Source organism: Streptomyces sp. NPDC001822 (genome assembly GCF_042892135.1).
Taxonomy (GTDB): domain Bacteria; phylum Actinomycetota; class Actinomycetes; order Streptomycetales; family Streptomycetaceae; genus Streptomyces.
Window position 1 is genome coordinate 580840 of record NZ_JBIATW010000002.1, and the last position, 56911, is coordinate 637750.

A 56911-nucleotide genomic window follows, 5' to 3' on the forward strand; every position below is an offset into this window, starting at 1 on the left:
AGTTCCTGCTGCGCCACCACGCCCGGACCGGCGCCGAGGGCGCGCTGCAGATGGCCGCCGACAGCTGCGCCGCCATGGCGCACGGCGGGATCTACGACCAGCTCGGCGGCGGCTTCGCCCGCTACTCGGTGGACCGCGAGTGGGTCGTGCCGCACTTCGAGAAGATGCTCTACGACAACGCCCTGCTGTGCCGCGTGTACGCCCACCTGTGGCGGGCCACCGGCTCGGACCTGGCCCGCCGGGTGGCCCTGGAGACCGCGGACTTCATGGTCCGCGAGCTGCGGACGGCCGAGGGCGGCTTCGCCTCGGCGCTCGACGCCGACAGCGAGGACGCGCAGGGCCGGCACGTCGAGGGCGCGTTCTACGTGTGGACCCCCGCGCAGCTGCGCGAGGTGCTGGGGGAGGAGGACGCCGCCTTCGCCGCCGAGTACTTCGGGGTGACGGACGAGGGCACCTTCGAGGAGGGGTCCTCGGTCCTGCGGCTCGCACGCACCGGGGAGGCGGAGCCCGCCGACGCCGAGCGGGTCGACGGCGTACGGGCCCGCCTGCTGGCGGCACGCGAGCTGCGGCCGCGTCCGGAGCGCGACGACAAGATCGTCGCCGCCTGGAACGGGCTGGCGGTCGCCGCACTCGCCGAGACGGGGGCCTACTTCGGCCGTCCCGACCTGGTCGAGCGGGCCACCGAGGCAGCCGACCTGCTGGTGCGGGTGCACATGGGTGACGTCGCCCGGCTCTGCCGTACGTCGAAGGACGGCCGGGCGGGCGACAACGCCGGGGTCCTGGAGGACTACGGCGACGTGGCCGAGGGCTTCCTCGCCCTCGCCTCGGTCACCGGCGAGGGCGCCTGGCTGGAGTTCGCGGGCTTCCTGCTGGACATCGTCCTGGAGCGCTTCACCGGCGAGGGCGGCCAGCTGTTCGACACCGCGGACGACGCCGAACAGCTGATCCGGCGCCCCCAGGACCCGACCGACAGCGCGACCCCGGCGGGCTGGACGGCCGCGGCCGGCGCGATGCTCTCGTACGCCGCGCACACCGGCTCCGAGGCGCACCGCACGGCGGCGGAGGGGGCGCTGGGTGTCGTCGGGGCGCTCGGTCCCAAGGCGCCCCGGTTCATCGGGTGGGGACTCGCCGTCGCCGAGGCGCTGCTGGACGGTCCGCGCGAGGTGGCGGTGGCCGGCCCCGTCGGCGGTGAGCTGCACCGGACGGCGCTGCTCGGGCGGGCACCCGGTGCCGTCGTCGCGGCGGGCGAGGTGCCCGGCGGGGCCGCCGAGTTCCCGCTGCTGGTGGACCGGCCGTCGGCGGGCGGTGCGCCGACGGCGTACGTCTGCCGCCACTTCGTCTGCGACGCGCCGACGACGGACGCGACGGAGCTGGCCGTGAAGCTGGGCGGCTGACACGGGTGCGGCGAGGGGCCCGGCCGTGGCGGCCGGGCCCCTCGCCGTGCGGGTGGGACCGCTCAGCTGTGCTGGTAGGCCACCAGCGAGATGCCGACGTAGTGCACGACGAACGCGGCCAGGGTCAGCGAGTGGAACACCTCGTGGAAGCCGAACCAACGGGGTGACGGGTTCGGCCGCTTGATGCCGTAGATGACCCCGCCCGCGCTGTAGAGCAGCCCGCCGACGACGACCAGGACCAGCACCGCGATGCCGCCGGTGCGCATGAAGTCGGGCAGGAAGAACACCGCGGCCCAGCCCATGGCGATGTAGCACGGGGTGTAGAGCCAGCGCGGGGCGCCGACCCAGAACACACGGAAGGCTATGCCGGCCGCAGCCGCCCCCCAGACCGCCCACATGAGCGGCCGGCCGGTGGCGTCGGGCAGCAGCAGGAGCGTCAGCGGGGTGTAGGTGCCCGCGATGATCAGGAAGATGTTGGCGTGGTCGAGCCGGCGCAGCACCGCCTCGCCGCGCGGGCCCCAGGTGCCCCGGTGGTAGACCGCGCTCACACCGAAGAGCAGGCACGCGCTGACTATGTAGACCGCGCAGGCCACGCGCGCGCGGGTGCTGTCGGTCAGGGCGATCAGGGTGATGCCCGCTATCAGCACGGCCGGGAACATGCCGGCGTGCAGCCAGCCCCGCATCCGTGGTTTCACGGGGACGGGGTCGGTGAGCTCGACAGGTCCGGACGCGGCCGCTGCAGAAGTCATGTCCCGCATGCTACCTACGCATCCGTAGGTTTCCGATTCGAGTGGCGATGCTCACGTGTGCGGCCCTCTGGACATATGGGCGGGATGGTCGGATGATCAAATGAGTGCGGTCGGCACCGGATGAGCGCCAGGGGGATCGGGCGGGGTCAGCATCCGGGTCGCAGCCCCCACGGGGCCTGACAACACACCCTCTGACTAGGAGCGATCGTGGCGCGCGACATCGCGGCTCCCCTCACTGTTCCCACCCAGCACCAGGAGCTCGCCTCCTGGGTAGACGAGATCGCTGCCCTGACCGAGCCCGACCGTGTGGTCTGGTGCGACGGTTCCGAGGCCGAGTACGAGCGCCTGTGCGGAGAGCTCGTCGACAGGGGGACCTTCACCGCCCTCGACCCGGTGAAGCGCCCCAACTCGTACTACGCGGCCTCCGATCCGACCGATGTGGCGCGCGTCGAGGACCGCACCTTCATCTGCTCCGAGAAGGAGGAGGACGCGGGCCCCACCAACCACTGGAAGGCGCCCGCCGAGATGCGGGAGATCTTCGCCGGCGAGAAGGGCGTCTTCCGCGGCTCCATGCGCGGACGCACGATGTACGTCGTCCCCTTCTGTATGGGCCCGGTCGGCTCCCCGCTGTCCGCGATCGGCGTCGAGATCACCGACTCCGCCTACGTCGCCGTCTCCATGCGCACCATGACGCGCATGGGCCGGGAGGTCCTCGACGAGCTCGGTGCCGACGGCTTCTTCGTCAAGGCCGTCCACACCCTCGGCGCCCCCCTGGACGAGGGCCAGGAGGACGTGCCGTGGCCCTGCAACTCCACCAAGTACATCTCGCACTTCCCCGAGGACCGTGAGATCTGGTCCTACGGCTCCGGCTACGGCGGCAACGCCCTGCTGGGCAAGAAGTGCTACGCCCTGCGCATCGCCTCGGTCATGGCCCGGGACGAGGGCTGGCTCGCCGAGCACATGCTGATCCTCAAGCTGACGCCGCCGCGCGGGGAGAGCAGGTATGTCGCCGCCGCGTTCCCCAGCGCCTGCGGCAAGACCAACCTCGCCATGCTGGAGCCGACGATCCCCGGCTGGACCGTCGAGACCATCGGCGACGACATCGCCTGGATGCGCTTCGGCGAGGACGGCCAGCTGTACGCGATCAACCCCGAGGCGGGCTTCTTCGGTGTCGCACCCGGTACCGGCGAGCACACCAACGCCAACGCCATGAAGACCATGTGGGGCAACTCCGTCTTCACCAACGTCGCGCTCACCGACGACGGCGACGTGTGGTGGGAGGGCATGACCGAGGAGCTCCCCGCGCACCTCACGGACTGGAAGGGCAACGACTGGACCCCGGAGTCCGGCACGCCGGCCGCCCACCCGAACGCCCGCTTCACCGTCCCGGCCGGGCAGTGCCCGATCATCGCGCCGGAGTGGGAGGACCCGAAGGGCGTGCCGATCTCGGCGATCCTCTTCGGTGGCCGCCGCGCGTCCGCCGTCCCGCTGGTCACGGAGTCCTTCACCTGGCAGCACGGCGTGTTCCTCGGGGCCAACGTCGCCTCCGAGAAGACGGCCGCGGCCGAGGGCAAGGTCGGCGAGCTGCGCCGCGACCCGTTCGCCATGCTGCCGTTCTGCGGCTACAACATGGGCGACTACATGAAGCACTGGATCGAGGTCGGCGCCGGCAAGGCGGACCAGTCCAGGCTGCCGAAGATCTACTACGTGAACTGGTTCCGCAAGAACGAGGCGGGGAAGTTCGTGTGGCCCGGCTTCGGCGAGAACAGCCGTGTCCTCAAGTGGATCGTCGAGCGCCTGGAAGGCAGCGCGGAGGGCGTCGAGACGCCGATCGGCATCCTGCCGGCCAAGGGTTCCCTGGACACCGAGGGCCTGGACCTCTCCGAGGCGGACCTCGACTTCCTGCTCGACGTGGACAAGGAGGTCTGGCGCGAGGAGGCCGCGCTGATCCCCGAGCACCTGAACACCTTCGGGGACCACACACCGAAGGAGCTGTGGGACGAGTACCGCGCGCTGGTGCGGCGCCTGGGCTGACCGCCCCTTCGACCCCGCGGCCGGGTCTCCCGGCCTCTGCCCTGACCTGCGGAGGCCCGGGGCCCGCCGCGGCACGGCACCCGGAGTCCTTCCGTGACTCCGGGTGCCGCCCTTTTCCAGGAGGTGGGTGCACGGCGCCCGTGCCGTGCGGCACCCGGTCCACGCGTCTTCCCGACCCGTGGACCGGGGCCGTCAGGGGGTGCCGACCAGGGCGGTCGTCGCGGCGGGACCGGCCAGGGCGGCGGTGTGCGCGTCCATGGCCTCGGCGGCGAGGATCGCGACGGCCGTGTCGGCGCGGGACGCCGCCACGACCAGGGCCCGGCCCGCGAGCGCGTGCGCCCGGCGGTGCAGGGCGGCCGGGGGCGCGTCACTGCGTCCCGCGTGCCGGGCGGGCGGGGCACCACGGAGCCGCGCCACCTGTTCGGCGATGCGGTCACCCATGAGGGCGGGCCCCAGCTCGTCGGTGACGGCGAGGAGCGCGGCCAGATGGCCGGCGAGCTGGATGTCCAGCTCCTCCTCGCGCGTGCGGTGCGGGAATCCGGCGTCGTCGGCCGGTGAGTGGACCGATTTGGTCCGGATCGGCTCGTACATGGATGGCCTCCTGGTGGTGCAGTAGGTCCATCCTAACTTGGATTCAGTCTAAAGTTGTGAGAGATCCGGGGAGAAGCGGGCCTACGGCTGGCTGTACCCGTCGAGGAAGTTGCCGATACGCGTCACGGCGTCGGTCAGATCCTGGACGGGCGGCAGGGTGACCACCCGGAAGTGATCCGGGTCGGGCCAGTTGAAGCCGGTGCCCTGCACCACCATGATCTTCTCCGCCCGCAGCAGGTCCAGCACCATCTGCCGGTCGTCCTTGATCTTGAACACCTTGGGGTCGAGCCTCGGGAAGAGATACAGCGCCCCCTTCGGCTTCACGCAGGTCACACCCGGGATCCGGGTCAGCAGGTCGTACGCCGCGTCCCGCTGCTCCAGGATCCGGCCGCCGGGCAGCACCAGCTCGTTGATCGACTGGCGGCCGCCCAGCGCCGTGGCCACGGCGTGCTGCGCCGGCATGTTGGCGCACAGGCGCATGTTGGCCAGGACCGTCAGTCCCTCGATGTACGAAGTGGCGTGCGCCTTCGGGCCGCAGACGGCCATCCAGCCGGAGCGGTAGCCCGCGATCCGGTAGTTCTTGGACAGCCCGTTGAAGGTGAGCACCATGAGGTCGGGGGCGATCGCCGCCGTCGGCGTGTGGGTCGCGCCGTCGTACAGGATCCGGTCGTAGATCTCGTCGGAGCAGACGACCAGGTTGTGGCGCCGGGCGATCTCCGTCAGCCCGCGCAGCATCTCGTCGTCGTACACCGCGCCGGTGGGGTTGTTCGGGTTGATGATCACGATCGCCTTGGTGCGGTCGGTGATCTTCCGCTCGATGTCCGCGAGGTCGGGCATCCAGTCGGCCTGCTCGTCGCACCGGTAGTGCACGGCCGTGCCGCCCGCCAGCGAGACCGAGGCCGTCCACAGCGGGTAGTCCGGGGCCGGGACGAGCACCTCGTCGCCGTCGTCGAGCAGCGCCTGCATCGACATCTGGATCAGCTCGGACACGCCGTTGCCCAGGTAGACGTCCTCGACGTCGAGGTCGATGCCCTTGGTCTGGTAGTGCTGCATCACCGCCCGGCGCGCGGACAGCAGGCCCTTCGCGTCGCCGTAGCCGTGCGCCCCCGAGAGGTTGCGCAGGATGTCCTCGAGGATTTCCGGCGGGCACTCGAACCCGAACGCCGCCGGGTTGCCCGTGTTGAGCTTGAGGATGCGGTGACCTGCCGCTTCGAGCCGCATGGCTTCCTCGAGCACGGGGCCGCGGATTTCGTAACAGACGCCGGAGAGCTTCGTGGACTGGATGACCTGCATGTCAGCGAGCTTACGACCGTGTTTCGCGCCCTGCTCCCGGTTTGCGCACCGGTTGCTCCCTCCGGGGGTCCGCCGCGGTGCGCCGGGTCTTCCATCGGCATGCCGCCCCGGCCGGCGGCCGTGGATCGGCCGGTCGGGGCGCCGCCGCGGCTTTGATTGCGGGCCCGGTGCGGGAGGCGGGTGAGATGCGCCACGCGGGTGTGTCCGCGGGGCGGTCCCCGGTGCCCCCGCACGGGGCGGGCGGGGCGGGGGTCCCCGCCGTCCGGCCGCTCAGCCGGGCAGGACGGTCCCCTCGGGGAGCCGCACGCCGAAGTCCTCGGCCAGGACGCGCAGCACCTCGGCCTGGCCGCTCAGCTCCCGCTCGGTGACCGTGCCGTCGTCCGCCGTCTCCACGAGCGTCCGCCCGGACAGGGCCAGGTGGCGGCCCGGCAGGGTGCGCTGGGCGTAGACGGCCTGCCGGAACGGTGAGCGCGGGTTCGTCGCGATGTGCCAGTTGATGACGTCGAAGTCCGGCGTCTCGAACGGCTCCAGGGTGAACTCGTACTGCGGTTCCCAGTAACCGCCCTTGTCCGTCTGCAGTTCCCACATCTCCAGCGGACCGTCGTGCGGGGCGTGGACCAGCCGGTGGCGGCGCGGGGTGTCGAGCAGCTCGGCGTCCTCCACCAGCGGGATCGGCTCCAGCAGTGCCCCGTTCGCGCCGAAGCCGACATCGGCGAGGAAGGGGCTGGACCCGTCCTCCGCCTCCACCCGCATCAGCATGTGCGTGCGCGGCCGGATGTCACCGGGGGCCGCGCCCAGGACCACCCGCGCGGTCAGCAGCGTCACCCGGAACCCGAGCTGGGTCAGGGCGGCGGCGAGCAGGGTGTTGTGCTCGTAGCAGTACCCGCCGCGCTCACCGCGGACGAGCTTCTCCTCCAGGTCCGGCAGCGCGAGCGAAGGGGCGCCGCCGAGGACCGGTTCCAGATTCTCGAACGGGATGCCCAGCATGTGGGCGCGGTGCACGGACCGCAGCACCTCCACTGTGGGACGGCGCTCCCCGGACCAGCCGATGCGGGCGAAGTAGGCGTCGAGGTCGAGTGTCATGCCCCGACCCTACGCAGATCACTCGGATGTGCCTCAAATCCCGTGCGTCTGAAGGGGTTCGGGGGCAGGTTCCCCGCATGACCGGTGCCGAGTCCGGGCCGGCCGCCCGGCGGCTTGTTTCCGCCCCTTGTCGGGTTTCCCTCCCATGGGACAACATGCCCATGTCAAAACCGGAGGAACTCCGGTGACGGACGCATCTGGAGGGGACCCCCACATGAACAAGCCTCTCGTCGGCGCACTTCTCTCCGTCCTGCTCCTCGGGGCGGGCGTCGCACCCGCGGCCGCGGCCACGGAACCCGGCACCACGGAAGTCCGCGCCAAGGCGGTCACCTTCGCCGGCACGGTCGCGCTCAGCAACTGCTCCGGCTCGGTCGTCCGGGCGCCCTCGTCGCAGCCGGGCGACCCCGCCCTCGTGCTCTCCAACGGCCACTGCCTGGAGACCGGCTTCCCCGCACCCGGCCAGGTCCTGCTCAACCGGTCCTCGACCCGCAGCTTCACCCTGCTGAACGCCGCGGGCAGCGGCGTCGGCACCCTGCGGGCGTCCAAGATCGCGTACGGGACGATGACGGACACCGACGTCTCGCTCTACCAGCTGACCCGCACCTACGCCCAGATCGAGAACTCCTACGGCATCAAGGCCCTGGAGCTCGACTCCGCGCACCCGGTGGCCGGCACCGCGATCACGGTCGCGTCGGGCTACTGGAAGCGCACCTACAGCTGCGCCGTCGACGGGTTCGCGTACCGCCTCAAGGAGGGCGCCTGGACCTGGAAGGACTCGGTCCGCTACACCTCCGCCTGCCAGACCATCGGCGGCACGTCCGGGTCCCCGGTGATCGACAACGCGACCGGAAAGGTCGTCGCCGTCAACAACACCGGGAACGAGGACGGGCAGCGGTGCACGGACAACAACCCGTGCGAGGTCGACGAGAACGGCACCGTGACCGTCCGTCAGGGCATCAACTACGCCCAGCAGACCTACGGCATCGTCCCGTGCATCGGCACCGGCAGCCAGATCGATCTGAACCGCGCGGGCTGCGCCCTGCCCAGGCCTTGAGGACGGGCCGGCCGGTCAGACGGCCGGCCGGCCGCCGCCCCGCACCGCCCTGCCCGCAAGCACGGAGGTCCGCTTCCCGTCCTCGACGACGAAGCGCCCGTCGATGAGGACGTGCGGGACGCCCACGGGAAGCGTGCGCGGCTCCTCGAACGTCGACCCGGCCGCGACCGTGGCCGGGTCGAAGAGGACCAGGTCCGCGCGGTAGCCCTCGCGGACGTACCCGCGGTCGGGCAGGCGCAGGCGGGCGGCCGGCCTCGACGTCAGGTGCGCGACGCACTCCTCCAGCGAGAGGATGCCCAGCTCCCTGACGTACCGCCCGAGGTAGTGGGGGAACGTGCCGTAGGCGCGGGGGTGGGGCTTGTCGCCCTGGAGGATGCCGTCGCTGCCGCCGGTGTGGACCCGGTGGCGCATGATCTGCCGCACGTTCTCCTCGTGCCCGACGTGCTGGAGGATCGTGGTGCCGAGGCGGTCCTCGACGAGCAGCCGGCGGGCCGTCACCCAGGGCTCCTCGCCCCGCAGGCGCGCCGACTCGGCGACGGTGCGCCCGACGTACGCGGACAGGTCCGGGTTGCCGACACCGGAGATCTCTATGGTGTCCCACTCGATCGGGACCCCGTGGCAGCCGTCGGAGCCCACGGCCTCCATGTGGTGGCGGATCCGTCCGGCCGCCTCCTCGTCCGCGAGCCGGGTCATGACCGACGCGGGCCCGCCCTCGCTCGCCCAGCTGGGCAGCATCGCGACGAGCGTCGTGCAGCCCGGGGTGTACGGATAGGTGTCCAGCGAGATGTCCGCGCCCCCGGCGAGCGCGTCGTCCAGCAGGGCCAGCAGCTCGGGTGCCCTGCCCTCGTTCACGCCGAAGTTCATGGTCGCGTGGGCGAGGTGGAGGGCGCAGCCGGCGTCGCGGGTGAGCCGGACCATCTCCTCGTACGCCTGGAGGGCCCCCGCGCCGTAGGAGCGGTGGTGGGGGCAGTAGTAGCCGCCGTGCGCGGCCACCACCCGGCACAGCTCGGTGAGTTCGGCGTCCTTCGCGTACATCCCCGGGGTGTACGTCAGTCCCGAGGACATCCCGACCGCGCCCTCGGCCATGCCCTGGGCGACGAGCTCCTTCATGCGCGCCGTCTCGGCGTCCGTGGCGGGCCGGTCGTCCCAGCCGACCGCGAGCATCCGGACGGTGCCCTGGGGGATCAGGTAGGCGGCGTTGACGGCGATGCCCTGCCCGCCGAAGTTGCGGTCGAGCCGGTCCAGGTAGCCGCCGACGGTGCGCCAGTCGAAGTCGATGTCGCTGCCGTCGCCGTTCCAGCCGGCGATGGAGCGGCGCACCTCGGCGAGGGTGCGGTCGTCGGCGGGGGCGTAGGACAGGCCGTCCTGGCCGAGGACTTCGAGGGTGACGCCCTGGGCGGCCTTCGCGCTGTGGTCCGGGTCGCGCAGCAGCGCGAGGTCGCTGTGCGCGTGCATGTCGATGAAGCCGGGGGACAGTGCGAGGCCGTCCGCCTCCACGACACGGGGCGCGGCGGGGCGGGGGCCGTCGCCCTCGCGCCGGATCTCGGAGATCCGGCCGTCCGCGATGCCCACGTCGGCGCGGTAGGAGGGGGTACCGGTGCCGTCGACGACGCGGGCGTCGCGGATGACCAGGTCCATGGGATGTCGCCTTTCGGGAGGGGGAGCGGCTCCGCCGGGATCAGAAGAAGGTGCGGATGTAGTCCGTGACGGTGCCGTCCGCCTCGACCAGCGGGATGAGCTGCCACTTGTCGAAGGACGTGCAGGGGTGCGACAGGCCCAGCCCGACCCAGTCGCCGACCTCCAGCCCGGTTTCCGCGTCCGTCCGCACCCAGCCGTGCTGGTCGGAGAGCCCTGTCACGGTCACGCCCGTGGCGGGGCGCACCGAGCCGTCGCGCGCGGAGCGGACGACCTGCGCCTCGGGCAGGTCCAGGTCGTAAGCCGCGTCGCGCTTGCCCGCGTTGACGAAGGCCTGCTCGGGGCTGGGGCGGGAGACGACCTGTGCCCACAGCCGGAAGGCGGGCTGGAGCGCACCCTCCTCGGGGATCCGGTTGAAGGGGGTGACGTGGCGGTAGTGGCCGTCGTCGTGGCTGACGTAGGCGCCCGAGCGCAGCAGCTTCAGCACCGGCCTGGACAGTGCGGGCACAGCGGCGAAGACGTCGGCGACCGCGTCGAACCAGGCGCTGCCGCCCGCGCTGACGATGATCTCCTCGTCGTCCGCGAGGGCCGCGAAGCGCCCGGCCGCGTCGAGGTCCGCCGCGAGCGCGACGAGCCGGCCGAGCCAGGCACGCACGCGTTCGGGGGAGGCGTCCGGCACCTCGCCCTCGTAACCGGCGACGCCCACCAGCCGAAGGGCGGGCGCCGCCGCCACGGCGTCGGCCACCGCCGCGCAGTCCGCCTCCGTGCGGGCGCCGGTCCGGGCCCCCTCGCCCGCGCCCAGTTCCACCACCACGTCGACCCGGCGCACCGCGCCCGCCGCGCGCAGGGCCTCGTCCATCAGCTCGACGCCGCGCACGGAGTCGACGTAGCAGACGAAGGTGAAGCCGGGGTCGGCGTCCAGCTCGCCGGCCAGCCAGCGCAGGGCCGCCGCGTCGACGAGCTCGTTGGCCAGGAAGATCCGCCGGATGCCGTGGGCCCGGTAGACCCGTGCCTGGTGGGGGACCGCGGCGGTGATGCCCCAGGCGCCGTGCTCCAGCTGACGGGCGAACAGCTGCGGGGACATCGACGTCTTGCCGTGCGGCGCGAAGGCCAGCCCGTGCCGCTCCGCGTACGTCTCCAGGAGCGCGAGGTTCGCCTCCAGCGACTCCGCGGACAGCGCCAGCACGGGGGTGGTGAAGCCACCGGTGAAGAGGTTGCGGCGCTCGGCGGCCAGGGCGCCGACGGTCAGCCCCTCCGCGTCGGGCGGCAACGCCTTGAAGCGGTGGTCGACCACTTCACCGGCGAGTGCCGCCACCGACTGGTCAGCGGGCTGCAGTGCGGCCAAGGGATCCTCCTCGGAGACGAGCTCGTTGCATTGTCTGCAACGGCCATTGCGCATATCGCTTAACGCTGTCTAACATCCAGGCCGATGCCGGGTCAATGGTGAGTACCGGCGCCCCACGGCCGACCATGAGGAGACCGGAGTGTCCGGACACGCAGCCAGGACAGCCATCGCGGACGTCGTCTGCCTCGGCGAGTCCATGGTGACGTTCCTGCCCTCGCAGCCGGGCCGCCTCGCCGACGTCCCCGCCTTCGGCCGGGGCATCGGAGGGGCCGAGTCCAACGTCGCCTGCGCGCTCGCCGCGTCCGGCCACCGGGCGAAATGGGTCGGACGCGTCGGGGCGGACGGCTTCGGCGACCACCTCGTCGAGGCGATCGCCGCCTACGGTGTCGACACCACCGCCGTGCGCCGCGACCCGGACCGCCCCACCGGCGTCTACTTCCGCACCGCGACGGACCGGGCCACCGACACCCACGAGGTGGCGTACTACCGCGCCGGCTCGGCGGCCTCCGCGATGTCCCCGCAGAACGTGCCGTACGAGGACGTCCTCTCCGGCCGCGTCCTGCACCTGTCCGGCATCACCGCCGCCCTCTCCTCCGACTGCCTGGACCTCCTGAACGACCTGACCGCCCCGCGCGACGCCAGGCCTCTCGTCTCCTTCGACGTCAACCACCGGCCCGGCCTGTGGCGCGACGGCGGCGCGGGCCCGCGGGTGCTCCTCGGCCTCGCACGCCGCTGCGACCTCGTCTTCGTCGGCGAGGACGAGGCCGAGGAGGCGTGGGGAGTCATGGGCGCCGAGGCGATCCGCGCCGCTCTTCCCGAGCCCGGCGTCCTCGTCGTCAAGCGGGGCGCGGACGGCGTCACGGTGTTCGCGCGGACGGACGGCGGACCCGAGGGCGGCGAGCCGGACGCGGCCACCGGGGACACCGTCACCGACGTCCCCTCCCTGCGGGTCGACGTCGTCGCCGCCGTCGGCGCGGGCGACGCCTTCGCCGCCGGCTTCCTGTCCGCCACCCTGCGCGGCCTGCCCGTGCGGGAACGCGCCCGGCACGGCCACCTCATGGCCGCCGCCGTCCTCACCGTCCCCGGCGACCTCACCGCACCGCCGCCCCGCGCCCACGCCGACCGGCTCGCCGCCCTGGACGACGGCGCCTGGGGGACACTTCGTCTCGGCCCCGGCTGGACAGCAGCCGACGGGGCGAACGAGGAGGTACGAGTCACATGAGCCAGACCGTCGACCGCGCGCTCAGCATCCTGCCGCTGCTCGCCCAGGGCCCCGCCGACCTCGGCCAGGTCGCCGAGCGGCTCGGCGTCCACAAGTCCACGGCCTTGCGCCTGCTCCGCACGCTCCACGAGCACGGACTCGTCTACCGGCAGGACGACCAGCGCTACCGCCTCGGCGCCCGCCTCTTCGCCCTCGCGCAGGAAGCCGTGGAGAACCTCGACGTGCGCGAGATCGCCCACAGCCACCTCGTCGCGCTCAACGAGCAGTGCGGGCACACCGTCCACCTCGCCGTGTACGAGGAGAACGAGGTCCTCTACATCGACAAGGTGGAGAGCCGCTACCCCGTGCGGATGTACTCACGGATCGGCAAACCCGTCGCGATCACCGTCGCCGCGGTCGCCAAGCTGCTCCTCGCCGACCTCGCCGAGCCGGAGCGGCGCGTGATCGCCGAACGCCTCGACTACCCCATGTACACGTCCCGTTCGGTCCCGAACGCCGGCGCCTTCCTCAAGGAACTCGCCGTCGTACGCGACCAGGGATGGGCCACCGACCTCGGCGGCCACGAGGAGTCCATCAACTGCGTCGGCGCCCCCATCCGGGGCGCGGACGGCCGGGTCGTGGCCGCCATGTCGGTGTCCGCGCCGAACGTCGTCGTCACGGCCGAGGAACTCCTCACCCTGCTCCCGCTGGTGCGCCGCACCGCGGAAACCATCAGCCGGGAGTACTCCGGCGCCACCCCCACCAAGAAAGCCTGAACCGCCATGACCGAGAAGACCGCCCTCACCCCCAGCACCCACACCACGCCGCCCGCGAAGTTCTCGCACGGCGTGAAGAAGGGGAACATCCTCCAGGTCGCCGGTCAGGTCGGCTTCCTGCCCGCCGTGGAGGGCCAGGCCCCCACCCCGGCCGGTCCGACGCTGCGCGAGCAGACCCTGCAGACCTTCGCCAACGTCAAGGCGATCCTGGAGGAGGGCGGCGCGAGCTGGGACGACGTGATGATGATGCGTGTCTACCTCACGGACGTCGACCACTTCGCCGAGATGAACGCGATCTACAACGCGTACTTCGAGGAGCAGGGCCTCAAGGCCCCCGCCTCCGCACGCACGACGGTGTACGTCGGCCTGCCCAAGGGTCTGCTCATCGAGATCGACGCCCTCGCCGTCCTGGGCTGATCACCCTGTCCGCCGGCCCCCTTGCCGAACGGCGGACCCCCCGATCCCCAAGGCCCACCGCACCACGCAGCACGGCCCGGCGCCCCGTCACTTCCGTACGGGAACGCCGTGCCGCGCTCCCCCCTGCCCAGAAGGACCCCGTCACCAACGGAGTTGACCGTTCATGCTGCTCGCCGCGTCCCCCGCCCCCGCTCCCGAAGCGCCACCCCACACCGGTGGACTGCTGCTCCTGATCGGAGGCACCCCCGGTCTCCTGACCGTCGCCGCCCTCGGGATCGCCCTCCTGCTCCTCCTGATCATCAAGGTCCGGCTGCAGCCGTTCGTCGCGCTGCTCGCCGTGTCCATAGCCGTCGGCCTCGGTGCCGGTCTCTCCGTCACCGAACTCTTCGGCACGGTCCAGAAGTCCGCCGCCGTGTCCGTCATCGAGTCCGGCATGGGCGGCATCCTCGGGCACGTCGCGATCATCATCGGGCTCGGCACGATGCTCGGCGCCGTCCTGGAGGTCTCCGGTGGGGCGGAGGTGCTGAGCGCCCGCCTGCTGAACCTCTTCGGCGAGAAGCGCGCCCCGCTCGCCATGGGGCTCACCGGTCTCATCTTCGGCATCCCGGTCTTCTTCGACGTCGGTATCTTCGTCCTCGCGCCGATCGTCTACGCCGCCGCCAAGCGCTCCGGCAAGTCGATCGTCCTGTACGCGATGCCGCTGCTCGCGGGCCTCTCCATGACCCACGCGTTCCTGCCGCCGCACCCCGGACCGGTCGCCGCCGCAGGCCTGTTCAACGTCTCCCTCGGCTGGGTCATCCTGATGGGCGCCGTCGTCGGCATCCCGTCCGTCCTCGCCGCCTGGGTCTACGCCGCCTGGATCGGCAAGCGCCTCTACGTCGAGGTGCCGCAGGACATGGTCGAGGCCGCCGAGGAGTCCAAGGCCGCAGTCGTCGCCGAACAGCGGGCCGCCGGGGTCGTCCCGCAGGAACAGCCCGTCGCACTCGGCACCGTACTCGCGATCATCGGCACCCCGCTCGTGCTGATCCTCGCCGCGACCTTCTCCTCCATCGCGCTCGACCCCTCCACCCCGCGCTCCGTCATCGAGTTCTTCGGCAACCCCTTCGTCGCCCTGACGATCGCGCTGCTCCTCGCCTACTACTTGCTGGGCATCCGGCGCGGCTGGTCCCGCAAGTCCCTCGAAAGGGTCTCCACGGCCTCGCTGAAGCCGGTCGGCAACATCCTGCTGGTCGTCGGCGCGGGCGGCATCTTCGGCGCCGTGCTCAAGGCGAGCGGCATCGCCGACGCGCTCGCCGACACCTTCAACGACGTCGGCCTGCCGGTCATCCTGCTGGCCTGGCTGATCTCCGTCGTCCTGCGCGTCGCACAGGGATCGGCCACGGTCGCCATCGTCACCACCGCCGGCATCGTCGTCCCGCTCGTCGAGGGCCAGCACATGTCGCAGCCGCACCTCGCGCTGATCATCATGGCCATCTCGGCCGGCTCCATCTTCGCGTCGCACGTCAACGACGGCGGCTTCTGGATGGTGTCGAAGTACTTCGGGATCTCCGAGCGCGACACCCTGAAGTCCTGGACCGTGCTGGAGACGGTGCTCTCGGTCGCGGGCTTCGTCGTGGCGGCGGCGCTCAGCCTGGTCATCTGAGAGCCGTCCCGCAGTGCCCGGTGGGTGGCTCCGGACCCGAGCGACTCCCACCCGGAGCATGAAGGACGCACGATCGGCCGCCGCCTCGCACGAGGCGGCGGCCGGTCGTGTCCGGTGGCGATACCGCACAAGCCCTTGAACCGATCCGGGGCGGGACGAACCCTTCGCGGATCGGCAGGCCCGGGCGCCCCCGAACCGCCGGGGAGGCCCTGCCCTCACGCACCGACCGCCCCGGGATCAGACGATCTTGCAGGGTACGTAGGCGTGGCCCAGCCGGGCAGCCGCGGCCAAGCGGTGGTTCCCGTCCGAGATGGAGATGCCACGCGCACTCACCTGGATCTGGATCGGTGCGAGCGCGGCGCTGTTCCTCATGCCGGTGGCGGCGTCGTCCAGACGCTTCTCGACGAGCCCGCCCGCCACGGTGTCCGCACGGCCGCTGGCCTTCTGCAGCAGCGCGACACTCACCTCGACCAGCCGGCCCCGGCCCACCCCCGCGGTCTCGAAGTCCTGGAGACTGTCGATCCGTTCCTCGTGGAAGTCCTGGCCGTTGGCCCGGACGTGATAGCTGGTGGTCCGCTGCGGTGAGAAGTGGCCGCTCAGATTCGCCTGGGCCGCCTCCGCCCCGATCTCCCCCTGTACGAGGGCGTAGTAGGTCTTGAGGTCCTTGTCGGCCTTGATGTAGCCGAAGCTGCCGTCCTCGTCGAAGATCACACGCTCCTCGGAACCGGCGAGTCGGTAGATCCTCTCGCCGTGCTCGTCCGTCAGGGCCCTGTCCAGGACGAGCCGCAGCCCGGGGTGGTCCGGGTCCACGTGGGTGTGTTCACCCTCCTCCTCGGCAGGCTTGGCCCGGGGGCGCCGCTGCACGGTGGACTCGGCGGAGTGCGGGCTCCCGGCGTGGACCGGTTGGCCCTCCGCCGGGCCGTGGGCCGGGTGGCCCTCCGCCGGGCCGTGGACCGGGTGGCCCTCCGCCGAGCCGTGGGCCGGCGGGCGGGACAGCACACGCGACGCGTTCGCCTCGGCCTCACGCTCGAAGCGGTCCGAAGGATCACTGACCCGCAGGCCGTCCCCGTTGTCGGTGCCCGCGACGGGGCCGGTGCGCTGCTGGAGGACGTGGGTCAACTCGTGGGCGAGCGTGTGCTTGTCGCCTCCTTCGTCGCCCATCACGATGTGGCTGCCGGAGGTGTAGGCGCGGGCGCCGATCCCGGCGGCGGACTCCCGGGCGGCCGTGCCCGTGTGCAGACGGACGTCGGAGAAGTCAGCGCCGAACCGGGTCTCCATCTCGTCCCTGAGCGCTGCGCCCATCGGCTCGCCCCGGGACCGGAGCACGTCACGGACGGCGGAGCGCTGCACGGCGGGGGCGGCTTCCCCCCGGCCGTGCCGTTCCTCTTCCAGCATCCGGGTCACCGCGGCGTTGCCCATGGTCCGCTGCAGCGCGAGGAGTGCCGCGGGGACAACGGCCCGGGAGCCTGCCGGGAGGCGGGCGGGATCCGCAGCCCGGACAGCCCGGCCCTGCGGAATGCCGGCGGCAGGCTCTCTTCCAGGGGCATGAGCACGCACGGAGAAGGCTCCTTCGTCGTATCGGCGATCAGCCTTTCCAGGATGAGTGATCCCGGACGTCCGGCGAAGGTACGCCAGGGCAGAGTGCGGTGCCGCCGGGGCCACCTCGGCGAGCCGTGCCGGGCGTGGTGTCCCCGTACGTCGCCGCGGTGGCGGCGCCCGCGCCGGCGCCACCGCGGCGCCCGCCGGCCGGTCACACCGGCTTCGTGCAGAGCACCGTCTTCCCGTCGTTCACCTCGAACGTGTAGTAGTAGGCCCGGTCGTCACGGCTCTCCGCGCAGTAACCGGGCGGATAACTCGACTCCGCCCGCCAGCGGCCGGTGATCCGCAGGATCGTGTCGTAGCCCGTGGGCACCGTGTCCTCGGAGCAGCCCCACACCGTCATGAGCCGCCCGTCCCGCATGCCCGTCCCGTCGCGCTTGGCGACGAAGCACTCGCCCACCCGGAACTGCCGTGACACGCACAGCCGCGCGCCGAACCCGGCCCGGGAACCGGAGTGGTACCAGAAGGACCTGCCGGGACCGGTGGGACAGGCGGAGGAGCTGAGCCCGTCCTGCGCGGACGTCACCAGGAGGTAGGCGTCCGCGGCGTCGCAGTCCACGCTCTTCGGGGCGTCCGCCGACCAGTCGCCGTAGCCGTCGTCGTAGGCGCTTAGGCAGTCCCCGGCCGAGACCGCGCGGAAGGCGGCATCCTGCGCGTCGGGCGTCGGAGCGGATGCCGGATCAGATGCGGGATCCGACAGGAGCGCGTCCCGGGAACTGCCCACCCCGGTCACCGTGTCGCTGCCGGCACTGCTCCCGTGACTCCCGCCGCCTCCGCTTCCCGAGGAGTCGTCGGACTTCGTGTTCTGCCAGACGAAGAAGGCGATGACGGCGAGGACCAGCAGGACGACGACGGTCGACGACGAGGACTTCTTCGGCGCGGGGACCGGCGTGCCGGGCGTCCGGCCGGGCGTCCGCGCGGAAGACCCGGCGGGCGTACGGCCGGTGGACGCCCGGGGCGCCCCGGCCGGCGCCGAGGGAGACCCGGCGGCCCGCTGCCGGGCGGCCGCTTCCCGGGCGGCCTGCCTCCCGGCGCGCTCGCGGGCCCTCTGCTCCGCAGCCTCCCTGTCCCGGCGTCGGGCCTTCTCCTGTTCCCGCGCCTCTGCCTCCTGCCGGAGCCGCTGCCCGTCCCGCTCCTCCTCGCGCAGCCGCTCGCGCTCGGCCTCCGCCGCCCGGGCCTTCTCCCGCTCGGCCCGTTCCGCAGCTGCCGCCTGTTCCCGCCGGGCACGCTCGCGCTCCTGCGTGTACATCACCGTCGGCCCCGGGGGAGGGACCATGCCCGTGGGACGGTCGGAGGCGGAGGCGTCCGGGCCCGTGTCACCGGGGCCGGCGCCCCGCGCGAACTCCTGCCCCTGACGCTCGTACGCGGTGATCAGGGCCGTCCAGCGCGGAGGCAGCCAGCGGCTCCCGCCCTGCGCCACCGGCAGGCCCGCCAGCGACTGCCGGAAGCGGGCCAGCATCTCGGCCGGTACGGGCCGCTGCCTCGGATCGGCGGCCAGACAGGGACGGATCAGCGTCGCCAGTTCCTTCGGCAGGCCGTCGAGGTCGAGCTCGCCCCGCTGCACCCTCGCCAGCAGACCGAGGGTGTCGCTGTCCGCACGGTACGGAGGCCTGCCGAGCGCCAGGTGGAACAGCGTCGCCCCGAGCGAGTACACATCCGAGGCCTCGGTCGAGGGCTCCCCGCGCGCCTGCTCGGGCGAGGTGAAGGCGATGGTACCCAGGGTGAGACTCGTACGGGTCAGGTCGTTGGCGTGTGAGATGCCGAAGTCGATGACACGGGGGCCGGGCAACGGCAGAAGGATGTTCTGCGGCTTCACATCCCGGTGGATGATGCCCTCGCGGTGCAGGGTGACCAGGGCCTCGGCCGTGCCGGCCGCGAGCCACCGCACCGCGGAGGCGGGGAGCACCCCGGCGGTGCGGACCAGTTCGGACAGGGACGGCGCGGCGATGTAGTCGATCGCCATCCACGGCCTGTCCGCACCCGGGTCCGCCTCCCGCACGCGCGCCGTGAACGCGCTGTCGATGCGCTGCGCGAGCTCGACCTCGCGGGTGAACCGCCGCCGGTCGACGTCGCTGACGACCCCCTCGGCGAGCAGCGTCTTCACGGCGGCCAGTTGCCCGTCGGCGCTCCGGGCGAGGTAGATGCGCCCCATGCCGCCGGAAGCCAGCCTGCCGATCATCGCGTATCTGCCGAGCGTCGCCGGATCTCCGCTCCCCAGCGGATCAACTCGCGCGCCTGCCATGTCACTTACCCCGTCCAGCGCCCTACGGTCGAGCGCGACAAGCGTCCCACGGGGGCGGGGGGAGTGCACCGATATCTCCTGTCACGGAACATCCACAGCTGTCCCGGACCGGAGGGGGCCCGGCGGGGGTACGACGTGCCCTCTTGTGCGAAGCGGAACTTTGCGCTTCGTTGACCGGCATGGCGGAGACAAGCGGAACCACAGAGACCGGGGAGCTGGACTCCCGTCCGCGTACATCCAGTTGGAAATACATCGGCCCGGGAATCGTCGTCGCGGCGACGGGTGTGGGGGCCGGGGACCTGGTCGCGACGCTCGTCGCGGGGAGCAAGTTCGGCTACACCCTCATGTGGGCCGCCGTCATCGGCTGCCTCGTCAAGATCTCCCTCGCCGAGGCGGTGGGCCGCTGGCACCTCGCGACGGGCCGGACCCTCTTCGACGGCTGGCGCACCCTCGGCGGCTGGACCACCGGTTACTTCGCGGTGTACGTCCTCGTGTGGGGTTTCGTCTACGGCGCGACGGCCATGTCGTCGAGCGCCCTGCCCATCGTGGCGCTCTTCCCCGGCGGGCCCGGCCTGAAGACCTGGGCGATCCTCACCGGACTGGTCGGCCTGGTCTTCGTGTGGTTCAACCGGTACGCCGTCTTCGAGAAGGCCATGACGGTCCTGATCGGCGTGATGTTCGTCGTCGTGGTGTACGTCGCGATCCGGGTGGTCCCGGACGTGGGCGCCTCCCTCGCGGGACTCGTCCCCGTGCTCCCGGACGGCTCGCTGATCTACACGCTCGGGCTGATCGGCGGCGTCGGCGGCACGATCACGATGGCGGCGTACGGCTACTGGGTGAACGCGAAGGGCTGGAACGACTCCTCCTGGATGCGGGTCATGCGGCTCGACAACCGGGCCGCCTACCTCACCACCGGTGTCTTCGTCGTCGCGATGCTGATCGTCGGCGCCGAACTGCTGCACTCCTCGCAGATCGCCCTGACGCAGGGCGACCGGGGGCTGATCGACCTCGGCGTGATCCTGGAGGACCGCTTCGGACCCACGACCGCGAAACTCTTCCTCGTCGGCTTCTTCGCCACCTCGTTCTCCTCCCTCATCGGGGTGTGGCACGGGGTGAGCCTGATGTTCGCCGACTTCGTGGAGCGGCTGCGGGCGGGCCGCGCAGGGGGACCCGCCGGGGACTCCGCCGGGGATTCCGCCGGGCAGGAGAGGGCGGGCAGCGAGACCGTCGGTCGCCAGGAGCGGTCCGCGCCCTTCCGCGCGTACCTGCTCTGGCTGACCTTCCCGCCGATGACCCTGCTGTGGCTGGACGAGCCGTTCGGCCTCGTCATCGGGTACGGCGTACTCGGCGCCTTCTTCATGCCGTTCCTGGCCCTCACCCTGCTGTGGCTGCTCAACTCCGAACGCACACCGCGCGAATGGCGCAACGGATGGCTCAGCAACGGCATGCTGAGCGCGGCCGGACTGCTGTTCGTCGTGCTGTGCGTCCAACAGGTGCGCGATCTGCCCTGGTGACAGCCCTGACCCCGCCCCGGGCCGAGCTGCCGGGGGCCCGGACGGGGAGGGTAGTTCGGCCGGCGTACTGGAACGACCGCCATACGTCGGGAACGGGGGGAGCGCATGGCGCTCAGTGAGAAGTGGGAAGCACTGACGGGACCCGGTACCGGCGACGCCGGTACCGGGATGACGCCGGCCTCCGCCGCACCACCCGGCGGTGGCGGGCCCGAGGAACAAGCGGACCTCAAGGTGATGCACGGGCCGTGGACCACTGCTTCCGGTGTGGCGGGTGAACTGCACGCCACCTCGGCTTCGGCGCTCACCGAACTGGCCACCGCGTCGGAGGGCGCCTGCGCGGGCACGGAGGGACTTACCGCCACCACCGTGCTGAGCGAGGTCCTCACGTCCTGGCAGAAGCGGCTCACCTCCGTACGAACGTGCCCGCCGGCGAGTCGTTCGGTGCCCACCGGATGGACGTCGATACGAGCGGGCACAGCGACTACTGGAACCGCGACTCCCGGAGTCTGAAGAACCAGGCACTTGTCGTGACCGGAAACTACTCCCGCGTGGAGGACGATCAGTGACCCCCGGCACCCCCACGAGGCTCCGCCGTATCGCGGGCACGTTCACCTCCACCCTTCTTCTGGCATTCGTTTCGACAGGATGTGCGCAAGGCATGGATGACCTCGGTTACACGCCCACGACCCTCGGCATCGAGGACGCGCGCAAGAAGACGGTGGGCGTCTCCAGTGAGATCTTCGACATGATCGGTATCAAGGGAGGTGAGACCACCGAGACCGGTGCGGGAGTGTCTCCCTGCGCGGAGGACCCCGATCATCTCTTCTCCTCCCGGCATCCGTGGGGGCTCTACGGGGTGTCCCCGGCGGAGCTGGAGAAGGGCTTCGCGCGACTCAAGGAGAGCCTGCCGAAGAAGGGCTGGAAGATCGTCGAGTACGGTCCGAACAACAGCCCCAACAAAAATCTGGAACTGACCGCCGACTCCACGAAGGACCACTACGCGGTGAACGCGGAGCTGCGTGTCACCGGAGATCCCGGCAAGGACCGGCCGTCGATCCAGGTGCGCGTCGTCTCCGGCTGCTTCCGCGCCCCCGAGGGCACGGACCTCAACGGGATCTACTGACACCGACATGACGCAGCAGCGCCGCCGGGGGAGCGGCGGCGCTGCTGGTTCGGAGGACGGGGAGCGTTACGGCAGTCCGTGGACGTGCGGGCCGACCGCGTTGGACCAGGCGTTGCCCGCGGTGGCGTCCCAGTTCGTGGACCAGGTCATCGCGCCGCGCAGGTCCGGGTAGGTCCGGGACGGCTTGAACGAGCCGCAGGAGGTGCCCTTGGCCAGGCAGTCCAGGGCGGCGTTCACGACGGACGGGGCGACGTAGCCGCCGCCCGCGCCCCGGGTGGAGGCGGGGACTCCGAGACCGACCTGCGACGGGGCGAGGCCGCCCTCCAGCTGGATGCAGGCGAGCGCGGTCAGGAAGTCCACCGAGCCCTGGGAGTAGACCTTGCCGTCGCAGCCGAGCATCGAACCGCTGTTGTAGTACTGCATGTTGACGACGGTCAGGATGTCCTTGATGTTGAGCGCCGTCTTGAAGTACTCACCGGACGTCGACTGCATGTCGATGGTCTGCGGTGCCATCGTGATGACGAGGCCCGAGCCCGCCTTCGACGACAGGGAGCGCAGTGCCTTCGTCATGTAGGTGGAGTTGAGGCCGTTCTCGAGGTCGATGTCGACGCCGTTGAACCCGTACTCCTGGATGAGCGCGTACACCGAGTCGGCGAACGCGGTGGCGGAGGCGTCGCTGTTGACCGAGACGGTCCCCTTCTCACCGCCGATGGAGATGACGACGTTCTTCCCGGCCGCCTGCTTGGCCTTGATGTCGGCCTTGAACTGGGCGACGGTGTAGCCGTTCAGTCCCGCGGAGTCCAGGTTGAAGGTGACCGCACCGGGCGTGGCCGTGGCGTCGGCGAAGGAGACGGCGATGATGTCGTAGTTCGCCGGCACGTCGCTGAGCTTCTGGACGGTGGCGCCGTTGTTGAAGTTCTGCCAGTACCCGGTCACCGCGTGCTTGGGCACCGAGTTCGAGGGACCGCCCGGGTCGTTCTTCGCCGTACGGCCCGTGACCGCCGCGGACTTGGCCGACTCGCCGGCGGCGTTGGTGGCACTGACGGCGAACTGGTATGCGGTGTCCGCGGCCAGCCCGGTCACCGTCGCGGAGGTACCGGTGGACGTGGTCGCCTTCGTGCCGTTCCGGTAGACGGTGTAGCCGGTCGCGCCGGAGACGGCGTTCCAGGTCAGGGCGACGGATGAGGCGGTCGTGGCTCCCACGCCCAGTCCGGCCGGGGTCCCGGGGATCGTGGGCTCGGGGTCCGTGCCACCGCCGCCGTCGGGGCCGTTGACCTGCACGTCATCGGCGAAGTACGGAGCCTGGCCGTACCAGCCGTGGGTGTAGACGGTCACGGAGGTCGTGGAGGGGCCGGTGGTGAAGCTGGTCTTCAGCTGGGTCCAGCTGCCTGTCCCGGGCGTCCAGGTCGATACGTCCGTGGTCCCGGTGCCGCTCGCCCCGAGGTAGGCGTAGCCGCCCTGCACCCATGAGCTGAGCGCATACGTCGAGTTGGGCTTCACGGCCACGGTCTGGGTGCACTTGGCGTTGTCCTGCCCGGCCGGGGTGGCCTTGAGCGCGGAAGCACCGCCGTGTACGGGGGAGGAGACGGTGGCGCCGCTGCCGGCGGAACAGGTCCAGTTGGCGAGCCCGGACTCGAAACCGGCGTTCTTGGCCACGTTGATGTCAGCGGCCTGCGCACTGCTCACGAGGCCGGTGACGGCCAGCGCCCCTGCCGCGACGACGGCGACCGCACCGCCGAGGAAAGGCCGGACCCGGCTCCTTCTGTGTCTGCTGCTGCCTGCGGAGCGTTCCACTTGCTGCCTCCGGTGGGGGAGTTGGGAGTGCTGGCGGGGAACGGTGGCCACCGTTGGCCGATAAACTGGTCCAGACCAATCAAGTTGTCAAGACCTCTGGCGGCCCGACCTGTACGAAGAGCCGCGCGATGGCGCGGGTCCCTGCCGGCCCGCGCCCGCTCCGCAACCGCTCCGCGGCCGGACCGGGGCCGGATCGTGGTCCGGTCCGTGACCAGGTCCGGGGTCTGGTCCGTGACCCGGTCCGGGATCCGTTCGTGACCCGGTCCGGATTCGGTCCACCGTCGGGTGATCGCCGCATCGCGTCCGGGACGTACCCGTGCGGGTGAGGCGGCGGAGAAATCCGGAACGTGACGGCGCGGATATCGGGAAGCGGTGAAAGCCGGGGCCGCGGTCCATGCTGACGTGGGCCGATGAATTCATCCTGAATCCAAACCTGACGAGCGTACGTAACCCTCCGCAGTGGTACAGGAGTTAACGAGTCTGCTTTTCGTCCGATTTCGCACGGAGGCGTTGCGAACGCCTGTGCCGCACGACTTCGTACTGGGTTCCGATATCTGTTCTCTGCCTGGTATGACGTGGCTAAAGTGCTGGGGAAGAAGCACGGAGCAGGAGCGATTGCGGCCGGAGTCACCTTGGACGACGGCCGGAGCCGAACGGGGAAGAGCGTGCCGACCGCAATAGCAGTGACCAGTGCTGATCTGGTGCTACCGCCGACCGATCAGCAGACACCGACAGCGGCGCTGCTGCAGGCACCCGAAGCCCAGTCCCTCGATCTCGCGATCGGCGACATGAACCTGCTTCTGGAGCAGCACGGTCACGTGGTCGTGGTCTACCCGACGGGCCTCAGCCCCGCCCACGAACGCAGACTGCACGCCATCCGCTCCGTGCTGGAGAGCGACCGCATCGCCCTGCTCAGGACGGACCTCCCACCCCTGGGAGTGGCCGTACTGGTACGCCAGCTACGCCAGTTGTCGATCTGCGACTTCAGCCCCGGCGTGGTGGCCTCGGCCGCCCGGCTGCTCGCCCACTACATCCACGCCGGTGCGGTGCTGAACTCGGTGGCCAGGCTCGACCGGGTCCCCGTCAGCCTCAAGACCCACGCGAAGTCATGGGTGCCGGGCTCCCAGTTCGCCGTACTCGCCGGACCCAGCCCCCAGCTGATCAGGATCGGCCCGGCCGTCGAACCGCCCGCCGGACCGGAGTTCGCCACCCACCTGCTGGTCGCCAAGGGGCAGCTCGGATCGGAATGGGTCCAGCAGACCCTCGCACCCGCGTGGAAGGTGCAGGCGATCCAGGAGTGCCCGCTGCCCGCCGGATCACCGCGCTGGTGGGGCACCGGGAAGATGGTGGAATTCGCCTCCTTCCTCCCCGACATCTCGGTGATCTACCAACTGGTCGCCTCCGTACGACGGGAGAACTGCCACTGGTGCGGAATGGAGCTCATCGGCGACCGCTGCGGCTTCTGCTCCTCCCCGCTCGCGCCGCCGGAGAACCGAATGCACTCCACAGGTGTCCTGAACCACGGAGCGCCCGCGCCACCGAACTCCTAGCGCCCGCAGCCCGATCCGCAGACACCGCGCATCTCTCTGTCCGCTGCTCCACGCATCCGATTCGAACGAGGTTGTCCGGCCCATGAACTCCCGCCAGCGCCGCGGCGTGATACTCCTGCTCCTGTCGATCCTGTGCGCCTTCGGCGCCTTCGCCGGTGTGCTCTCGGTGATCAGCGACGTCAACTCGAAGGTCGGGCCGGAGGTCGACGCCTACCGGCTGAAGAGCGACGTGGCACCGTATACGGCGCTTACGTCGCGGCAGTTCGAGAAGGTGTCCATGCCCAAGCGCTGGCTCTCGGACAACGCCGTCACGGATCTCTCCGAGATCGACGGCAAGATCGCTGTGACGCAGCTCCGCAAGGGTTCCCTGATGCAGTCCGACATGATGGTCAAGAGCCCCGAGCTGCGGCCCGGTGAGCAGGAGATCGCGATCATGATCGATGCCGCGACCGGAGTCGCCGGGAAGATCCGGGCGAACGACAAGGTGAACATCTACGCCACCTTCGCCGGCGAACGGGACGGCGAGGTGTCCCAGTCCAAGGTGATCGTCTCCAATGCGAAGGTGCTGGACGTCGGTCAGCTGACCGCTCTCGAACCACGCGACGACGACAGGAACCAGGCGTCGGAGGTCGTGCCGATCACCTTCGCCCTGAACACCCTCGACACCCAGCGCGTGGCCTACGCGGAATCCTTCGCCCAGCACGTGCGCCTCGCTCTGATCGCTCCCGGCAGCGACGGCACGATCCGCCCGGGTGACCGCACGTACACGCTCGACAAGGACAAGTGAGGATCGAATGACCGCAAGGATCCTCCCTGCCGTCGGTGACGCCGACGCGGCAAGGTCCGTGACCACTCTGCTCAGCCAGCTCCCCGATGCTGAGCCGGCGTCTCCCGTCGGCGACTCGACGCAGCTCATCGACACCCTGGCCAGGCTGGCCGGGGAGTCCATCGAGGAGCTTCCGGAGGTGGTGCTGGTCCACGAGCGGATCGGCCCGGTCCCGGCCCTGGAACTGATCCGGGAGGTGTCGCTGCGCTTTCCCTCGGTGGGGGTCGTCCTGATCACCGCGGATGCCAGCCAGGGACTGTTCCAGGCCGCCATGGACGCCGGGGCCCGGGGTCTGGTCACCCTGCCGCTGAGCTACGAGGAACTCGCCAACCGGGTCCAGGCGGCCGGACAGTGGTCCACCGGGGTGCGGCGGCACCTGGGTGCGGGCGGTGACGTCTTCACCGGCCCGGGCGGCACCGTCGTCACGGTGACCGGCGCCAAGGGTGGTGTCGGTACCACTGTGACAGCCGTCCAGCTCGCTCTGGCGGCGCAGGCGTCGGGGCAGAGTGCCGCGCTCGTCGACCTGGACCTCCAGACGGGAGACATCGCCTCGTACCTGGATGTGCAGTTCCGGCGATCCGTCGTCGATCTGGCCGCCATCTCCGACATCTCGCCCCGGGTCCTGTCCGACGCGGTGTTCTCCCATTCGACGGGGCTCGCACTGCTGCTGGCGCCTGGCGAGGGGGAGCGGGGGGAGGAGGTCAGTGACCGGTCCGCCCGACAGATCGTGAGCGCCCTGCGGTCGCGCTACGGGATCGTCGTGATCGACTGCGGCAGCCAGATGAGCGGTGCCAATGCCGCCGCCATCGAGATGGCCGACATCGCGGTGCTCGTGACGACACCCGATGTGGTCGCGGTGAGGGGTGCGAAGCGCATCGTGCGGATGTGGGACAGGCTCCAGATCCGCAAGGCGGAGGAGACGGTCACGCTCGTCAACCGTTTCAACCGCAGTACGGAGATCCAGCCACCGCTCATCCAGCGAATCACCGGCACGCGGATGGCGGCCACGGCGGTGCCGGCGAACTTCAAGGAACTGCAGGGGGCCGTCGATTCCGGGCGGATGCACGAACTGGACGCACGCTCCACGGTGAAACAGGCCCTGTGGGCCCTGGCAGGGGAGCTCGGACTCGTGAAGGCTTCCCCCGGGACGGAACCGCGTGGCAGCGTGCTGCGCGGCGACAGAGGTTCGATCGGTGGCCGTCGGCGCAGGGGCGGTTCGGCGGGCGGGGGAGGCTGACAACGATGAGGACCGGGATCGCGGCAGCGATGGGCACGGCACGGGCACGGTTCAGGGACGACCGGGGGCAGCTGATCGTCGAATTCACCGGAATGGTGCCGATCATCCTGATCACTCTGGTTCTGCTCTGGCAGGCGGTACTCGTCGGCTACACCTTCGTCCTGGCGAGCGGTGCTGCGGACCAAGGGGTGCGCAAGGCCGTAGCGGCGGGGGCCTGGGACCGGCAGAGCCGGTGCCGGGCCGCCGTCCACGAGCGGCTGCCTGACGCGTGGGACGGGCCCGCCCGGATTGATGACTGCGGCACATCCGGGCGCGACATGGTCAAGGTCAGCGTCACCCTGAAGGCCCCGGTCCTCTTCCCGGGATTCGCCAGCCTCCCCATTCCCGTCAAGGCCGAGGCCGGCGCGGCCGCAGAAGGGAAGTGACCCGTCATGGCGTGGATACGGACGTCGCGGGCGTCAGGTGCAGCCCCCGGCCCGGACCGGGGTTCGACGGCCATCGAGTACCTGGGTTTTCTCCCGGTCCTCATCATCATCGGACTGGCGGGCATCCAGCTGGGGCTGATCGCCTACACGGCACAGCAGGCGGGCACCGGGGCGAGAGCGGCCGCGCGTACGGCGTCGCAATCCGGCACCCACGGGTCGTACGAGCGGGTCGGCAGGGAGTCCATGACCGGCTGGGTGGCGGACCGGGCCCGCGTCTCCCCGGCTACGGGAGGCGACACCGTGACGGTGAAGGTCACGGTCGACATCCCGGACGTGCTCCTCGGTCTGCTGGGCGACCGGACCGTGGAGAAGTCCGCCACCATGCCGCGCGACTGAGCGCGGCCCTTTCATCCGAGGAGTACCACCCATGAGTCTGCGGGCACGCATCACCGCCCCCGAGGAGCGCGGAGGGGGACGGGAGGACGGCCACCTGGTCGCCACCTACCGCGCGAAACTCCTCGAGGAGATAGACCTCGCGGAGATGTCCTCGCTGGCAGCCGCCGACCGGCGGGCCCGGCTGGAGCGGGTTCTCGGCCACATCATCAGCCGTGAAGGACCCGTCCTCTCCACGGTCGAACGTTCCCAGCTCATCCGTCGCGTGGTGGACGAGGCACTGGGACTCGGCGTACTCGAACCACTTCTGGAGGATGCCTCCATCACCGAGATCATGGTCAACGGGCCGGACCAGATCTTCGTGGAGCGAGCGGGCAGGGTCGAGCAACTGCCGATGCGCTTCGCCAGCCACGAGCAGCTCATGCAGACGATCGAGCGCATCGTCTCCACGGTCAACCGGCGTGTGGACGAGGCCAATCCGATGGTCGACGCGCGGCTGCCGAGCGGCGAGCGCGTCAACGTGATCATCCCGCCGCTCTCATTGACGGGTGCGACGCTCACCATTCGCCGATTCCCCAGATCCTTCTCGCTCCGGGAAATGATCGGCTTCGGTTCGCTGGACGAGCAGATGCTGCTTCTGCTGGCCGGTCTCGTGCAGGCCAAGTTGAACGTGATCGTGTCCGGGGCGACGGGTACGGGCAAGACCACCCTGCTCAACGCGCTCTCCGGGCTCATCCCCGACGGTGAGCGCATCGTGACCATCGAGGACTCGGCCGAACTGCAGCTCCAGCAGAACCATGTGATCAGGCTCGAGACCCGCCCTGCGAACGTGGAGGGCAAGGGACAGGTCACCATCAGGGATCTGGTCCGGAACTCGCTGCGCATGCGCCCCGACCGCATCGTCGTCGGTGAGGTCCGAGGCGGGGAATCCCTCGACATGCTCCAGGCGATGTCGACCGGTCACGACGGCTCGCTGGCCACCGTGCACGCCAACAGTGCGGAGGACGCGCTGATGCGCCTGCAGACCCTCGCCTCGATGTCCGAGATCAAGATCCCCTTCGAGGCACTCCACGACCAGATCAACAGTGCGGTCGACGTCATCGTCCAGCTCACCCGGCATGCCGACGGCACCAGGAAGATCACTGAGATCGCGGTGCTCGACTCACACGGGCGCGACCCGTACAAGATCGTCACTGTGGCACGGTTCAACGCGCGGCCGATGGACACCGACGGGGTGATCCACGGCGATTTCCAGGCGCTCGCGCTCCCACGCCGTATCGCAGACCGGCTCTACATGGCCGGACAGCCGATTCCCCAGGCCTTCGGGGTCGCCCCCTCAGACGAGTATCTCGCCACCCGAGAGGCCAGGTAGGTACCCCGACATGGACAACCTCGTACCGCTCACCATCGGTGTCACACTGCTGGGCTGCGTCCTCGGAGTCATGGGGCAGCATGCCTGGAGCTCGGGCAGGGCCCAGCGCGAAGCGCTCGTGGACCGCCTCTCCTCAACCGGTCAGATCGACCTCGGACCACAGCGCCGGTTCCGAGGACTCGACCGACGGCTGCGCAGGACGAAGCTCGGCAAGAGGATCGAGCTGAAGCTGGCCGCGACCGGACTCGACATCACACCCGGCGAGTACTTCTTCTACGTCCTGTGCTCCATCGCCGGTCTGTGGCTCATCGCCGCCTCCGTCCTGGCCTCCTTCTTCGGGCCGCTGGCTGCGATCGCGGGTGTCTGGAGCGCCAACACCTTCCTCAACTGGCACCGCACGAAGCGCACCGAAGCCTTCATCGGCCAGCTGCCTGAGATCTCACGGGTTCTGGCGAACGCGACGCAGGCTGGTCTGTCCCTGCGTACATCCATCGCGATGGCCGCGGACGAGCTGGAGGCGCCCGCGGGTGCCGAACTCCGAGTCGTCGCCGACCAGCTCGCCGTCGGCCGCACCCTCGACGACGCGCTCGACGAACTCGCCGAGCGTCTGCCCTCGCGTGAGCTGGTCGTACTCGTCTCGACCCTGATCCTCTCCAACCGGGCCGGGGGGCAGGTGGTCTCCTCGCTGCGCAACCTCACCGTCACCCTGGAGGAGCGCAAGGAGACCAGGCGCGAAGTCCGGACCCAGCTCTCGCAGGTCAACACCACGGCCTACGCGGTCCCGGCCATCGGCATCGGCGCGATGCTCCTCGTGAACTCGATCCTGCCCGGAGCGCTCGACCGGATGACCGGTTCCGTCGCGGGCCAGATCGCGGTGATCGTGTCCCTCGGCCTGTACGCCCTCGGTTTCGTCGCCATCCGTCGCATTTCCAAGATCGATATCTGAGGAGGGGGACGGATATGGAACTACTGCTCGCACTCGTCGTAGGCCTCAGCGTGCTCGGCATCTTCAAGGGCATACGGATGTACCGGGCCGAGGCGACACTCCCCGGCGACCTGGCCCTCGCCCTGGAAGTGGGATCCACCCGCACCACCGCGGTGGGCTCCGGCATCGACCGGCTCGGCATGCGCTGGGCGCCCCTGGTGCTGCGCCTGATGGGGCCCAAGAACGTCAACGAGAAGCGCCGCAAGATCGATATGGCGGGTAATCCCGGTGGTCTGACCATCGACAGGTACGCCGCCCGCCGCGCGGTCTACAGTGCCCTCGGCGGCTTCGCGGCCTTCGCCATGCTGAGCAGCGGCAAGATCTTCATGGCACTGTTCATGATCGCCTTCGGCCTGTTCTGGGGTGAGGTCGGCATCTGGGCGGCGGTGCGCAAACGGCGGGACGACATCGACCGTACGCTCCCCGACTTCCTCGACGTACTCGCCGTCGTCGTCTCCGCCGGTCTCGGGTTCCGTCAGGCACTCGACCGCGTGGCCGAGAAGTACCAGGGCCCCTGGTCCGACGAGCTGCGTATCACGCTGCGCCAGATGGACATGGGTGTGAGCCGGCGGCAGGCGTTCGACGAACTGCGCAAGCGCAACGATTCCGAACAGGTCGCCATGTTCGTCACCGCCCTGCAGCAGGGAGAAGAACTCGGCGCGCCGATCGTCGACACGCTCATCGCCATCGCCAACGACATGCGGCGGACCGACGCACAGAACGCACGGCGCAAGGCGGCCAAGGCCGTTCCCAAGGCCACGCTGATGGTCACCACCTTCATGATTCCGGCAACCATGATTCTCATGGGTGCCGCCATGCTGCTCGGGTCCGACACCAATCTCGGATCCCTCACGGGGGAGTGAGCGGCCGCCGATGACGATCTTCCTGCAGCCGGGCCGTTTCGAGGAGCCCTCGAACGCCACACTGTCCACTCCGGCAGGGCCGGCGCCCACGGTCTCCATCCAGGTCAACGCACTGTCGGCCCTTGCACGCCAGGTGTTCCTCTTCCGGCTGGCCACGATCGCCATCGGTACTCCGCAAGCACTCGACAACAGCGCACCCGGGCCGGCCGGATGGCTGGTCGCCTCGGCCGTACTCGTGACGATCGTCGGTTCGTACGCCCTGTACCGGGACTGGGAACGCTTCGGGCCGCTCCTTGTGCGACACCCCCTGCTGCTCGGCGCGGATACGCTCTTCGGCGCCCTGCTCCTTTTCACAGCGACCCCGGAGTCAACCCTCGGATATGCGGTCGTCTGCACCCCACTGCTGGCCGGACTGCTCTACGGATGGCGTGCGGCGGGCGTGTTCGCCGTCCTGCAAGGGCTGATCCTCGCTGCTGCCTACGGCGCCGAGGGCAGGCTCCAGACAGGACTGTCCAGCGCCCTCCTGCTGCCCGGATTCTGCATTCTCGCGGGCGCCGTGGGCGTGGCTCTGCGCAATCTGATGCTCCGCGTCGGTTCGGCGAGTCACGCACTCACCGAGACAAGGGCGAGGCTTGCGGTCAGCGTCGCCGTGGAGGAGGAACGCGCCCGGCTGGCCCGCGAGATGCACGACTCAGTGGCCAAGACCCTCCATGGCCTGGCTCTGGCGGCCGATGGTCTCGCCCACTCCGCCGACCGGTTGGATCCGGTCACCGTCAAGCATCAGGCCGAACTGGTGGCACGCTCCGCCCGCCGGGCCGCGGCGGAGTCCCGGGAACTGCTCTCCGATCTGCGCCGGGAGTCGGGCCTCGACGGGGGCATCGACATCATCACCGAACTGCGCGCGCGTGCGGCTGACTTCATGCGGCGCAACGGCACCACTACCGTGTTCCGCACGCTCGGGGAAGCTCCGGTGCCCATGGTTCCCCAGGTGGTCGCCCGGCAACTGCTCACCGTCGCGTCGGAGGCGATGGAGAACGCCCACAGGCACGCCCATCCCACCTACCTCGTGGTCCTCGCAGGCATCAAGGGCGATGTCCTGCGAGTCAGTGTGTACGACGACGGCGAAGGGCTTCCCGCCGGTACGACGCTCGACGACTTGAAGCGCGCCGGACACTTCGGACTTGTGGGCATGGTCGAGCGGGCCGCCTCGATCGGCGCCCGCATACGCATCGGAAAGGGCCGGGCGGCCAAAGGCACCGAGGTGCGCCTGGAACTGCCCACGGCCGCACTCCATCCCGGCTTCGCGCCCCAGTTGAACTGAACCGCACCGCGAGTACGCGTGACGCCAACCGCCCCCACCACACGAGAGGAGGTCGCAGAATGCCGGACGACATCTCCTGCGCTCCGGGACAGAACCGGGTGGCGCAGAACCATGCCTCCCAGCACACATCCCCGCACAGCAGCCCCGACAGCACGGACCCGTCCCCCGGATTCCCGGCCCCCCGTCAGTCCACGGCACCAGACGAGCTCCCCCCATTCCCCAGCAGTTCGGAGTCGGCCCGAGTCGGCCCGCTGCGAGTCGTGGTCGCCGACGACAACCCCGTCGTCAGGGCGGGGCTCGGAGTACTGCTCAGCGGCCGTGTGGACATCGAGGTCGTGGCCGAGGCCGAGGACGGCCGTGAGGCGTACGACGCCGCGGTGCGTCATCGGCCCGACGTGGTCCTGCTCGATGTCAGGATGCCCGGTGTGGACGGAATCTCCGCACTGCCTCACCTGGTGCGGGTTGCACCCGTGATGATGCTGACCTACAGCCGTGAGAGCGACATCGTGCATGAGGCCCTGCGCCTGGGCGCCGGGGGATATCTGGTCCATGGAGAGTTCACAGCCGACCAGTTGGTGCAGGCCGTGCGCGACACGAAGAGCGGGCGCGCCCACTTCACCGCTACGGCCGCCAATGCCCTCCTCGCCCATATGCGCCAAGGGGACGGCCAAGGGCGGGGGCAGCTTCCCGATGGGCTGGGGAGCGCACTGGCGGCCGGTCCGCCGCACGTGGCGTCGGGCGGCCCCGTCCTGTCGGAGACGAGAGCCCCGGACGGACCCGCCGGCCCGGGACCGTCCGGGGCGGGGAAAGCCCTGCATCCTGAAAACCTTTCGCATCTGCAACCTGTTGTGGGACAGTCGTCGTCAGATGGAGTGCAGGGTCGGCACGTGGGCCCCAACAGAGCTCAGTACCAGCTGAGTTCGAGGGAGGCGGAGGTCATGGAACTGATTGCGTCAGGGATGAGCAACCACCAGATCGCCGCGACCTGCTTCATCAGTGAGAAGACCGTCAAGAACCACATCAACAGGATCTTCACCAAGCTGCACAGCGGCAGTCGCAGCGAGGCCATCGCCCGGTGGCTCGGCACGGCGCCGGGATCGGGACCCGGGGCGAGGGGGGAAGGCCGTCATGGCTGAACGGGGGAGGACGCTGCGGGACGTCGACGCGCGCACGAGACCGCAGAGAGCGGGGCTACGGGCCCAAGAGGGGCTTTGGGCCCGGCTTTGGGCCCTGGGACCCTGCGCCGGACATGGCCCCCGGCCGTATGTTTCTCATGTCGCCAACGGCACCGGCCAGGAGGAAGCCGGTAACGGGGGCTGCAGCACAGGAACTTACGCGTCGGCCGACACCATCCGGCCGGCTGAACCCGGAGGGGAACATCATGAGCAACCCGATGCTGAAGGCTTCCGTCAACGCCAAGGTCTGGGCGAACACGTCCGTCGAGCGCATGAAGGCCCGGGCGGACCGGGGGCAGGGCGCTGTGGAGTACCTGGGCATCATCGTGGTGGTCGTGGCGATCATCGGAGTGCTCATGACGACGAACTTCGGCAACGCGATCGCCGGTGCGATCACCACGCAGATCGGCAAGATCACGGGCGGCTGATCACGGGCAGGACACGCGAGGCAGGGCAGGCCTTCCCCATCTATGTCGCGGTGGTGGCGGGCCTGCTCTTCCTTGCGTTCGCCTACTTTGCCGTCGGACAGGCCTCGATGAAGAAGAACGAGGCCCAGACGGCGGCCGACGCGGCTGCGCTCGCTGCGGCGCAGGACGCGCGCGACGAGTGGAGCTGGCCCGGGGTGTTCGACCTCGACGAGTGGCGCGACCTGCTGGACGGGCGCGCCGCCGGTTCGGGGTCGTGCGCCGCGGCCGCTCGCCTGGCGTCGGAGAACGATGCCAGGAAGACGTCCTGCTATCGGGATTATTCGCCCGAAGCGTCCTACACGGTCACGGTGGAGACCAATGGGACGGTCGGCAGCTCTGTGATCGCCAGTACCGAGTCGCAAAGGGCCACGGCAACCGCGCGAGCGGTCATTGAGCCGCGCTGCCGGGTTGAAGAGGATTTGCGTCCCACGCCGAGCCCGCGTCCTCCTGGCGAGGACGACGACACGGACGAGCCGGACGCCCAGAAGTCCTACAAAGTCGTCTGCGATGACGAAGACTTCGGTATCGACCCTGAGCACCTCGACCTGCTGCCGGACCTGGCAGACCTGTTCTCCGTCCACCTGGCCGACAAGTAGTGAACGTCACCGAGAGGAACACGCCGATGCGTGCAGCCATGACCCGCATTCGCTTCAGGGGGGCCGGTATCGTCGCTGCCTCCGCAGCCATGGCTGTCGTCCTGACGGCCTGTGGCGGCGATGGAGGGGGCGAAGAGCCTGAAGGCGGGCAGAAGCAGCCCAGCTCCGCGGCTTCGGACAAGCCCGAGGCGCCGGATGCCGAGGAGAGCGCCGATCCGTCAGTGGTGCTCGCCAAGGTAAGCGGACCTGACGGTATCGACTTGATCATCAACTCCGCCCAGCGTGACTCGGGCGGGTTCGTGACGGTCAAGGGCAGTGTGAAGAATGGATCGCAGCAGCAGTTCGCGGCCCAAGGGTGGCAGGGGAACGAGCAGGAGATGGTCGGCAACGGAGCTTCCGTCGCGGGCGCCTCGCTGGTGGATCAGACGGGTAAGAAGCGGTACCTCGCGCTCCGCGACACAGACGGAAGGTGCCTCTGCACGAAGTTCACGACGGGCATCGCTCCCGGTGCGACGTCCCCGTTCTTCGTGCAGTTCCCCGCGCCGCCGGCAGGCACGGCCGAAGTCGACTTCCAGCTTCCCACCATGCCCACCGCGACGATCAAGATCTCGGGGTGAAGACCGTCATGCAGCTATCCACTCCACCGCGAGCAGTGGGGCGTGGCGCCCTCCGATCTCGCGTCGGCCTCGTCGCTGCCGCAGCCGTCGTCCTCGGTACCTCCACACTCTGGGGCGCGAACCCGGCCTCCGCGGATGACAACCCCACCGCCGTGCCCAGTGCGTCGCCGCCGGTCGAGGTCGACGCGAACTCACCCGGCCTGATGCTCGGTGACGGGGCGACGCTCGGTGACGTGCGCGTGCTCGACATCAAGTCCATCGTCGAGGACATGGGCGGCGAGGAACGCCGCGAGGACACCAACGCCGACATCACCTTCGCCCTCCAGGCCGAGGTCCTGTTCGGCAAGGACAGCGCCAAGCTCAGCAGCGAGGCCACGGCTCGGATCAACGCCATCGCTGCCGAGATCCAAGCGCAGAAGGCCTCGAAGGTGCGTGTCTTCGGGTTCACGGACAACCTCGGCTCCTCAGCGCACGGAGACGTCCTGTCCAAGCAGCGCGCGAACGCGGTGCAAGGGGTCCTGGTCCAGCGGATCACCGGCGTCACGTTCGAGATCCGTGGCTACGGCGAGCAGTATCCGATCGCCAGCAACGACACCGAAGAGGGCCGCAAGAAGAACCGCCGGGTGGAGGTCTCCTTCCCGCGCACCAACGGCTCGTAGAGCGACGCTCAGTCCCGGGGTCCGGTGCCCGCAGCGAAAGAGGCGGGCACCGGACCCGTACGAGCGGTTCCCAGTGCCCGAGGAGAGGAACCGGGATCGCGTCCGGGCATGCGGAGGCGGATCGCCGGCCACAGCAGGTGATCGGCCCCGGCGGCCTGGACACCCCGGATCGCAGGCCGCGACCTCTACCTCTCGGCTCGCCGCCGCGACGGCACCCTCCACCCGGTCCTTCGGGACCAGCACCCCACCATGCAGGCGTCACGTCGTGGGTGCTGCCGCAGCCAACAAGGGGAGTTCGGACGAAGCGCTCCAAGCCGGGCTATCCGGGAAGTGCCGAAGCCCCTACATACCGTTCCACAGCACAGCTCTCCCCTGGCGACGTACCTGCTGCCCACCCTGCCGTTGCTGCCGCTGTGCGCGCTTGCGTGCGAGACGCTCCAGCAGGCGGCGGAGTCGTACGGCGCCCCACCGGGCCGCTCCGCACGCTTCAGCCCGATTCCGTCCGCGTCCGCCCCTTCCGCCGCCCCTTCCTCTCCCTCCCCCTCCGCCCGACGCCCTGAGTTCGCTCCGGGGAAGGGCCGTAGCCCCGCCCTCCCTCAGATCACTTCTCAAGCCCGGCCAGGGCGAGGGTGGCGCAGACCTCGGCGATGAAGCGGTCCGGGCGGTGGAAGACCTCGTTGGCGGTGAACCGCAGGATGCGGCGGACCTCAGGGCAGCTCTGCAGCGCGTTGAAGCGCCGGAGGTCGGAGGTGTGGGCCTCGCGCGACCCGTGGAAGGCGCAGCCCTCGACCTCGACCACCAGACCCTGGGAGGGGAAGAAGAAGTCGGGACGGAGACGGTGGCCCGTCGGGGTACGGAGGATGGCCTGGGTGACGGGGTGCAGGCCCGCGTCGTGCAGGTGGAGGCGTGCGACGGTTTCGGCGGGGGAGCCTGACCGGGGATCGAGAAGGGGCAGCCAGGCACGGGCGCGGGCGGCGCCCGCGCGGCGGGTGGCCAACTCGGCCCGAAGGGCGGCCGTGTCGAGCAGTGGGGGGCGCCGGACCCCGCCTACCGTACGGGCGCTGAGCGCCGAGTCGGCGGCGAGGACGGCCTCGTCGCGCGGGAGGCACCTCATGAGGTCGCCGACCGTGCGGGCCGGAGTGGTCGTGCACAGCCCCCGGCGCACCGTCCGATCGGAGGGCCCGACTGCCGCGTGGTGCACGCGGACGCCCGGGCGGCGGTACACGCCGGGGCGTGGGTCGGTGAACTGGGCCTCCGGGCACGGTCGCCCCAGAAGTTCGACGAGGTGCAGTGCGGCGGCGGTCCGATGACTGCAGACCAGGTGCGGCTGCAGCTTCTGCGCGACCCAGGCGCGGGTCAGCCAGTCCACCAGTCGCCCGGGTGCCGCCCACGCGCCCTGATGGACTCTCTGCCAGCCGCCCCCGTGCAGGCGCCGGTTCAGCAGCCGGGGTGGCCATCCTGCCGCCACCGCTTCCGAGACGAGGAGGATGCCCCCGGACGCCAGGGCGTCCAGCTCCCGCAACTCGCGGTCACGGCGCCGGGGGCGCGTCTCCTGCGCGTGCGGCGGGGTCCAGGCTTCCGTGCGGCTCATGGGTCAACGATCCACGAAGGGGGCGAGGTCGCACAGGGCTGTGGATAACCGGCCTGTACGCCCCCCGACCCACGCCACTCCCGCCCCGTACGCCCGACCCGTACCCCCCGCCCCCTCAGAACCGCATCGCGACGAACCCCGCGAGCAGCCCCAGCGAGAACAGTCCCAGCACCACGGCGAACACGGTCGGCATGAGTATCGGGCCCCAGGAGCCCGGTCCCGCCACCGTCGCCCGCCGGGCCGGGTCCGCGGGGTCGTACGAGACGCGGACCGGCGCGCCGACCTCGAAGCCGAAGGGGCCGGGGGCGTGGTCGGTGAACTCCACCTCCCGGCCGTCCGGGGCGCGGAAGGCGAACACGTACTCCGTGCGGTAGCGGTTCTCCATGTCCGGGCCCCGGTCGATCACGCGCCGCCGCGCGCACCGTCCCTCGGCGCGCTCGCCGCTGCGGACCAGTCTCAGCACCCGGGCGAGCCGGAGGCCGGAACGGACCGCGAACGCGCCCAGGAACAGGCCGAACAGCAGCAGGAAGGTGGCCGTGCCACCGGGCAGTACGTCCATGAACGAGGCTCCGCAGGCGTTTACTTGACCGTGATGGACTTGACGAACGCGTCCAGGTCGGCGGGGCTCAGGGCGCCCTTCACCGCGTTGACCCGGATGGCGAACGGTACGTCCTTCGAGTCGACTCCGGCCACCACGACCCCCGTCATCCGGGTCCCCTTCGCCGGGGTCGGCTGCTCCCCCGAGGAGGTGAACTCGTAGTCGATCCGCCGGGCCTCACGGGCGCTCTCCTCTCCCGCGAGGCGCACGCCGCGGGTTCCCTTGCGGGTCGTGCCCAGGCCGATTCCCGCGCCGGCCGCAGCGGCGGCCTCGTCCGCGTCGTCGACACCGGTGGCGAAGTCCAGCTGGACGGAGACCATGCCGGTGCGCAGCCCCTTCTCCTCCTTCAGCGCCACCGCGGCGTTGGCCTCGCTGCGCTCTGCGGCGGGCTGGGGCGCGTACCCCTGGTCCTTCGGATAGCCGACGGACACGCTCGCGGTGTCCAGCGTTCCCCAGCCGTCCGGGACGGATGCGGTGTCCATGCCGCCGCATCCTCCGAGCAGTGTCAGGCCGAGTGCGGCAGTCACAGCCGTGCCGAGCGCCTTGGACTTCGTCAACGTCATCGCCCCTTGGTCGCGCGTGTTCACTGCGCGCAGTAGCTGTACGGGAGGTAGGCGCGCTTGTCGCCCTGCGGAGCTCCGAGGAACTGCGCGTCCGTCAGTGACTCCTTCTTGTGCTCGTCGGAGATGGAGAACCCGAGGCTCATACCCAGGGAGACCTCGAACCCGAACTCCTGGGCGTCGGTCTCGCCGAGGTACTGGAGCGTGCTGGACAGGCCGTCCTGGAACATCATCTGCTCGAAGGGGTCGGTCCCGTCCGGCTTCTTCTGCAGGGAGTTGTCGCCGAACATGTACGCGAAAGGAGCGGTGTTGTCGCCGGATCCGTCCAGCCACTGCTCGGCGACGGCCCGCTTGTCCTCCGTCGCCTTGTCGGTCTCCTTGCCGAAGACGATCGAGTTCGTCTGCACCTCGATGCCGGTGTCGCCGGAGGAGTCCGTGATCCCGCCCTTGCCGCCGCGCTTGTCCTTGTCCTTCTGGCCGTTGTCCCCGCCGGCCTCGCCCTTGTCGGACGTCGAGGTCTTCTCGACCGTCTTCGTCATGTCGATCCGGACGATCTTCCCGGTCTTCTGGTCGCGGGTCACGGTGATGGCGCCCGTGTGGGTGTCCTTCGCGCCGCCCGTGCCTCCGAGCGGGCCGGCGTTGCCGCCGACCTTGCCCTCGATCTCCAGCTTGGCGGTGTAGGTGTAGGACTCGTTGCCGTTGACGTCGTCCTTGGTGATGGTCACGTCCGGCGAGAACTTGGCCTTCCCGCCGAGCTTGGCACCCAGCTTGTCCTCGTCGCCCGGCTTGAAGGAGAGACCGCCGTCGGCGTAGACGTTGAGGCCGATGGTCGAGTAGGAGATCTTCTTGTCGCCGATCTTCTTCTCGATGTCCTCCTTCTTCTCCGCCCACTTCATGCCGGAGTACCAGCCGCCGCCGTAGCCGCCGCTGTGCTTCATCGAGGTCTCCCACATCTTCATTTCCTCGATGTCGTCCCGCATCTTCTGGGCGTCGGCCTCGCTCCTGAACACCCAGGTGTCGCCGTTGGTGATCTTGATGCCGCCACCGATGTCGACGTCCGCCTTGCCCAGGCTGCCGAGCTTCACCCCGGGAGTGCTGGCGTTGACACCCGCGGAGGCCGCGTCGGTGAAGGTCATGTAGACGAGCTTGTCGTTCTCGTCGACCTTGCCGTCCCCGTTGACGTCCGTCGAGGCCTGGGCGACCTTCTGCTGGAATCCGTACTCCTCGCCCCATTCGAACCAGCCGATCTTGACCTTGCCGCCGGCGGTGTCGGAGATGTTGGAGATCTGGCAGAGCTTCGGTTCGTAGTCGGCGTCGGTCTTCGGCTTCGCCGTGCCGTCCCCGCCCGTGGTGCACCCGCTGCCGCCCCCGGTCAGCGAGGTGATGGCGCAGCGGATGCGGTCACCGATGCGGCCTCCGATGCCGGCCATGGCGAGGGCGCCGATCAGTGCGACGACCAGGACGATGACGCCGAGGTACTCGGTGGCCGTGGCCCCGTTGTCACGCCAGTCGTACGAGCGTGTGTACGCGTTCGGCGTGGACGGGGGACCGTCGTCGGGGCCCTCCACCAGCCGGTCCAGTGCGAGCCCCACCGCGGCGCCCGTCACCATCGCGACCACCGGCATCAGCAGCCCCTCGGCGCCCACCACGTCCCACGTCACCGCATAGCCGAACGCGAGTCCGGCGACCGGGACGGCGAGCGTGCCGAGCAGGTACGGGACGCGTGAGCCGCGCTGCCGGTCGGGGAGTGCGCGGGCACTCGCCAGGACCGTCAGCACGGTGACGAGGACTCCGGGCAGGTGCAGCAGCGCGAGCCGCCAGCCGAACTGTTCGAGGCGTTCGTCGGTGGCGAGCGTCTCGACGAGCGCCCGCGTCACCAGGAACCCGGAGACGACGTACACGAGGGCGCCGGCCGCCCAGCCACGGCTCAGGGGAAAGAACCAGCCGTCCCCGCCGGCCCGGCCACCGGTCGGCCCCGGCGGTATGTGACCCGGAACCCGGTCTCTCCAATCGCTGCCACCGCTCACGGTCCGCCCTCTCGCCGTCACCCGCTCCGTCGTCCGACGGGGGTGAGCGTACGACCGGGAAGGGGTGCCAGACCTGGGTCCCCGGCCCCAAACAAGGGCCCAACTACAGTTCTTCCGAAGGGGCGTTCACGAGGCGTTCGCGGGGCACGGGAGCCCGTCCCCTGCCCGGACGGGCTCCCGCGCCTCCCTCCGTCCTCGCCCGGACGGCTCCCGGCATCTCCTCCCGTCTCCCGCCGGGCGCGCTGCTGGGCCCGTGGGCCCAGGACTGTCCCGGCCGCGGTGGTTGGCGTCCCCGCTGCGGCTCGTCCTCGGTACCGGTCATCGCGTCACCGTCCGGGGGGCGCCCCGGGAGTACGGGTCCGGGTGCGCAGGCCGGACCGAGGTTGGGTCCTCGGGCCCAAGACCGGTGCCCCCGTGGGCGGTTAGCGTCGAAGCCATGTCTGGTCCGGGGGTTGTACGCCGTCGTCCGCGCCGCTGGCCGTGGCGCTCCGTCCCGCGCACGGAGGTGCGCCTGCTGGGTCTGCGCCGGTCGTGTCGCGGACAGCGCGGGCAGGGTGCCGTCGAGTACCTCGGCCTCGTCGTGGTCGTCGTGGCGATCGTCGGCGCCCTCGTCGCCACGGGCATCGGCGCCGAGCTGTCCGAGAAGATCAGCGCACAGGTGTGCCGGATCGGTGGCGGCGGTGACTGCGGCGGGGGCGGCGGCGGGGATCCGGAGTCCCAGGAACCGCCCGGGGACGGTACGCCGGCGTCCGACGACGGCACGCCCAGGACCGCGGCACAGATCGACTACGACGCCGCGCTGAAGGAGCTCCAGGACGCGCGGAAGGCGGAGAAGTCCAGCTCGGACAAGGCGCTGGAGGCCGCGAAGGAGCTTGCCAGGATCCTGGCCGAGGAGCTCGGGATCACCGACGCCCTCGACTGCATCACCAAGGGCGACATGGGCGCCTGCACGGAGACGTTGATCAACGTCCTGCTGAGCCTGGTCGGGGGTGCGGTCGGGAAGCTCGCGGCGAAGTACGGGGCGCCCTGGAAGTGGAAGAAGGCCGCGAAGCTCATCCAGGCGCTCAAGAAGCACGGTGGCGATCTGTACGACGGGTTGAAGAACCTGGTCAAGAACCGCAAGAAGGTCAAGGACGCCGAGAAGAAACTCGCGGACGCGCGGAAGAAGCTCGACGCCGAGAAGAAGGACCCGCCCGAGAAGGACGGAAAGCCGGACGACAAACCCACCTCGTGCCCCGTCAGCCACAGTTTCCCGCCCGGCACCCCGGTGCTCGTCGCCGACGGCAGGCGGGTTCCCATCCAGTCCGTACGGGCCGGGGACGGGGTGCTCGCCACCGATCCCGTAAGCGGTGTGTCCGAGGTGCGGCGGGTGACAGAGACGTTCACCACGCACGACGACAAGCACTTCACCCGGCTGACTACCTCCGCCGGGCGGATCACCGCGACGGACACGCACCCGTTCTGGGTCACCGGCAGCGGACGCTGGGTGGACGCCGGCGACATCGTGACCGGGGAACGGCTGCGGTTGTCCGACGGCACGTCCCTCCAGGTCACGGGGGTGTCCCGGCACACGCAGCGGCAGACGACGTACGACCTCTCGGTCGAGGGCATCCACGCCTACTACGTGGGTGTGGGCACGGCCGCGGCGCTGGTCCACAACAACGACTGCGAGTTCGATACCGACCCGAGCGTCAAGGGACCGGCGGCAGGCAAGAAACTCAAGCCCCCGCATCCCCGGCACACCGTCTCCGGCGTCAGGAACGGCATGGTGAAGGAGAAGAACACCGTCATCCTCAAGGGCAACGAGGCGGACATTCAGAACGACGTCAAGGGGATCGCGGAGGGCAGGGCCAAACTCGTCGACAACGGCAGTGCCTACGAGATCAACGGGCGCAAGTACGGGGTTGAGGAGAACGGCCGCACCTTCCCGATCTCCGGCAAGGGCCTCGTCGAACTCGACAGGAACGAGTACGCGGCGCTCAAGGAGATCGCCAGGGCGGGTGGGAAGACCGATTCACCCGCTTTGACAAGGAACCCCCGCTTTGCCGACCATCCTGAGGTGGTCGAGAAGGCCAAGAAGGTTTACGACGGGACCTATTCGTGACGGCGCTCTACAACTTCCTGACCGTGCACCGGCCCGCGCCGCAGGCCATGGCGGCGGCGCTCGCCGAAGCGATCGGTGTCCCGGTCAGCGGGGTGGACGTCGCCGACGAGGACACGGGGCAGCCGGACGACCGGAACTGGGACGCGCCGGTGCTCTGCACCCACCGCTCCGCCGCCGGAGACCTGGCACTCTCCTGGGACGTCTCCGTGTCGGACGCGGTGGCGGCCGCGCCGTCCGAGGCCGGGGCGGCCCTTCGGCTCGCGGCGCGGCTCGGTACGACGGTCCTCCACCCCGCGCAGGAAAGTGCCCCCTCCGCGTACTGGGCGGTGGGCCCGGACGGGGCCGTCGCGCGGGCCCGCGTGCTGGAGGCGGACGAAGGCGACGGCCCCCCGTGCCTGGTGGTCGACGCCGTGGACGCCCCGATGGGTCAGCTTCCGGCGGCCCGGGTCGAGGTGCTCGCCGAGACGCTGCGCGCGGAGCGGTGGGAGACGCCCGTCACCGACACGTTCGCCGCCGCGGCCGACCCGGACGGCGAGGCGCCGGCGACGGGCACGGTGAACCGTGCCCGCGAGGCGCTGCTGCTCTGGGAGCGCCTGGTGCGCCGTATCGACGCCGGGTGGCTGCCGGACGGGCGCTATCCCTTCGAGTTGTACGCCGAAGATCTCCGCACCCGCGACCGCCTCGAGGAACTGGCAGCCGCCGCGGGCCCGGAGCGGGAGCGGCTCGGGAGCGCCGTCGCGGAGCTCGACGCGGTCTTCCGGCGCGGCACAAACGCCGACTCCGGTGCGCTGCTCGGCCGTCTCACCGGGTCGGGCTCCGCGGTCGTCGACCGTGGCTGGTGGTGGCACCGCCGGCCGGCGAAGCTGCCCTGGGACGGCGGCTGACGCGAGGCTCCACCGGACACCCGGGGCCGACGGGCTCCGTGGCCCGGCCCCGGCGTGCCGACCCCTCCGGGGACGGGCCCATAATCGGCCGCATGCCCGATCAGCAGACGCGCCCCCGCCCGGCGGCGCCCGACACCCGTGCCACCTCGCAGCGCGCCGCGGCCCTGCTCACGGCCGCCGCCCCCGCGCTGGCCGCCTACGCGGCGGTCCGTGCCGTCGGACTCCTCGTGTTCTGGGTGTCGGCCTCGGCCGCCGGGAAGGACGCCTGGCATCTGCTCGGCGCACGCTGGGACTCCGTCTGGTACCAGCGCATCGCGGAGCACGGCTACGGCTACACGGTCGCCCTTCCCGACGGCGGGGTCCACCCCGATCTGGCCTTCTTTCCGCTTCTGCCCGCCCTGGAGCGGGCGCTCGCCGCCGTGACGCCGCTCACCGTCCAGGGCGCCGGGATCGCCGTCGCGTGGTCGGCCGGGTTCGCCGCCGCCTGGGGGATCCACGCCGTCGGCGCCCGGCTGTACGGGCGGCGCGCCGGGCTGGTGCTGGTCGCGCTGTGGGGCGCGTACCCGACGGCGTTCGTGCAGTCGATGGCGTACACGGAGACCCTGTTCACCGCGCTCGCCGCATGGTCCCTGTACGCCGCCCTCAGGGGCCGCTGGATCGGTGCGGGGGCCCTCTGCGTCCTGGCGGGGCTGACCCGCCCCTCCGCAGTCGCGCTCATCGCCGCGCTCGCCGTGGCGGGGGCCGCCGGCCTCGTCGGGGACTACCGGGCGGGCGGCCGCGGAGGCCTGCTGCGCCGCAACGCGCGCATGCTGTCCGGTGTCTGCCTCGCCCCGCTCGGCTGGCTGGCCTACGTGGTCTTCGTCGCCGTGCGCCGGGGCAGCCCGTTCGCGTACTTCGAGGTCCAGGCGCAGTGGGGGAACAGCATCGACGGCGGCCGGGCGCTGGCCGCCTTCGTCGCCGGCCTGCCACTGCCCGCCGCCCTGGGGCTGTGCGCCGCGCTGGGGCTGGTGGCATGGCTGGTGTACCTCTGCGTACGCCAGAAGCAGCCGCTGCCCGTCCTGGTGTACGGCATCGCGGTCGTCGTCGTCTCGCTCATCGGCTCCGGGTACTTCGGCTCCAGGCCGCGCCTGATGATGCCCGCCTTCCCGCTGCTGCTGCCCCCCGCCGTGGCACTGGCACGGCTGCGCACGACGGCCACGACGGCCGCCGTCCTGGCCGCGCTCGCCGTCGGCTCGGCCGCCTACGGCGCGTGGACGCTCCTGGGGCCGGGGCCGCCCTGAGGTTGGGTCCACGGACCCACGCGCCCGCGAGGTCCCGGTTGTTAGCGTGCTGATCCGGTGCACGGCGGGTGGGGAGCGGTGAGCGATGAGGGTACGGACCACGGTCGTGGCGGCGGGCGCGCTCGTCCTCTGTCTGGCCGCCGGCTGCGGCCCCGACGGGGACGGCGGCCAAGGGACAGGCGGGGACAAGGGGCCCGGCGGGAAGGCCACCGCCTCGGCGTCCCCCACCACCGGCGCCACTCCGGAAGCGGACCCCGCGCCCGTGCCCACGAGCGACGGGAGGACGCTCACGGAGGCCGGTCTCGCGAAGGCGGCGCTGGCGACGGGTGATCTGCCGGGCTGGGCGTTCGCCCCGCTCCCGGGCACCGACGAGCGCGGCACCGAGGAACCGGACGACCGGGCCTGCGCGCCGATCACGGCGATCATCAACGGCTCGCCGGACCCGGCACCCGCCGCCACCGTCTTCCGGACGGCGACGGCGACGACGACGGCGGAGACGGGGGCAGGGGGCGACGGGACGGTCGTCACCGTGATCCTCACCTCGCACCGGGCCGGCGGAGCCGAGGAACTGATGCGCTCGGTCCGGGACGCCGTGCGGGCCTGCGCGGACGGATTCCGTACGACGAGCGAGGACGGGCCGTCCACCTACACGGGCGTCCGGGCGCTGCCCGCACCGAAGGCCGGCCAGGAGTCCTTCGCCTACCAGGTGACGGGCAGCCTGGAGGGCGTCAGGATCCCGCTCGTCTTCCACCTGGTGCGGACCGGGTCGACCGTGGCCACCTTCTACGCGGCCGCCTTCTCCGCGGACTCGGCGCCGGAGGTACCGGCCGCGCTCGTCACGGCGCAGGCGGCGCGACTTCCGTAGGGGCCGCGCTGACCCGCACGCGCGCCCCCGGCCGCAGGCCCCATGCCCGCATCGCCCCCGCCTCGGACTCGATCACGTGACGGGCGCGGAGCCGGGGCATGCCGAGCCGTCCGGGCTTCATCGTGCGTACCGCGAGCACGTTGAACTTCCGGTCCAGGTAGGCCACATCGATGGTGAACCGCATCCGGAAGGTGTGGACGCTCCCGCACGGGGTGATCAGCAGCGCCCCCTCGACGCCGTCGGCACCGAGGAGTCCCCGCGCCCGCGCCCGGTACGAGGCCGCTATCCGCAGCGGGACCTCCCGTGCCCCGGTGTCCGTCCCGACCGTGAGCGTCCCGCCGCCGTCGCGCCATGTCCCCATGGGCACCGACCGTAGCCTCCCGGCGCACCGGGTGGGTCCGGAACGCCGTGGAGTGGGTCCCAGGGCCCAAGACCCGGCCGTACGCGCCGGATTAGGGTCGCCCGTGTGGACGCCACACTGATTGCGGTCGCCGCGCTCTGGGGCGCCGCCGCCGGACTGCTGCTCCCGCGTGCCGCGTACCGCTTCTCGGTCGAACCCGAGGAGCCCTGGCGTGACGCGTGCCCGGCCGGGCACGCGCTCACCGGCCCGGCACGCGGCTGGCTGGGCGCGACGCGGTGCGCGGCCTGCGCCGTGACCGTCCCCTCGGTCCCCGGGGGCACCGCGGCGGCCCCCGCGGCGACCGCGTCCCCGCGTTACGCCCCCGGTGTCGCCGCCCCCGTCGTGACGGCGCTGGCCTGCGCGGCGCTCGCCGCCGCGACCGGTACCCGGCCCGAAGCCGTCGTGTGGCTGCTGCTCGCGCCCGTCGCGGTGCTGCTGGCCGTCATCGACCGCAGGGTCCACCGGCTGCCCGACCCCCTCACGCTGCCCCTGGCGGGCGCCGCCGCCCTCCTCCTGGGAGGCGCCGCCCTGCTCCCGGAGCACAGGGGCTCCTGGACCTCGGCCCTGCTCGGCGGAGCGGCCCTCGGCGGCTTCTACTTCGTGCTGTTCCTGATCAACCCCAACGGCATGGGTTTCGGCGACGTGAAGCTCGCCCTCGCGCTCGGCGTGGGCCTCGGCTGGTACGGCTGGGCGGTCCTGTGCGCGGGCGGCTTCGCGGGGTTCCTCTTCGGCGCCCTCTACGGCGCGGGGCTGATGCTGCTGCGCCGGGCGGGCCGCAGGACGGGCATCCCCTTCGGCCCGTTCATGATCGCCGGAGCGCTGCTCGGCCTGCTGTTCGGAGGCCTCGCCGCCTGATGGTCACCGGGAGCACGCACGTGCGGACGCCCCTGATATCCACTCGCGCGGCGGGGCGGGCGGCTGACACCATTCCGGGTATGACCGGATCAGCAGGGACGCCGGCCTCGGACGCCCGCTTCGACGCCCTCGTCGCCGAGGCCGCCGCCGTCTCCGTGGACGGCTGGGACTTCTCGTGGTTCGACGGGCGCGCCACCGAGGAGCGCCCCTCGTGGGGCTACGCGCGCGCCATGGCGGACCGGATGGGCGCGGCCCGCGCGGCGCTCGACATCCAGACGGGAGGAGGCGAGGTGCTCGCCTCCGCGCCCGTGCTCCCGCCCCTGACGGTGGCGACCGAGTCCTGGCCGCCCAACATCGCCCGTGCCACCGCGCTGCTCCACCCGCGCGGCGCCGTCGTCGTCGCGGACGCCGACGAGCCGCCGCTTCCCTTCGGCGACGACGCGTTCGACCTGGTCGTCAGCCGGCATCCGGTGACCACGTGGTGGGAGGAGATCGCCCGGGTGCTGGAGCCGGGAGGCACGTGTTTCTCCCAACAGGTGGGCCGGGAGAGCGTGTTCGAGCTCATCGAGTACTTCCTGGGACCCCGGACCGCTGAGGAGCGCGGGGCCAGGGACCCGCAGGACGCCCGCAGGGATGCGGAGGCCGCCGGGCTCGACGTGACCGACCTGCGCGCCGAGCGGCTGCGTGTCGAGTTCCACGACATCGGCGCCGTCGTCCACTTCCTCCGCAAGGTCATCTGGATGGTGCCGGACTTCACCGTCGACGCCTACCTGCCACAACTCCGTTCCCTGCACCGGCTGATCGAGTCCGAAGGGCCGTTCGTCGCGCACAGTGCGCGCTTCCTGATCGAGGCACACAAACCAGGAGGACCGGCAACTGTGCCTTCTCGAAAGTGACTTCGGACCCCGAAGGAGCAACGGCATCCCCTGCCCCTCCGTCCTACCCATGAGTAGTGCGACCCTGGTGGTTGAGCGCACGACGAAGGAGCGGGTCATGTCGGTGGGAAGGGAAATGCCGGGCGAGGAGCTGGGCCCGCCGTCGGGACGGCCACGCCACGGGAAGGCCGACTGGCTCACCGGAGCGCGGATCACCGCGGTGCACGGGCTCTTCTACCGCCCCGAGGGCCGCGCCGGCGAACCGGAAGCCGTCGAATTCGTCCTGGACGGCGGGCAGTCGGTCCTGCTGACCTGCGCGTCCGACCGCACACTGAACATCACGTCCGGCGCCTGGCCCGGACTCCCCGACTGGTGCGTGCCCGCGGGCCAGTGGCAGTTCGCACCGCCGAGCCGGCTCCCGCCGCCCCCGTACGGCGGGGCGTGGACCGTCATCGGCACCCAGGAGCGCCGCGACGGCCACGGCGAGGTGCACGAGGCCGTCATCCGGTGCGAGGACGGCGACTTCGTCGTCAACGGCGGGGACACCCTGTCGATCCGCTTCGTACGCCGCTGAGTCACCCCGCCTCCCTCCCCGGGCCGTCCCCGTCCCCGGGCCGCCTCCGTCCCCGGGGCCGGGATCGCGCCCGGACCTACGCGTGCCCGCCGACGTCCACCCGCCCCACCGTCAGCGCGGGCACGCCCTCCAGGACCACGCCCAGCCGCTCCACCCGGTCCTCCAGCGCCCGGAGGCCGGCGGAGTCCAGGGAGCGGGTGGTCAGCGGCTCCACCGTCACCGCGATCCGTCTGCCCGAACGCCGCTGATGCCACACCCCCGCGACCGTCCCGTCCACCAGCAGCACGGGGAAGTTGCCCGCCTGACCGCCGGCCAGCGCCCGCTCGTAAGCCGCCCCCGGGTACAGCCGCTCCCGGGGCCGGGAGGCGATGGTGAACGCGTCGAAGTAGGGGAGGAGCCGCACGCCGCGGGGCGGCGCCGACGGGAACCGCGTGTCGCCCGCGGCCACCCAGGCCGGACCGCAGTCCTCGAACTCCACCCGCTCGATCGCGTCCGCCCCGGCCAGCTCCTCGAAGAGCCGTCCCGCCCAGCCGCGCGGCGCGGCGAGCCACTGGGCGAAGTGGGCCGGGGTCGCGGGACCGTACGCGTGCAGATAGCGCCGTACGAGCAGCGCCGTCGCCTCCGGGGCCGGAAGCGGGACGACCCCGGGATGGGTGTAGGTGGCCTTCCGGCCACGGTTCGGGGCGTAGCGGAGGACACCGCGGTGCCCCGCCAGGTGCAGCACCTGGCGCCAGCGCGGCCACATCCCCTGGAACGCCGGCATCACCGGGTCGCCCGCCCACGGGCCGGTGCGGGCGATCACCTCCTCGGAGAGTTCGTCGATCGTGAGCTCGGCACCGGTCAGCGCGTCGGACACCGCGGCCAGGACCGCCTCCACCTGGTCCGGTGTCATCCGGGCGTCCCCGGAGAACGGGCTCGTCCCCGTCGGCACGGCCGCCAGGGCCCCCGTCCACATCGGCAGGTCCGCGGCGGGCAGCAGGTGCACGGTGCCGCGGGGACCGAACGTCTTGACGAGGGTCCGGTCGGTCCACAGCGACGTACGCACATCCGTGCGTGTCACCCCGGTCGCGCGCAGGCCGACGGAGAGCTCGGCGGCCGACAGCACCTGGGCGTGTGCACCGAGCATCGCGGCGACCGCCCCCGCCACCGCGTCCCCGCCACCGGCGCCGGGGGAGGCGCCGTCGGACGGGAACTGCCGGTCGAGCCGCCGCGCGTTCGCTTCGGACCAGGTCACTCTCGTGGTGCGGGCTCGTGTCGTCATGAGGCGAACCTAGGGGTCCGACAGGACAGGAACCGTCCTGTTGGAGCGGGCGGGCCGAGACGGAGAGCGGCCGGAAAGAGTGCTCGCAGCGCAGTCCGGTGAATCCGGAGAGTAATTGTCGAGTGGCGTGGCACCCAGCAGCACTTACGAAGGGTTATGGTGGAAACCCCCCCTCGGGCCGGTCCGTATCCCCCCCCACGGACCGGCCCGTTTTTTGTGCCCGCGGCGCGGGCCCCTCGTGCGGGACCGGTGACGGCCCCCGGCCCGGGGCCCAGGGGCCCGGGCCGGGGAGCGGCCGGCCTCAGCCCCGGTTGGCCCAGATGTTGGTGCTCGCCGTGTCCACCGCGAAGGTGTCGATCTCCTCGATCTCGGCAGCGGTCAACGCGGGCGCGGAGAGCGCGGCCACGTTCTGCTCCAGCTGCCCCACGCTCGACGCCCCGATCAGGGCCGACGTCATCCGGCTGTCCCGCAGGACCCAGTTCAGGGCCATCTGCGCCAGGGACTGCCCCCGGCCCCGCGCGATCTCGTTCAGCCCGCGCAGCCGCCGCACCATCTCGTCGGACAGCAGCCCGGGATCCAGGGACTTGCCCTGGCTGGCGCGCGAACCCTCCGGGATGCCCGACAGGTACTTGTCCGTGAGCAGGCCCTGGGCGAGCGGCGCGAAGGAGATGCAGCCCATGCCGGCCGCCTCCAGCGTGTCGAGGAGACCGTCGGCCTCCACCCAGCGGTTGATCATCGAGTACGACGGCTGGTGGATCAGGGCGGGCACACCCATCTCCCGCAGGAGCCGGGCGGCCTCGGCGGTCTGCTCCGCCTTGTAGGAGGAGACGCCGACGTACAGCGCCTTGCCCTGGTGCACGGCGGAGGCCAGCGCCCCCATCGTCTCCTCGAGCGGGGTGTGGGGGTCGAATCGGTGCGAGTAGAAGATGTCGACGTGGTCGAGGCCCATGCGCCCGAGCGAGGCGTCGAGGGAGGACAGCAGGTACTTGCGGGACCCCCACTCCCCGTAGGGGCCGGGGTGCATCTCGTACCCGGCCTTGGTGGAGATCACGAGCTCGTCCCTGTAGGGGGCGAAGTCCTGGCGGAAGAGCTTGCCGAAGTTCAGTTCCGCCGAGCCGGGCGGCGGCCCGTAGTTGTTGGCCAGGTCGAAGTGCGTCACGCCGAGATCGAAGGCGCGGCGCAGGATCGCCCGCTGCGTGCCGAGGGCGCGGTCGTCGCCGAAGTTGTGCCACAGACCGAGGGAGACGGCGGGGAGCTTGAGCCCGCTGCGGCCGGTGCGGCGGTACTCCATCGAGTCGTAGCGCGAAGTGTCGGCGAGGTAGGAGAGGGAATCAGTCACGTTTCACTCCTTATCACGGAGTTGTGACAGACCGGGTTGGGCCCCCGTGACCCGTCCGCAGTAATGTGGCCGCTTCGGAACCGCCGGTCCGCGGCGCGGAAGCGCGCTGCGCGGACGGCACGGCGGTCCCCCGGGGGGCGGCCCCGGACCCCCGGTGAGGGGGAGGGCGGGCCACGCGCCCGTACGGAACCGAGAGGGTGGACTCAGTGAACTTGCGCGACCTGGTGTACGGGCTCTACGCACGCCGGGTGGAAGGCCGCCTGGACCACGACCAGGTGCCCAAGCACATCGGCGTCATCCTCGACGGCAACCGGCGGTGGGCGAAGGCGTCCGGCGGGTCGGCCGTGCAAGGACACCAGGCCGGAGCGGACAAGATCTCCGAGCTCCTCGGCTGGTGCAGCGAGACCGACGTCGAGGTCGTCACGCTCTGGCTGCTCTCCACGGACAACTTCGACCGGCCCGAGGCGGAGCTGACCCCGCTGCTCGGCATCATCGAGAACACCGTGCGCAACCTGGCCGCGGACGGCCGCTGGCGGCTGCACCACGTCGGAACCCTCGACCTGCTGCCCGCGAGGACCCAGACCGTCCTCAAGGAGGCCGAGGAGGCCACCTCCGGCGTCGAGGGGATAATCGTCAACGTCGCCGTCGGCTACGGCGGACGCCAGGAGATCGCCGACGCCGTGCGCTCGCTGCTCCTGGAGCACTCCGCCAAGGGCACGACCTTCGAGGAGCTCGCCGAGGTCGTCTCCACGGACCTCATCTCCGAGCACCTCTACACCCGCGGACAGCCCGACCCGGACCTGGTGATCCGCACCAGCGGGGAGCAGCGGCTGTCCGGTTTCATGCTCTGGCAGAGCGCCCATTCGGAGTACTACTTCTGCGAGGTTTTCTGGCCGGCCTTCCGCAAGGTCGACTTCCTGCGCGCCCTGCGCGACTACGCGGCACGGCACCGGCGCTACGGGGCCTGAGGGCCCGGACCCTCCCGGCGGGCGGGGGGAAGGCACAGAACCCGGTCCGGCGCACCTCGTCGCAGGCGGGGGCATGGCTTCGCGTGTTCGAGGGAATACCCCTCTCAGGTCGATGTCCGGTCACCAACCAGGCGGACGTCGCATCCAAGTGAGCGGCACCCAGCCCGCTCGCCCGGGAGGCCCTTTGCACACGAAGGACCGCACGACAAGCGGCCGACGCGGAGGGCCGGAGTTCGGCCCGCGCTCGGGGCCCGAACCCGGTCCGTCCTCTCCCTTTGGGAAGTTCCGCGACCTCCGTCGCACTCCCCGACCTCGTCCGAGGGGGTACGTCCTTCCGTGGTGACCAGTTCTAAGCGCCGCATGCCCGACAGGCGCACCTATGTTCTCGACACCAGCGTCCTGCTGGCCGACCCCAACGCCATGGCCCGCTTCGACGAGCACGAAGTCGTGCTGCCGATCGTCGTGGTCACGGAGCTGGAGGCCAAAAGGCACCACCCCGAGCTCGGATACTTCGCCCGGCAGGCCCTGCGCCTCCTGGACGACTTCCGCGTCCGGTACGGCCGGCTGGACGCCCCGATCCCGCTCGGGGATCTGGGCGGGTCGCTCCGTGTCGAACTCAACCACTCCGATCCCGGCGTACTGCCCGCCGGCTACCGGTTGGGGGACAACGACTCACGGATCCTCGCGGTCGCACGCAACCTGCAGGCCGAGGGATACGACGTCACCGTCGTCTCCAAGGACCTGCCGCTCCGGATCAAGGCGTCCTCGGTCGGTCTCCTCGCCGAGGAGTACCGCGCGGAACTGGCCATCACCGACTCCGGCTGGACCGGGATGTCGGAGCTGGCCGTCGCCGCCGAGCAGATCGACCTCCTCTTCACGGAGGAGACCCTGTTCATCCCCGAGGCCGCCGAACACCCCGTGCACACCGGACTGGTCCTCCAGTCCGAGCGCGGCAAGGCGCTCGGCAGGGTCACGGCCGACGGCAACGTGCGCCTCGTGCGCGGTGACCGTGAGGCCTTCGGGATCCACGGCCGGAGCGCCGAACAGCGCATCGCGCTCGACCTGCTCCTCGACCAGGACGTCGGCATCGTGTCGATGGGCGGCAGGGCGGGCACCGGCAAGTCCGCCCTCGCGCTCTGCGCGGGCCTGGAGGCGGTGCTGGAGCGCCGGCAGCACAAGAAGGTGATGGTCTTCCGGCCGCTGTACGCGGTCGGCGGGCAGGAGCTCGGTTATCTCCCCGGCAGCGAGGCCGAGAAGATGAGCCCCTGGGCGCAGGCCGTCTTCGACACGCTGTCGGCCGTCGCCGGACGCGAGGTCATCGAAGAGGTGCTGGGACGCGGGATGCTGGAGATCCTGCCGCTCACGCACATCCGGGGCCGCTCCCTGCACGACGCCTTCGTGATCGTGGACGAGGCCCAGTCGCTGGAGCGGAACGTCCTGCTGACCGTCCTGTCCCGTATCGGGGCGAACTCGCGGGTCGTGCTCACCCACGACGTCGCACAGCGGGACAACCTCAGGGTCGGCCGCTACGACGGGGTCGTGGCCGTAGTGGAGAAACTGAAGGGGCACCCGCTCTTCGCCCACGTCACACTCACCCGGTCCGAGCGATCGCAGATCGCCGCGCTGGTGACCGAAATGCTGGAGGACGGGCACATCTGACCCCGAACACCCCATAGATGCCGCCCGGCGAGCCAAGGAGCTTAGCCGGGCGGCATTGTGCTGCGCCGTCATTTCCGAAAAACTCATGCTCCAAACGAGGTGTGACCTTTAACACGCAACACAGAATTGCAACGCCCCGTGTCCGTCCGGCAGAGTCTTGCTTCCGTCAGGCCCCGCATACGGCACTTGGGCACCTCCAGAGGCGCCACGCACCACACAACTCAACAAAAGCCGTCCGTATGCCGCCCGCGAGCACCACGCGGCGCCTTCCCCCGGGAAGTCGCCCACCGGGCCCGTGCCTCCCGTGACCCAAGCAGTAGGGAGGCCAGTGTCAAGGGCACGATTGCGCTCGCGAGGTCACCTAAGCGGGCGATGCTGGAAGGACACCGTGTGAGCCGGATCTCGGTCCGGGGGTTCGCCGTGGCATCCGCCACCGCCGTAACCACCGTAGGCGCCGTCGTAGGCGTTGCGTCGGGCAGCACCCCCGCTGTCGACGACAACAACTTCGAGGCGGCCGCAGCCGACACCACGCTGCTCGCAGACATCCCCGCGGGCCAGCAGGCCCAGGTGCAGACCGCTTCACTGACGCAGCAGGCCGACGCCCAGGCGTCGGCGGCGGACGCGGCGGCGAAGAAGTCCGCCGAGGAGACCGCCCGTCTCCAGGCCGCCAAGGACGCCAAGTCGAAGAAGGCGGCGGCCGAGGACAAGCTGGAGAAGGAGCGCGAAGCCAAGGAGGAGGCCGAGCGCGCGAGCCGGTCCTCCGTCCGCGACGCCTCCTCGTTCTCGGCTCAGGGCTCCTACACGGTGGCCGAAGTCCAGGCGATGGCCCGGCAGATGATCCCCGCCGACCAGTACCAGTGCTTCAGCAACATCGTGAACCACGAGTCGACCTGGAACTACCGGGCGACCAACGCGTCCTCCGGGGCGTACGGTCTCGTGCAGGCGCTGCCCGGCTCCAAGATGGCCTCGGCCGGCGCCGACTGGCAGACCAACCCGGCCACCCAGATCAAGTGGGGCCTCAGCTACATGGACGGCCGCTACGGCAGCCCGTGCGGCGCCTGGTCCTTCTGGCAGGCCAACAACTGGTACTAGAACCCCCGAGGTTCCCCGCACGACTTCGAGATGCCCCGCACCGGCCCACGGTGCGGGGCATCTCGCGTGTACGGTCGACCGGGACGGCTCCGGGGGCGTGCCGGGGTTGAACGGGGGAAGGGAAATTCCATGTCGAAACTTCCGGGATGGCTCGGTCGGCTGGGCGCCGAACTCACCGAGATAGGGGCGCGCCTGGAAGAACGCCGCGCCGAGGACGAGCGCCGTGCGGACGAGGCCGCCGTGAGCGGCTCCTCGTCGACGCTCTCCACGGTCGCCGCCGCCGAACAGGTGCCACGCCCGCCCGCGTACGCCCCCTCCGTCGCCGCCAGGCCCGAGCCGGTGGCCGCCATCCCCTGGGGGATGCGCGTCGCCGCCGAAGCCGGCTGGCGGCTGCTCGTGCTGGCGGGCACACTCTGGGTGCTGATGCGCGTCATCAGCGCCATCCAACTGGTCGTCCTGGCCTTCGTCGCCGCCCTGCTGGTGACCGCGCTGCTCCAGCCGACCGTCGTACGGCTCAGGCGCTACGGACTGCCGCGCGGACTGGCCACCGCCGTGACCGCCGTGCTCGGCTTCGTCGTCATGGGGCTGGTCGGCTGGTTCGTCGTCTGGCAGGTGATGGACAACCTGGACACGCTGTCCGACCGGGTGCGGGACGGTATCGACGAGCTGAAGCGCTGGCTCCTGGACAGCCCGTTCCACGTCACCGAGTCGCAGATCAACGACATCGCCAAGAACCTGAGCGACACCATCGGCACCAACACCGAGGAGATCACCTCCGCCGGACTCCAGGGCGTGACCGTGATGGTGGAGGTCCTCACCGGACTGCTGCTGGCGATGTTCTCGACGCTCTTCCTGCTCTACGACGGGAAGCGCATCTGGCAGTGGGTGCTCAAGCTGGTGCCCTCGCAGGCCCGCCCGGGCGTCGCCGGCGCCGGACCGCGCGCCTGGCGGACGCTGACCGCCTACGTGCGCGGCACGGTGATCGTCGCCCTCATCGACGCGATCTTCATCGGGCTCGGCATCTACTTCCTCGACGTGCCCATGGCCGTCCCGCTGGCCGTCTTCATCTTCCTCTTCGCCTTCATCCCGCTCGTCGGCGCGGTGGTCTCGGGAGCCCTCGCCGTCGTCGTCGCACTCGTCACCCAGGGCGTGTTCACCGCCCTGATGGTGCTCATCGTGGTGCTCGCCGTCCAGCAGATCGAGGGCCACATCCTGCAGCCCTTCATCCTCGGCCGGGCGGTACGCGTCCATCCGCTCGCCGTCGTCCTGTCGGTCGCGGCGGGCGGCATGATCGCGGGCATCGGCGGCGCCGTCGTCGCGGTCCCGCTGGTCGCCGTGACCAACACCGTGGTCGGCTACCTCCGTTCCTACGGCGAGGACGCGTCCCGGTTCCACGGCCCCGGCCCGCACGGAGCCACGGCGGTCTCGGCCTCACCGGCACCGGCTGCCGTCGCCGCGCCGCCCGCCGACGAGCCCCGGGAGCCGGGCGAACGGCCGGACTCCGCGGACGCGGCGCCCAGGTGAGCCGGCGGCGGGGGAGCCGGCGGGCATGAGAAGGGCCCCGGGGACGGTCGGTCGTCCACGGGGCCCGTCTCGTACAGGGGGTACTACTCGGCGAGCACGGCCTCGGCGTCGAGGGTCACGCCGACCGCCTGGATCACCGAGGCGACCTTCACGGCTTCCTGAATGGTCTCACGGTCGACACCGGCCTTGCGCAGGACCTGCTCGTGCGAGTCCAGGCACTGACCGCAGCCGTTGATCGCGGAGACGGCCAGCGACCACAGCTCGAAGTCGACCTTCTCCACGCCCGGATTGCCGATGACGTTCATCCGCAGACCGGCACGGAGGTTGCCGTACTCGGGGTCCGACAGCAGGTGCCGGGTGCGGTAGAAGACGTTGTTCATCGCCATGATCGCGGCAGCGGACTTCGCCGCGGTGTACGCCTCGGCGGAGAGGTTGGCCTCCGCCTCAGGCTCCAGCTCGCGCAGCACCTTCGGCGAACGCGAG

Annotated in this window: 52 protein-coding genes (2 of these 52 running past the window's edge); 35 read left to right on the forward strand and 17 right to left on the reverse strand. The window is 70.9% G+C overall.

Annotated features, from left to right (window positions below; genetic code table 11):
• On the forward strand, positions 1-1394 hold the 3' portion of the coding sequence (locus ACFYY2_RS07050; protein ID WP_388738021.1) for a thioredoxin domain-containing protein. Its footprint begins 634 nt before the window's first position; 1394 of the gene's 2028 nt are visible here — the last part of the coding sequence; the start codon falls outside the window, past its left edge; the stop codon is at positions 1392-1394.
• 62 nt (positions 1395-1456) lie between these two features.
• On the opposite strand, the gene ACFYY2_RS07055 is transcribed toward ACFYY2_RS07050, so the two are convergent.
• Positions 1457-2143, reverse strand: coding sequence for a hemolysin III family protein (locus ACFYY2_RS07055; protein ID WP_388738024.1), 687 nt, complete (start codon positions 2141-2143; stop codon positions 1457-1459).
• Positions 2144-2350: 207 nt separating this feature from the next.
• On the opposite strand from ACFYY2_RS07055, the gene ACFYY2_RS07060 reads away from it, so the two are divergent.
• Complete coding sequence (locus tag ACFYY2_RS07060; protein ID WP_388738027.1) at positions 2351-4177, forward strand: phosphoenolpyruvate carboxykinase (GTP); 1827 nt, start codon at positions 2351-2353, stop codon at positions 4175-4177.
• Positions 4178-4369: 192 nt separating this feature from the next.
• On the opposite strand, the gene ACFYY2_RS07065 is transcribed toward ACFYY2_RS07060, so the two are convergent.
• The 3 genes from ACFYY2_RS07065 to ACFYY2_RS07075 form a co-directional block, all read right to left on the reverse strand.
• Positions 4370-4768, reverse strand: coding sequence for a hypothetical protein (locus ACFYY2_RS07065; protein WP_388738030.1), 399 nt, complete (start codon positions 4766-4768; stop codon positions 4370-4372).
• Positions 4769-4849: 81 nt separating this feature from the next.
• The gene (locus ACFYY2_RS07070) at positions 4850-6061 is read right to left on the reverse strand and encodes a pyridoxal phosphate-dependent aminotransferase (protein ID WP_388738032.1); all 1212 of its coding nucleotides are present in this window, start codon (positions 6059-6061) and stop codon (positions 4850-4852) included.
• Between the two features lie 270 nt (positions 6062-6331).
• Positions 6332-7144, reverse strand: coding sequence for an arylamine N-acetyltransferase (locus tag ACFYY2_RS07075; RefSeq protein ID WP_388738035.1), 813 nt, complete (start codon positions 7142-7144; stop codon positions 6332-6334).
• 214 nt (positions 7145-7358) lie between these two features.
• Here ACFYY2_RS07075 and ACFYY2_RS07080 point away from each other — a divergent pair, with 214 nt between their 5' ends.
• Positions 7359-8198 carry a serine protease gene (locus tag ACFYY2_RS07080; RefSeq protein ID WP_388738038.1) on the forward strand — a complete coding sequence of 280 codons (840 nt, stop codon included), beginning with the start codon at positions 7359-7361 and terminating at the stop codon, positions 8196-8198.
• Between the two features lie 15 nt (positions 8199-8213).
• On the opposite strand, the gene ACFYY2_RS07085 is transcribed toward ACFYY2_RS07080, so the two are convergent.
• Together ACFYY2_RS07085 and ACFYY2_RS07090 are read right to left on the reverse strand one after the other, a co-directional pair.
• On the reverse strand, positions 8214-9836 hold the full coding sequence (locus ACFYY2_RS07085; protein WP_388738041.1) for an amidohydrolase family protein: 1623 nt from the start codon (positions 9834-9836) through the stop codon (positions 8214-8216).
• 40 nt (positions 9837-9876) lie between these two features.
• Complete coding sequence (locus tag ACFYY2_RS07090) at positions 9877-11178, reverse strand: alanine racemase (RefSeq protein ID WP_388738044.1); 1302 nt, start codon at positions 11176-11178, stop codon at positions 9877-9879.
• A gap of 139 nt (positions 11179-11317) precedes the next feature.
• On the opposite strand from ACFYY2_RS07090, the gene ACFYY2_RS07095 reads away from it, so the two are divergent.
• The 4 genes from ACFYY2_RS07095 (at position 11318) to ACFYY2_RS07110 (ending at position 15214) form a co-directional block, all read left to right on the forward strand.
• Positions 11318-12400 carry a sugar kinase gene (locus tag ACFYY2_RS07095; RefSeq protein ID WP_388738046.1) on the forward strand — a complete coding sequence of 361 codons (1083 nt, stop codon included), beginning with the start codon at positions 11318-11320 and terminating at the stop codon, positions 12398-12400.
• On the forward strand, positions 12397-13155 hold the full coding sequence (locus ACFYY2_RS07100; RefSeq protein ID WP_388738049.1) for an IclR family transcriptional regulator: 759 nt from the start codon (positions 12397-12399) through the stop codon (positions 13153-13155). Before ACFYY2_RS07095 ends, ACFYY2_RS07100 begins: the two co-directional genes overlap by 4 nt.
• A gap of 6 nt (positions 13156-13161) precedes the next feature.
• Positions 13162-13572, forward strand: a complete 411-nt coding sequence (locus ACFYY2_RS07105; protein WP_327115238.1) for a RidA family protein — start codon at positions 13162-13164, stop codon at positions 13570-13572.
• A 163-nt stretch (positions 13573-13735) separates the two neighbouring features.
• Positions 13736-15214 carry a GntP family permease gene (locus tag ACFYY2_RS07110; protein ID WP_388738053.1) on the forward strand — a complete coding sequence of 493 codons (1479 nt, stop codon included), beginning with the start codon at positions 13736-13738 and terminating at the stop codon, positions 15212-15214.
• Between the two features lie 237 nt (positions 15215-15451).
• Here the strand turns inward: ACFYY2_RS07110 and ACFYY2_RS07115 are convergent, their stop codons facing one another.
• Together ACFYY2_RS07115 and ACFYY2_RS07120 are read right to left on the reverse strand one after the other, a co-directional pair.
• Complete coding sequence (locus tag ACFYY2_RS07115) at positions 15452-16771, reverse strand: DUF4157 domain-containing protein (protein WP_388738056.1); 1320 nt, start codon at positions 16769-16771, stop codon at positions 15452-15454.
• A gap of 193 nt (positions 16772-16964) precedes the next feature.
• Positions 16965-19055, reverse strand: coding sequence for a protein kinase (locus tag ACFYY2_RS07120; RefSeq protein WP_388738059.1), 2091 nt, complete (start codon positions 19053-19055; stop codon positions 16965-16967).
• A 179-nt stretch (positions 19056-19234) separates the two neighbouring features.
• Here ACFYY2_RS07120 and ACFYY2_RS07125 point away from each other — a divergent pair, with 179 nt between their 5' ends.
• The 3 genes from ACFYY2_RS07125 (at position 19235) to ACFYY2_RS07135 (ending at position 21692) form a co-directional block, all read left to right on the forward strand.
• On the forward strand, positions 19235-20569 hold the full coding sequence (locus tag ACFYY2_RS07125; RefSeq protein ID WP_388738061.1) for an Nramp family divalent metal transporter: 1335 nt from the start codon (positions 19235-19237) through the stop codon (positions 20567-20569).
• A 105-nt stretch (positions 20570-20674) separates the two neighbouring features.
• Entirely contained in the window at positions 20675-21079 is a 405-nt protein-coding gene (locus ACFYY2_RS07130; RefSeq protein ID WP_388738063.1) for a hypothetical protein, read from the forward strand.
• Between the two features lie 148 nt (positions 21080-21227).
• Positions 21228-21692 (forward strand): hypothetical protein, encoded by a 465-nt coding sequence (locus tag ACFYY2_RS07135; RefSeq protein ID WP_388738065.1) that lies wholly within the window; start codon positions 21228-21230, stop codon positions 21690-21692.
• 66 nt (positions 21693-21758) lie between these two features.
• On the opposite strand, the gene ACFYY2_RS07140 is transcribed toward ACFYY2_RS07135, so the two are convergent.
• A complete protein-coding gene (locus tag ACFYY2_RS07140; RefSeq protein ID WP_388738068.1) occupies positions 21759-23486 on the reverse strand; it encodes a chitinase in 1728 nt (575 codons plus the stop codon).
• 683 nt (positions 23487-24169) lie between these two features.
• On the opposite strand from ACFYY2_RS07140, the gene ACFYY2_RS07145 reads away from it, so the two are divergent.
• The 14 genes from ACFYY2_RS07145 (at position 24170) to ACFYY2_RS07210 (ending at position 35972) form a co-directional block, all read left to right on the forward strand.
• Complete coding sequence (locus tag ACFYY2_RS07145; RefSeq protein ID WP_388738072.1) at positions 24170-25036, forward strand: hypothetical protein; 867 nt, start codon at positions 24170-24172, stop codon at positions 25034-25036.
• Between the two features lie 82 nt (positions 25037-25118).
• Positions 25119-25823, forward strand: coding sequence for a Flp pilus assembly protein CpaB (cpaB, locus tag ACFYY2_RS07150; protein WP_388738075.1), 705 nt, complete (start codon positions 25119-25121; stop codon positions 25821-25823).
• A gap of 7 nt (positions 25824-25830) precedes the next feature.
• On the forward strand, positions 25831-27099 hold the full coding sequence (locus ACFYY2_RS07155) for a CpaE family protein (RefSeq protein ID WP_388738078.1): 1269 nt from the start codon (positions 25831-25833) through the stop codon (positions 27097-27099).
• A 5-nt stretch (positions 27100-27104) separates the two neighbouring features.
• Positions 27105-27524: a pilus assembly protein gene (locus tag ACFYY2_RS07160; RefSeq protein ID WP_388738081.1), complete on the forward strand. Its 420-nt coding sequence runs from the start codon at positions 27105-27107 to the stop codon at positions 27522-27524.
• A gap of 6 nt (positions 27525-27530) precedes the next feature.
• Positions 27531-27920, forward strand: a complete 390-nt coding sequence (locus tag ACFYY2_RS07165) for a TadE/TadG family type IV pilus assembly protein (protein WP_388738084.1) — start codon at positions 27531-27533, stop codon at positions 27918-27920.
• 31 nt (positions 27921-27951) lie between these two features.
• On the forward strand, positions 27952-29289 hold the full coding sequence (locus ACFYY2_RS07170; protein WP_388738086.1) for a CpaF family protein: 1338 nt from the start codon (positions 27952-27954) through the stop codon (positions 29287-29289).
• Between the two features lie 10 nt (positions 29290-29299).
• Positions 29300-30235, forward strand: a complete 936-nt coding sequence (locus tag ACFYY2_RS07175; RefSeq protein ID WP_388738089.1) for a type II secretion system F family protein — start codon at positions 29300-29302, stop codon at positions 30233-30235.
• A gap of 14 nt (positions 30236-30249) precedes the next feature.
• Positions 30250-31137 carry a DUF5936 domain-containing protein gene (locus tag ACFYY2_RS07180; protein ID WP_388738091.1) on the forward strand — a complete coding sequence of 296 codons (888 nt, stop codon included), beginning with the start codon at positions 30250-30252 and terminating at the stop codon, positions 31135-31137.
• Between the two features lie 10 nt (positions 31138-31147).
• The gene (locus ACFYY2_RS07185; protein ID WP_388738094.1) at positions 31148-32458 is read left to right on the forward strand and encodes a sensor histidine kinase; all 1311 of its coding nucleotides are present in this window, start codon (positions 31148-31150) and stop codon (positions 32456-32458) included.
• Between the two features lie 59 nt (positions 32459-32517).
• Positions 32518-33594, forward strand: coding sequence for a response regulator (locus ACFYY2_RS07190; RefSeq protein WP_388738096.1), 1077 nt, complete (start codon positions 32518-32520; stop codon positions 33592-33594).
• Between the two features lie 245 nt (positions 33595-33839).
• Positions 33840-34061, forward strand: a complete 222-nt coding sequence (locus tag ACFYY2_RS07195) for a hypothetical protein (RefSeq protein ID WP_388738098.1) — start codon at positions 33840-33842, stop codon at positions 34059-34061.
• Positions 34061-34696 carry a pilus assembly protein TadG-related protein gene (locus ACFYY2_RS07200; RefSeq protein ID WP_388738626.1) on the forward strand — a complete coding sequence of 212 codons (636 nt, stop codon included), beginning with the start codon at positions 34061-34063 and terminating at the stop codon, positions 34694-34696. The genes ACFYY2_RS07195 and ACFYY2_RS07200 overlap by 1 nt, the downstream gene beginning before the upstream one ends.
• A gap of 26 nt (positions 34697-34722) precedes the next feature.
• The gene (locus tag ACFYY2_RS07205) at positions 34723-35313 is read left to right on the forward strand and encodes a hypothetical protein (RefSeq protein WP_388738101.1); all 591 of its coding nucleotides are present in this window, start codon (positions 34723-34725) and stop codon (positions 35311-35313) included.
• An 8-nt stretch (positions 35314-35321) separates the two neighbouring features.
• Positions 35322-35972: an OmpA family protein gene (locus ACFYY2_RS07210; RefSeq protein WP_388738102.1), complete on the forward strand. Its 651-nt coding sequence runs from the start codon at positions 35322-35324 to the stop codon at positions 35970-35972.
• A gap of 601 nt (positions 35973-36573) precedes the next feature.
• On the opposite strand, the gene ACFYY2_RS07215 is transcribed toward ACFYY2_RS07210, so the two are convergent.
• From ACFYY2_RS07215 to ACFYY2_RS07230, 4 genes are all read right to left on the reverse strand, one after another.
• Complete coding sequence (locus tag ACFYY2_RS07215; protein ID WP_388738104.1) at positions 36574-37563, reverse strand: hypothetical protein; 990 nt, start codon at positions 37561-37563, stop codon at positions 36574-36576.
• Between the two features lie 115 nt (positions 37564-37678).
• Positions 37679-38122 (reverse strand): DUF3592 domain-containing protein, encoded by a 444-nt coding sequence (locus ACFYY2_RS07220; RefSeq protein ID WP_388738106.1) that lies wholly within the window; start codon positions 38120-38122, stop codon positions 37679-37681.
• A gap of 20 nt (positions 38123-38142) precedes the next feature.
• Positions 38143-38724, reverse strand: a complete 582-nt coding sequence (locus ACFYY2_RS07225; protein ID WP_388738108.1) for a hypothetical protein — start codon at positions 38722-38724, stop codon at positions 38143-38145.
• 20 nt (positions 38725-38744) lie between these two features.
• Positions 38745-40748: a hypothetical protein gene (locus tag ACFYY2_RS07230; RefSeq protein WP_388738111.1), complete on the reverse strand. Its 2004-nt coding sequence runs from the start codon at positions 40746-40748 to the stop codon at positions 38745-38747.
• Positions 40749-41184: 436 nt separating this feature from the next.
• On the opposite strand from ACFYY2_RS07230, the gene ACFYY2_RS07235 reads away from it, so the two are divergent.
• The 4 genes from ACFYY2_RS07235 (at position 41185) to ACFYY2_RS07250 (ending at position 45881) form a co-directional block, all read left to right on the forward strand.
• Complete coding sequence (locus ACFYY2_RS07235) at positions 41185-42852, forward strand: Hint domain-containing protein (RefSeq protein WP_388738114.1); 1668 nt, start codon at positions 41185-41187, stop codon at positions 42850-42852.
• Entirely contained in the window at positions 42849-43736 is an 888-nt protein-coding gene (locus ACFYY2_RS07240) for a hypothetical protein (protein ID WP_388738117.1), read from the forward strand. Before ACFYY2_RS07235 ends, ACFYY2_RS07240 begins: the two co-directional genes overlap by 4 nt.
• A gap of 92 nt (positions 43737-43828) precedes the next feature.
• Positions 43829-45016: a hypothetical protein gene (locus ACFYY2_RS07245; protein ID WP_388738120.1), complete on the forward strand. Its 1188-nt coding sequence runs from the start codon at positions 43829-43831 to the stop codon at positions 45014-45016.
• An 85-nt stretch (positions 45017-45101) separates the two neighbouring features.
• Positions 45102-45881 (forward strand): hypothetical protein, encoded by a 780-nt coding sequence (locus tag ACFYY2_RS07250; RefSeq protein WP_388738123.1) that lies wholly within the window; start codon positions 45102-45104, stop codon positions 45879-45881.
• Here ACFYY2_RS07250 and ACFYY2_RS07255 read toward each other — a convergent pair.
• Positions 45853-46242 (reverse strand): DUF192 domain-containing protein, encoded by a 390-nt coding sequence (locus ACFYY2_RS07255; RefSeq protein WP_388738125.1) that lies wholly within the window; start codon positions 46240-46242, stop codon positions 45853-45855. The genes ACFYY2_RS07250 and ACFYY2_RS07255 overlap by 29 nt on opposite strands.
• 105 nt (positions 46243-46347) lie before the next feature.
• Here ACFYY2_RS07255 and ACFYY2_RS07260 point away from each other — a divergent pair, with 105 nt between their 5' ends.
• The 3 genes from ACFYY2_RS07260 (at position 46348) to ACFYY2_RS07270 (ending at position 48585) form a co-directional block, all read left to right on the forward strand.
• Positions 46348-47136, forward strand: a complete 789-nt coding sequence (locus ACFYY2_RS07260; RefSeq protein WP_388738128.1) for a prepilin peptidase — start codon at positions 46348-46350, stop codon at positions 47134-47136.
• An 80-nt stretch (positions 47137-47216) separates the two neighbouring features.
• Positions 47217-48032, forward strand: coding sequence for a class I SAM-dependent methyltransferase (locus tag ACFYY2_RS07265; protein WP_388738131.1), 816 nt, complete (start codon positions 47217-47219; stop codon positions 48030-48032).
• Between the two features lie 97 nt (positions 48033-48129).
• Complete coding sequence (locus tag ACFYY2_RS07270; RefSeq protein ID WP_388738629.1) at positions 48130-48585, forward strand: hypothetical protein; 456 nt, start codon at positions 48130-48132, stop codon at positions 48583-48585.
• A gap of 76 nt (positions 48586-48661) precedes the next feature.
• Here the strand turns inward: ACFYY2_RS07270 and ACFYY2_RS07275 are convergent, their stop codons facing one another.
• Complete coding sequence (locus ACFYY2_RS07275) at positions 48662-49846, reverse strand: winged helix DNA-binding domain-containing protein (RefSeq protein WP_388738134.1); 1185 nt, start codon at positions 49844-49846, stop codon at positions 48662-48664.
• A gap of 301 nt (positions 49847-50147) precedes the next feature.
• Positions 50148-51185: an L-glyceraldehyde 3-phosphate reductase gene (gene mgrA / locus ACFYY2_RS07280; protein WP_388738136.1), complete on the reverse strand. Its 1038-nt coding sequence runs from the start codon at positions 51183-51185 to the stop codon at positions 50148-50150.
• Between the two features lie 206 nt (positions 51186-51391).
• Between mgrA and ACFYY2_RS07285 the strand changes: the two genes are divergently transcribed.
• The 4 genes from ACFYY2_RS07285 to ACFYY2_RS07300 all read left to right on the forward strand — a co-directional run bounded on the left by ACFYY2_RS07285 (position 51392) and on the right by ACFYY2_RS07300 (position 56428).
• The gene (locus tag ACFYY2_RS07285) at positions 51392-52153 is read left to right on the forward strand and encodes an isoprenyl transferase (RefSeq protein ID WP_388738138.1); all 762 of its coding nucleotides are present in this window, start codon (positions 51392-51394) and stop codon (positions 52151-52153) included.
• A gap of 336 nt (positions 52154-52489) precedes the next feature.
• Positions 52490-53812, forward strand: a complete 1323-nt coding sequence (locus ACFYY2_RS07290; RefSeq protein ID WP_388738141.1) for a PhoH family protein — start codon at positions 52490-52492, stop codon at positions 53810-53812.
• Between the two features lie 390 nt (positions 53813-54202).
• Positions 54203-54904 carry a lytic transglycosylase domain-containing protein gene (locus ACFYY2_RS07295; protein ID WP_388738144.1) on the forward strand — a complete coding sequence of 234 codons (702 nt, stop codon included), beginning with the start codon at positions 54203-54205 and terminating at the stop codon, positions 54902-54904.
• Positions 54905-55033: 129 nt separating this feature from the next.
• Complete coding sequence (locus tag ACFYY2_RS07300) at positions 55034-56428, forward strand: AI-2E family transporter (RefSeq protein ID WP_388738147.1); 1395 nt, start codon at positions 55034-55036, stop codon at positions 56426-56428.
• A gap of 83 nt (positions 56429-56511) precedes the next feature.
• On the opposite strand, the gene ACFYY2_RS07305 is transcribed toward ACFYY2_RS07300, so the two are convergent.
• On the reverse strand, positions 56512-56911 hold the 3' portion of the coding sequence (locus ACFYY2_RS07305) for an alkyl hydroperoxide reductase (protein ID WP_388738150.1). The gene runs 134 nt beyond the window's last position; the window shows 400 of its 534 coding nt (coding positions 135-534); its start codon lies off the right edge, out of view; its stop codon occupies positions 56512-56514.

Coding starts and splice junctions, on each gene's coding strand:
- ACFYY2_RS07275 (WP_388738134.1), bottom strand. CDS start 49,846: ATGACGACACGAGCCCGCACCACGAGAGTGACCTGGTCCGAAGCGAAC.
- ACFYY2_RS07065 (WP_388738030.1), bottom strand. CDS start 4,768: ATGTACGAGCCGATCCGGACCAAATCGGTCCACTCACCGGCCGACGAC.
- ACFYY2_RS07135 (WP_388738065.1), top strand. CDS start 21,228: ATGGATGACCTCGGTTACACGCCCACGACCCTCGGCATCGAGGACGCG.
- ACFYY2_RS07185 (WP_388738094.1), top strand. CDS start 31,148: ATGACGATCTTCCTGCAGCCGGGCCGTTTCGAGGAGCCCTCGAACGCC.
- ACFYY2_RS07180 (WP_388738091.1), top strand. CDS start 30,250: ATGGAACTACTGCTCGCACTCGTCGTAGGCCTCAGCGTGCTCGGCATC.
- ACFYY2_RS07225 (WP_388738108.1), bottom strand. CDS start 38,724: ATGACGTTGACGAAGTCCAAGGCGCTCGGCACGGCTGTGACTGCCGCA.
- ACFYY2_RS07085 (WP_388738041.1), bottom strand. CDS start 9,836: ATGGACCTGGTCATCCGCGACGCCCGCGTCGTCGACGGCACCGGTACC.
- cpaB (WP_388738075.1), top strand. CDS start 25,119: ATGAACTCCCGCCAGCGCCGCGGCGTGATACTCCTGCTCCTGTCGATC.
- ACFYY2_RS07075 (WP_388738035.1), bottom strand. CDS start 7,144: ATGACACTCGACCTCGACGCCTACTTCGCCCGCATCGGCTGGTCCGGG.
- ACFYY2_RS07220 (WP_388738106.1), bottom strand. CDS start 38,122: ATGGACGTACTGCCCGGTGGCACGGCCACCTTCCTGCTGCTGTTCGGC.
- ACFYY2_RS07210 (WP_388738102.1), top strand. CDS start 35,322: ATGCAGCTATCCACTCCACCGCGAGCAGTGGGGCGTGGCGCCCTCCGA.
- ACFYY2_RS07110 (WP_388738053.1), top strand. CDS start 13,736: ATGCTGCTCGCCGCGTCCCCCGCCCCCGCTCCCGAAGCGCCACCCCAC.
- ACFYY2_RS07190 (WP_388738096.1), top strand. CDS start 32,518: ATGCCGGACGACATCTCCTGCGCTCCGGGACAGAACCGGGTGGCGCAG.
- ACFYY2_RS07235 (WP_388738114.1), top strand. CDS start 41,185: ATGTCTGGTCCGGGGGTTGTACGCCGTCGTCCGCGCCGCTGGCCGTGG.
- ACFYY2_RS07120 (WP_388738059.1), bottom strand. CDS start 19,055: ATGGCAGGCGCGCGAGTTGATCCGCTGGGGAGCGGAGATCCGGCGACG.
- ACFYY2_RS07155 (WP_388738078.1), top strand. CDS start 25,831: ATGACCGCAAGGATCCTCCCTGCCGTCGGTGACGCCGACGCGGCAAGG.
- ACFYY2_RS07070 (WP_388738032.1), bottom strand. CDS start 6,061: ATGCAGGTCATCCAGTCCACGAAGCTCTCCGGCGTCTGTTACGAAATC.
- ACFYY2_RS07205 (WP_388738101.1), top strand. CDS start 34,723: ATGCGTGCAGCCATGACCCGCATTCGCTTCAGGGGGGCCGGTATCGTC.
- ACFYY2_RS07255 (WP_388738125.1), bottom strand. CDS start 46,242: ATGGGGACATGGCGCGACGGCGGCGGGACGCTCACGGTCGGGACGGAC.
- ACFYY2_RS07300 (WP_388738147.1), top strand. CDS start 55,034: ATGTCGAAACTTCCGGGATGGCTCGGTCGGCTGGGCGCCGAACTCACC.
- ACFYY2_RS07175 (WP_388738089.1), top strand. CDS start 29,300: ATGGACAACCTCGTACCGCTCACCATCGGTGTCACACTGCTGGGCTGC.
- ACFYY2_RS07125 (WP_388738061.1), top strand. CDS start 19,235: ATGGCGGAGACAAGCGGAACCACAGAGACCGGGGAGCTGGACTCCCGT.
- ACFYY2_RS07215 (WP_388738104.1), bottom strand. CDS start 37,563: ATGAGCCGCACGGAAGCCTGGACCCCGCCGCACGCGCAGGAGACGCGC.
- ACFYY2_RS07270 (WP_388738629.1), top strand. CDS start 48,130: ATGTCGGTGGGAAGGGAAATGCCGGGCGAGGAGCTGGGCCCGCCGTCG.
- ACFYY2_RS07130 (WP_388738063.1), top strand. CDS start 20,675: ATGGCGCTCAGTGAGAAGTGGGAAGCACTGACGGGACCCGGTACCGGC.
- ACFYY2_RS07160 (WP_388738081.1), top strand. CDS start 27,105: ATGAGGACCGGGATCGCGGCAGCGATGGGCACGGCACGGGCACGGTTC.
- ACFYY2_RS07245 (WP_388738120.1), top strand. CDS start 43,829: ATGCCCGATCAGCAGACGCGCCCCCGCCCGGCGGCGCCCGACACCCGT.
- ACFYY2_RS07100 (WP_388738049.1), top strand. CDS start 12,397: ATGAGCCAGACCGTCGACCGCGCGCTCAGCATCCTGCCGCTGCTCGCC.
- ACFYY2_RS07080 (WP_388738038.1), top strand. CDS start 7,359: ATGAACAAGCCTCTCGTCGGCGCACTTCTCTCCGTCCTGCTCCTCGGG.
- ACFYY2_RS07105 (WP_327115238.1), top strand. CDS start 13,162: ATGACCGAGAAGACCGCCCTCACCCCCAGCACCCACACCACGCCGCCC.
- ACFYY2_RS07250 (WP_388738123.1), top strand. CDS start 45,102: ATGAGGGTACGGACCACGGTCGTGGCGGCGGGCGCGCTCGTCCTCTGT.
- ACFYY2_RS07055 (WP_388738024.1), bottom strand. CDS start 2,143: ATGACTTCTGCAGCGGCCGCGTCCGGACCTGTCGAGCTCACCGACCCC.
- ACFYY2_RS07170 (WP_388738086.1), top strand. CDS start 27,952: ATGAGTCTGCGGGCACGCATCACCGCCCCCGAGGAGCGCGGAGGGGGA.
- ACFYY2_RS07195 (WP_388738098.1), top strand. CDS start 33,840: ATGAGCAACCCGATGCTGAAGGCTTCCGTCAACGCCAAGGTCTGGGCG.
- ACFYY2_RS07165 (WP_388738084.1), top strand. CDS start 27,531: ATGGCGTGGATACGGACGTCGCGGGCGTCAGGTGCAGCCCCCGGCCCG.
- ACFYY2_RS07265 (WP_388738131.1), top strand. CDS start 47,217: ATGACCGGATCAGCAGGGACGCCGGCCTCGGACGCCCGCTTCGACGCC.